Origin of the sequence: Trichocoleus sp. FACHB-262, from assembly GCF_014696035.1 — a bacterium.
Taxonomy (GTDB): Bacteria; Cyanobacteriota; Cyanobacteriia; order FACHB-46; family FACHB-46; genus Trichocoleus.
Map to the genome: position 1 here is coordinate 169,436 of NZ_JACJPK010000108.1, position 57,671 is coordinate 227,106.

General features: G+C 47.9%; 53 protein-coding genes (2 of these 53 running past the window's edge). 21 read left to right on the forward strand and 32 right to left on the reverse strand.

Features of this window, described 5'->3' with window-relative positions:
• A protein-coding gene (btpA, locus tag H6F68_RS26415) for a photosystem I biogenesis protein BtpA (RefSeq protein WP_190437025.1) crosses the window boundary here: on the reverse strand, positions 1–238 show its start. It extends 620 nt beyond the left edge of the window; only the first 238 of its 858 coding nucleotides appear in the window; its start codon is at positions 236–238; the stop codon falls past the left edge of the window.
• 276 nt (positions 239–514) lie between these two features.
• Here btpA and H6F68_RS26420 point away from each other — a divergent pair, with 276 nt between their 5' ends.
• The 3 genes from H6F68_RS26420 to H6F68_RS26430 all read left to right on the forward strand — a co-directional run bounded on the left by H6F68_RS26420 (position 515) and on the right by H6F68_RS26430 (position 3,790).
• Entirely contained in the window at positions 515–661 is a 147-nt protein-coding gene (locus H6F68_RS26420) for a hypothetical protein (RefSeq protein ID WP_190551454.1), read from the forward strand.
• Positions 662–666: 5 nt separating this feature from the next.
• Positions 667–1,983, forward strand: a complete 1,317-nt coding sequence (gene rimO / locus H6F68_RS26425; protein ID WP_190563654.1) for a 30S ribosomal protein S12 methylthiotransferase RimO — start codon at positions 667–669, stop codon at positions 1,981–1,983.
• Between the two features lie 376 nt (positions 1,984–2,359).
• Complete coding sequence (locus tag H6F68_RS26430; RefSeq protein WP_190436852.1) at positions 2,360–3,790, forward strand: DEAD/DEAH box helicase; 1,431 nt, start codon at positions 2,360–2,362, stop codon at positions 3,788–3,790.
• Between the two features lie 192 nt (positions 3,791–3,982).
• On the opposite strand, the gene H6F68_RS26435 is transcribed toward H6F68_RS26430, so the two are convergent.
• Positions 3,983–4,708 carry a LuxR C-terminal-related transcriptional regulator gene (locus tag H6F68_RS26435; RefSeq protein ID WP_190563656.1) on the reverse strand — a complete coding sequence of 242 codons (726 nt, stop codon included), beginning with the start codon at positions 4,706–4,708 and terminating at the stop codon, positions 3,983–3,985.
• Positions 4,709–4,803: 95 nt separating this feature from the next.
• Here H6F68_RS26435 and H6F68_RS26440 point away from each other — a divergent pair, with 95 nt between their 5' ends.
• Positions 4,804–5,457: a DUF3386 domain-containing protein gene (locus H6F68_RS26440; protein ID WP_190563658.1), complete on the forward strand. Its 654-nt coding sequence runs from the start codon at positions 4,804–4,806 to the stop codon at positions 5,455–5,457.
• Positions 5,458–5,631: 174 nt separating this feature from the next.
• On the opposite strand, the gene aspS is transcribed toward H6F68_RS26440, so the two are convergent.
• The 3 genes from aspS to H6F68_RS26455 all read right to left on the reverse strand — a co-directional run bounded on the left by aspS (position 5,632) and on the right by H6F68_RS26455 (position 9,938).
• Positions 5,632–7,419, reverse strand: coding sequence for an aspartate--tRNA ligase (gene aspS, locus H6F68_RS26445; RefSeq protein ID WP_190563660.1), 1,788 nt, complete (start codon positions 7,417–7,419; stop codon positions 5,632–5,634).
• Between the two features lie 336 nt (positions 7,420–7,755).
• Positions 7,756–8,199, reverse strand: a complete 444-nt coding sequence (locus H6F68_RS26450; protein ID WP_199300364.1) for a hypothetical protein — start codon at positions 8,197–8,199, stop codon at positions 7,756–7,758.
• A 134-nt stretch (positions 8,200–8,333) separates the two neighbouring features.
• Entirely contained in the window at positions 8,334–9,938 is a 1,605-nt protein-coding gene (locus tag H6F68_RS26455; protein WP_190563662.1) for a glycosyltransferase family 39 protein, read from the reverse strand.
• On the opposite strand from H6F68_RS26455, the gene H6F68_RS29525 reads away from it, so the two are divergent.
• The 3 genes from H6F68_RS29525 (at position 9,892) to mgtE (ending at position 12,028) form a co-directional block, all read left to right on the forward strand.
• A complete protein-coding gene (locus H6F68_RS29525) occupies positions 9,892–10,023 on the forward strand; it encodes a hypothetical protein (protein WP_277876171.1) in 132 nt (43 codons plus the stop codon). The genes H6F68_RS26455 and H6F68_RS29525 overlap by 47 nt on opposite strands.
• Before the next feature lie 108 nt (positions 10,024–10,131).
• A complete protein-coding gene (gene crcB, locus H6F68_RS26460; RefSeq protein ID WP_313930260.1) occupies positions 10,132–10,554 on the forward strand; it encodes a fluoride efflux transporter CrcB in 423 nt (140 codons plus the stop codon).
• Between the two features lie 82 nt (positions 10,555–10,636).
• The gene (mgtE, locus tag H6F68_RS26465) at positions 10,637–12,028 is read left to right on the forward strand and encodes a magnesium transporter (protein WP_190551441.1); all 1,392 of its coding nucleotides are present in this window, start codon (positions 10,637–10,639) and stop codon (positions 12,026–12,028) included.
• Positions 12,029–12,231: 203 nt separating this feature from the next.
• Here mgtE and H6F68_RS26470 read toward each other — a convergent pair whose 3' ends face one another.
• Complete coding sequence (locus H6F68_RS26470) at positions 12,232–13,146, reverse strand: choice-of-anchor A family protein (protein ID WP_190563665.1); 915 nt, start codon at positions 13,144–13,146, stop codon at positions 12,232–12,234.
• A gap of 680 nt (positions 13,147–13,826) precedes the next feature.
• Here H6F68_RS26470 and H6F68_RS26475 point away from each other — a divergent pair.
• From H6F68_RS26475 to H6F68_RS26490, 4 genes are all read left to right on the forward strand, one after another.
• A complete protein-coding gene (locus H6F68_RS26475) occupies positions 13,827–15,908 on the forward strand; it encodes a DICT sensory domain-containing protein (RefSeq protein ID WP_190563667.1) in 2,082 nt (693 codons plus the stop codon).
• A 123-nt stretch (positions 15,909–16,031) separates the two neighbouring features.
• Positions 16,032–16,457 (forward strand): photosystem I reaction center subunit II PsaD, encoded by a 426-nt coding sequence (locus tag H6F68_RS26480; RefSeq protein ID WP_190436875.1) that lies wholly within the window; start codon positions 16,032–16,034, stop codon positions 16,455–16,457.
• 281 nt (positions 16,458–16,738) lie between these two features.
• Entirely contained in the window at positions 16,739–18,286 is a 1,548-nt protein-coding gene (gene trpE / locus H6F68_RS26485) for an anthranilate synthase component I (RefSeq protein ID WP_190563669.1), read from the forward strand.
• A 250-nt stretch (positions 18,287–18,536) separates the two neighbouring features.
• A complete protein-coding gene (locus H6F68_RS26490; protein ID WP_190436881.1) occupies positions 18,537–19,169 on the forward strand; it encodes a Crp/Fnr family transcriptional regulator in 633 nt (210 codons plus the stop codon).
• Between the two features lie 10 nt (positions 19,170–19,179).
• Here H6F68_RS26490 and H6F68_RS29675 read toward each other — a convergent pair whose 3' ends face one another.
• Positions 19,180–20,361, reverse strand: coding sequence for a septal ring lytic transglycosylase RlpA family protein (locus H6F68_RS29675; RefSeq protein WP_313930250.1), 1,182 nt, complete (start codon positions 20,359–20,361; stop codon positions 19,180–19,182).
• A gap of 314 nt (positions 20,362–20,675) precedes the next feature.
• Between H6F68_RS29675 and H6F68_RS26500 the strand changes: the two genes are divergently transcribed.
• The 3 genes from H6F68_RS26500 (at position 20,676) to H6F68_RS26510 (ending at position 24,066) form a co-directional block, all read left to right on the forward strand.
• Entirely contained in the window at positions 20,676–21,569 is an 894-nt protein-coding gene (locus H6F68_RS26500) for a M28 family peptidase (protein ID WP_199300366.1), read from the forward strand.
• Between the two features lie 34 nt (positions 21,570–21,603).
• A complete protein-coding gene (locus tag H6F68_RS26505; RefSeq protein ID WP_190563671.1) occupies positions 21,604–23,052 on the forward strand; it encodes a class I SAM-dependent methyltransferase in 1,449 nt (482 codons plus the stop codon).
• Between the two features lie 378 nt (positions 23,053–23,430).
• The gene (locus tag H6F68_RS26510) at positions 23,431–24,066 is read left to right on the forward strand and encodes a PEP-CTERM sorting domain-containing protein (RefSeq protein WP_190563673.1); all 636 of its coding nucleotides are present in this window, start codon (positions 23,431–23,433) and stop codon (positions 24,064–24,066) included.
• A gap of 165 nt (positions 24,067–24,231) precedes the next feature.
• Here the strand turns inward: H6F68_RS26510 and H6F68_RS28630 are convergent, their stop codons facing one another.
• From H6F68_RS28630 to H6F68_RS26520, 3 genes are all read right to left on the reverse strand, one after another.
• Positions 24,232–25,293 (reverse strand): alpha-amylase family glycosyl hydrolase, encoded by a 1,062-nt coding sequence (locus H6F68_RS28630; protein WP_199300368.1) that lies wholly within the window; start codon positions 25,291–25,293, stop codon positions 24,232–24,234.
• Positions 25,230–26,255 carry a hypothetical protein gene (locus tag H6F68_RS28635; RefSeq protein ID WP_199300370.1) on the reverse strand — a complete coding sequence of 342 codons (1,026 nt, stop codon included), beginning with the start codon at positions 26,253–26,255 and terminating at the stop codon, positions 25,230–25,232. Before H6F68_RS28635 ends, H6F68_RS28630 begins: the two co-directional genes overlap by 64 nt.
• A gap of 136 nt (positions 26,256–26,391) precedes the next feature.
• On the reverse strand, positions 26,392–26,691 hold the full coding sequence (locus tag H6F68_RS26520; protein ID WP_190563675.1) for a hypothetical protein: 300 nt from the start codon (positions 26,689–26,691) through the stop codon (positions 26,392–26,394).
• 272 nt (positions 26,692–26,963) lie between these two features.
• On the opposite strand from H6F68_RS26520, the gene H6F68_RS26525 reads away from it, so the two are divergent.
• Entirely contained in the window at positions 26,964–28,421 is a 1,458-nt protein-coding gene (locus tag H6F68_RS26525) for a class I SAM-dependent methyltransferase (RefSeq protein ID WP_190563677.1), read from the forward strand.
• A 23-nt stretch (positions 28,422–28,444) separates the two neighbouring features.
• Entirely contained in the window at positions 28,445–32,113 is a 3,669-nt protein-coding gene (locus H6F68_RS26530; RefSeq protein WP_313930251.1) for a hydantoinase B/oxoprolinase family protein, read from the forward strand.
• Here the strand turns inward: H6F68_RS26530 and H6F68_RS26535 are convergent.
• From H6F68_RS26535 to H6F68_RS26595, 13 genes are all read right to left on the reverse strand, one after another.
• Positions 32,110–33,111 carry an ABC transporter permease subunit gene (locus H6F68_RS26535; RefSeq protein WP_190563679.1) on the reverse strand — a complete coding sequence of 334 codons (1,002 nt, stop codon included), beginning with the start codon at positions 33,109–33,111 and terminating at the stop codon, positions 32,110–32,112. The genes H6F68_RS26530 and H6F68_RS26535 overlap by 4 nt on opposite strands.
• Entirely contained in the window at positions 33,108–34,661 is a 1,554-nt protein-coding gene (locus H6F68_RS26540) for a sugar ABC transporter ATP-binding protein (RefSeq protein WP_190563681.1), read from the reverse strand. Before H6F68_RS26540 ends, H6F68_RS26535 begins: the two co-directional genes overlap by 4 nt.
• A gap of 20 nt (positions 34,662–34,681) precedes the next feature.
• A complete protein-coding gene (locus tag H6F68_RS26545; protein ID WP_190563683.1) occupies positions 34,682–35,683 on the reverse strand; it encodes an ABC transporter substrate-binding protein in 1,002 nt (333 codons plus the stop codon).
• Positions 35,684–36,149: 466 nt separating this feature from the next.
• Complete coding sequence (locus H6F68_RS26550) at positions 36,150–36,608, reverse strand: hypothetical protein (protein ID WP_206755565.1); 459 nt, start codon at positions 36,606–36,608, stop codon at positions 36,150–36,152.
• A gap of 218 nt (positions 36,609–36,826) precedes the next feature.
• The gene (locus tag H6F68_RS26555) at positions 36,827–37,249 is read right to left on the reverse strand and encodes an EVE domain-containing protein (RefSeq protein WP_190563687.1); all 423 of its coding nucleotides are present in this window, start codon (positions 37,247–37,249) and stop codon (positions 36,827–36,829) included.
• 343 nt (positions 37,250–37,592) lie between these two features.
• The gene (locus tag H6F68_RS26560; protein ID WP_190563689.1) at positions 37,593–37,784 is read right to left on the reverse strand and encodes an antitoxin family protein; all 192 of its coding nucleotides are present in this window, start codon (positions 37,782–37,784) and stop codon (positions 37,593–37,595) included.
• Between the two features lie 48 nt (positions 37,785–37,832).
• Positions 37,833–38,162 (reverse strand): type II toxin-antitoxin system PemK/MazF family toxin, encoded by a 330-nt coding sequence (locus H6F68_RS26565; protein WP_190563692.1) that lies wholly within the window; start codon positions 38,160–38,162, stop codon positions 37,833–37,835.
• The gene (locus H6F68_RS26570; protein ID WP_190563694.1) at positions 38,150–38,416 is read right to left on the reverse strand and encodes an AbrB/MazE/SpoVT family DNA-binding domain-containing protein; all 267 of its coding nucleotides are present in this window, start codon (positions 38,414–38,416) and stop codon (positions 38,150–38,152) included. Before H6F68_RS26570 ends, H6F68_RS26565 begins: the two co-directional genes overlap by 13 nt.
• 150 nt (positions 38,417–38,566) lie before the next feature.
• Positions 38,567–38,956 carry a group 1 truncated hemoglobin gene (locus tag H6F68_RS26575; protein WP_190436924.1) on the reverse strand — a complete coding sequence of 130 codons (390 nt, stop codon included), beginning with the start codon at positions 38,954–38,956 and terminating at the stop codon, positions 38,567–38,569.
• An 88-nt stretch (positions 38,957–39,044) separates the two neighbouring features.
• Positions 39,045–39,935 (reverse strand): alpha/beta fold hydrolase, encoded by an 891-nt coding sequence (locus tag H6F68_RS26580; protein ID WP_190563696.1) that lies wholly within the window; start codon positions 39,933–39,935, stop codon positions 39,045–39,047.
• An 11-nt stretch (positions 39,936–39,946) separates the two neighbouring features.
• Positions 39,947–41,044 carry an FAD-binding oxidoreductase gene (locus H6F68_RS26585; protein ID WP_190563698.1) on the reverse strand — a complete coding sequence of 366 codons (1,098 nt, stop codon included), beginning with the start codon at positions 41,042–41,044 and terminating at the stop codon, positions 39,947–39,949.
• An 86-nt stretch (positions 41,045–41,130) separates the two neighbouring features.
• Positions 41,131–41,574 carry a photosystem II protein PsbQ gene (gene psbQ, locus H6F68_RS26590; protein WP_190436934.1) on the reverse strand — a complete coding sequence of 148 codons (444 nt, stop codon included), beginning with the start codon at positions 41,572–41,574 and terminating at the stop codon, positions 41,131–41,133.
• Positions 41,575–41,798: 224 nt separating this feature from the next.
• Complete coding sequence (locus H6F68_RS26595; RefSeq protein WP_313930252.1) at positions 41,799–42,647, reverse strand: alpha/beta fold hydrolase; 849 nt, start codon at positions 42,645–42,647, stop codon at positions 41,799–41,801.
• A gap of 256 nt (positions 42,648–42,903) precedes the next feature.
• Here H6F68_RS26595 and H6F68_RS26600 point away from each other — a divergent pair, with 256 nt between their 5' ends.
• Entirely contained in the window at positions 42,904–43,104 is a 201-nt protein-coding gene (locus tag H6F68_RS26600) for a hypothetical protein (protein ID WP_190436937.1), read from the forward strand.
• A 269-nt stretch (positions 43,105–43,373) separates the two neighbouring features.
• On the opposite strand, the gene H6F68_RS26605 is transcribed toward H6F68_RS26600, so the two are convergent.
• The 6 genes from H6F68_RS26605 to H6F68_RS26630 form a co-directional block, all read right to left on the reverse strand.
• Positions 43,374–44,345, reverse strand: coding sequence for a GDP-mannose 4,6-dehydratase (locus H6F68_RS26605; protein ID WP_190551412.1), 972 nt, complete (start codon positions 44,343–44,345; stop codon positions 43,374–43,376).
• 97 nt (positions 44,346–44,442) lie between these two features.
• The gene (locus tag H6F68_RS26610; protein WP_206755566.1) at positions 44,443–46,152 is read right to left on the reverse strand and encodes a glycosyltransferase; all 1,710 of its coding nucleotides are present in this window, start codon (positions 46,150–46,152) and stop codon (positions 44,443–44,445) included.
• 166 nt (positions 46,153–46,318) lie between these two features.
• On the reverse strand, positions 46,319–49,759 hold the full coding sequence (locus H6F68_RS26615) for a glycosyltransferase (RefSeq protein WP_190563702.1): 3,441 nt from the start codon (positions 49,757–49,759) through the stop codon (positions 46,319–46,321).
• 36 nt (positions 49,760–49,795) lie between these two features.
• On the reverse strand, positions 49,796–51,175 hold the full coding sequence (locus tag H6F68_RS26620) for an ABC transporter ATP-binding protein (RefSeq protein ID WP_190563704.1): 1,380 nt from the start codon (positions 51,173–51,175) through the stop codon (positions 49,796–49,798).
• A gap of 79 nt (positions 51,176–51,254) precedes the next feature.
• Positions 51,255–52,100 carry an ABC transporter permease gene (locus H6F68_RS26625; protein WP_190436952.1) on the reverse strand — a complete coding sequence of 282 codons (846 nt, stop codon included), beginning with the start codon at positions 52,098–52,100 and terminating at the stop codon, positions 51,255–51,257.
• Positions 52,101–52,424: 324 nt separating this feature from the next.
• Positions 52,425–52,958, reverse strand: a complete 534-nt coding sequence (locus H6F68_RS26630; RefSeq protein ID WP_190563706.1) for a hypothetical protein — start codon at positions 52,956–52,958, stop codon at positions 52,425–52,427.
• A gap of 38 nt (positions 52,959–52,996) precedes the next feature.
• On the opposite strand from H6F68_RS26630, the gene ruvB reads away from it, so the two are divergent.
• The 3 genes from ruvB (at position 52,997) to H6F68_RS26645 (ending at position 55,969) form a co-directional block, all read left to right on the forward strand.
• Positions 52,997–54,130 carry a Holliday junction branch migration DNA helicase RuvB gene (gene ruvB / locus H6F68_RS26635; protein WP_190563708.1) on the forward strand — a complete coding sequence of 378 codons (1,134 nt, stop codon included), beginning with the start codon at positions 52,997–52,999 and terminating at the stop codon, positions 54,128–54,130.
• Positions 54,131–54,164: 34 nt separating this feature from the next.
• Positions 54,165–55,061, forward strand: a complete 897-nt coding sequence (locus H6F68_RS26640; protein ID WP_190563710.1) for a methyltransferase domain-containing protein — start codon at positions 54,165–54,167, stop codon at positions 55,059–55,061.
• A 65-nt stretch (positions 55,062–55,126) separates the two neighbouring features.
• Positions 55,127–55,969, forward strand: a complete 843-nt coding sequence (locus H6F68_RS26645; RefSeq protein ID WP_190563712.1) for a tetratricopeptide repeat protein — start codon at positions 55,127–55,129, stop codon at positions 55,967–55,969.
• 25 nt (positions 55,970–55,994) lie between these two features.
• Here H6F68_RS26645 and H6F68_RS26650 read toward each other — a convergent pair whose 3' ends face one another.
• Positions 55,995–56,801 carry a TIGR01548 family HAD-type hydrolase gene (locus H6F68_RS26650; protein ID WP_190563714.1) on the reverse strand — a complete coding sequence of 269 codons (807 nt, stop codon included), beginning with the start codon at positions 56,799–56,801 and terminating at the stop codon, positions 55,995–55,997.
• Between the two features lie 122 nt (positions 56,802–56,923).
• On the opposite strand from H6F68_RS26650, the gene H6F68_RS26655 reads away from it, so the two are divergent.
• Positions 56,924–57,223: a 30S ribosomal protein PSRP-3 gene (locus H6F68_RS26655; protein ID WP_190436966.1), complete on the forward strand. Its 300-nt coding sequence runs from the start codon at positions 56,924–56,926 to the stop codon at positions 57,221–57,223.
• A gap of 112 nt (positions 57,224–57,335) precedes the next feature.
• Here H6F68_RS26655 and H6F68_RS26660 read toward each other — a convergent pair whose 3' ends face one another.
• Both H6F68_RS26660 and H6F68_RS29205 read right to left on the reverse strand, forming a co-directional pair.
• The gene (locus tag H6F68_RS26660; protein WP_313930254.1) at positions 57,336–57,512 is read right to left on the reverse strand and encodes a hypothetical protein; all 177 of its coding nucleotides are present in this window, start codon (positions 57,510–57,512) and stop codon (positions 57,336–57,338) included.
• A gap of 16 nt (positions 57,513–57,528) precedes the next feature.
• Positions 57,529–57,671: the end of a lipopolysaccharide assembly protein LapB gene (locus H6F68_RS29205; protein WP_242065667.1), read on the reverse strand. Its footprint extends 757 nt past the window's final position; only the last 143 of its 900 coding nucleotides appear in the window; the start codon falls outside the window, past its right edge; its stop codon occupies positions 57,529–57,531.

Here is a 57,671-nt window from a genome sequence, read left to right on the forward strand (position 1 = left end):
TCAAGCTCATGGCACTCACCACCGCCGGATCAACCCGATCTTTGGCGAAGGGAGCATCAAAAAAATTTTCGACGATAATGCCGTCTACGCCACCGGATGCCAAAGCCGTGGCTTCCTGCTCGGCGCGATCGATCACAGCTTTGAGGCTCCCCCCCCAACGCGGCGAGGCTGGTAAAGGCAGCAAATGCACAACACCAATGATGGGATTAGCGGTTTTGAATATGTGATTTAAGTCCACTTGCTTCAAATATCTCGGACTCAGCGGCAAAGGTCAGATAATCAAAATGATAACTTCTTACCGCGCTTCTATTCGCCGCAAAAATTGATTCGCTAGATTACCTTTGACCCCACGCTTCTGTATCACAGACAAACTGTAAGCCTGTCTCAGACTTGCGATCGCTTTTGCAAAATCACTTTAATTAGCTTAGATAAGGCCTAAGTGAGCCTCAACCAGTTGCCAGGACTAATCGTCATTGAAGCAGCTTAATATGTTGTAACCGTCAAATTGTGCGATATGATGAACATTCGTGCTTATTTAGCGATTGCAGTCAACGGCCTCCATCGGAAAGCAAACCAGCGGGGGTGGAAAGGCGATCGCAACACCCTTAACGACCTGACCTATCCCTGTCTCAACGCTTACTCAATACTTACCGAATTCTGAACTTCATGGGCAATAAGCCAACTATTTCCGTCGCACATTTAGGCTGCGAGAAAAATCGGATTGATACTGAACATATGCTCGGTCTGCTCGTGGAAGCAGGCTATCAAGTTGACACCAACGAAGACTTAGCTGATTACGTCATCGTCAACACTTGCAGTTTTATTCAAGCGGCGCGAGAAGAATCTGTCCGCACCATTGTGGAACTGACTGAAGCCAACAAGAAAGTGGTAATTACAGGCTGTATGGCGCAGCATTTCCAACAAGAACTGTTGGATGAGTTACCCGAAGCAGTCGCTTTAGTGGGTACAGGCGACTACAACAAAATCGTTAACGTGATTCAGCGGGTAGAAACAGGTGAGCGCGTCAAAGAAGTAACGGCAGAGCCGACTTACATTGCTGATGAAACCACGCCTCGTTACCGTACTACCACCGAGGGCGTAGCTTATCTGCGGGTGGCAGAGGGTTGCGACTACCGCTGTGCGTTTTGCATTATTCCGCACCTGAGAGGCAATCAGCGATCGCGCACCATTGAATCGATTGTGGCCGAAGCGGAACAATTAGCAGCCGAAGGGGTGCAAGAGATAATATTGATCTCTCAAATCACCACCAACTATGGTTTGGATATCTATGGCGAGCCGAAACTGGATGAATTGCTGCGGGCTTTAGGGAAAGTCAATGTGCCTTGGATTCGCATGCACTATGCCTATCCGACCGGGCTTACTCCCAAAGTTATTACCGCCATTCAAGAAACTTCTAACGTTCTGCCCTACCTAGATTTGCCGTTGCAACATTCTCACCCAGAAATTCTGCGGGCGATGAATCGGCCTTGGCAAGGTCGCGTCAACGACAGCATCATTGAGCGGCTGAAAACTGCTCTACCAGATGCGGTTCTACGCACCACCTTTATTGTCGGCTTCCCAGGGGAAACCGATGAGCATTTCGAGCACTTGTTGCAGTTCGTCGAGCGGCACGAATTTGATCATGTCGGTGTGTTTACCTTTTCAGCCGAAGAGGGCACTCCTGCCTATAGCCTGCCAAATCAAGTACCACAAGCTATAATGGATCAGCGTCGTGATGCGTTGATGGCTCTTCAACAACCCATTTCCTTGAAGAAGAATCAAGCTGAGATTGGGAAAACCGTTAACGTTCTGATTGAGCAAGAAAATCCTGAAACTGGCGAGTTGGTTGGGCGTTCTGCTCGCTTTGCTCCAGAAGTTGACGGTGTTGTCTACGTTCAAGGCGAGGCAGCACTGGGAACCTTAGTTCCAGTTACGATTGCCGACGCTGATGTTTACGATCTTTATGGTTGCGTTGCACCCTAACAAAAATTAAGGTTGGACAATTTTGTCACTTAGGTCGTAAAATTTCTTAATATGACAGCTATTGACCAAGCGCTCATAAGCGCTGGTTAGTTACAAGAACCTTGGCAAGACCAGGTAGAGGGTTCTAGCCGCAAGTCTTTAATGGCAATGTACCTGTTTAGGAGGGTACAGCTTGCAAATTGCCGAAGTGGATAAAACCTTCTAGATCAATACGCTCAGTCTTTGGCAGGGTTCAAACGGCGGACGGCATCCCGTCGAAGCTCGTTGAGGGTGAAGTCAATTCGACTCCCTACGATACGAGAAAACTGCAACCAAGCTTTTCATGCTTGGGGCGGGAGTATGCCATGCGATTCATGACCCTTATTTACTAAACTGCATGACTCTTTCGTTTCAAAGTCTTGGCCTCTCTGAAGCCCGCGTTCAACATCTAGAAAAGATCGGTTTTACCACTCCCAGTGCAATTCAAGCCCAAGCCATTCCTCATCTGTTGGCAGGCCGTGACGTAGTAGGCCAAGCCCAGACGGGTACAGGTAAAACTGCTGCCTTCTCGCTGCCCATCCTAGAGCAGATCGATTTGAATGCTGTAGGGGTGCAGGCCTTGATCCTAACTCCCACTCGTGAGTTGGCTGTTCAAGTCAGCCAAGCCATTCGCACCTTTAATGATGAGCGACGACTGCACATTCTACCGATTTATGGTGGTCAAGCGATCGATCGTCAAATCATGCGCCTCAGACAAGGCGTACAGGTAGTGGTAGGAACTCCGGGACGAGTGTTAGATTTACTCGACCGTGGCGACCTCAAACTCAATCACCTGCGTTGGTTGGTGTTGGATGAAGCTGATGAAATGCTCAATATGGGCTTCATCGATGACGTGGAAAAAATCCTGACTCAGGTGCCCACAGAGCGTCATACTGCTTTCTTCTCGGCCACCATGCCCCCTTCGATTCGCAAGTTGGTCAACCGATTCTTGCGATCGCCCATCACGGTCACGATTGAGCAGCCCAAAGCCGCTCCTTCTCGGATTAACCAAGTTGCTTATATGGTGCCCCGTGGCTGCACCAAAGCTAGAGCTTTGCAACCGATTCTGGAACTAGAAGATCCTGAATCCGCGTTGATCTTTGTGCGGACTCGTCGCGCTGCGGCGGAACTCACTAGCCAACTGCAAGGCGCAGGTCATAGCGTGGATGAATATCACGGTGACCTGAGCCAAAGCCAACGGGAGCGCCTCCTACATCGCTTCCGGGAGACTCAAGTTCGTTGGGTTGTGGCTACCGACATTGCCGCTCGGGGTATCCACGTCGATGACCTGACTCATGTCATTAACTACGATTTGCCCGATAGCGTTGAGAACTATGTTCACCGGATTGGTCGGACAGGTCGTGCAGGCAAAGAAGGAACTGCAATCTCTCTGATTCAACCCCTGGATCGCCGCAAACTGCGCGATATTGAGCGTCACATCCGCCAATCTCTGGAAATTCGCTCGATCCCCACTCGGGCTATGATTGAAGCGCGTCACATTGAGAAGCTGCAAGCGCAATTGCGTGAAGCACTAGCTGGTGAGCGGATGGCTTCCTTCTTGCCTATCGTGGCGCAACTGGGTGAAGAGTACGACTCCCACGCGATCGCTGCTGCTGCCCTGCAAATGATTTACGATCGCAGTCGTCCTACTTGGATGCAATCTGAGGCTTATGAGGATATCGTGACTGACGACAAGCCTCGTCTCAACTCTGGCTCCAAGCCCAAGCCAGTCAAGAAAGTGATCAAAACTTCTCCTGCACCTCAAGCCTCTGGTTCCAAAAACGGCTAATCATCTCCGCGTTCAAACATGAATAGATTCCCCCCTTGTCCCAAGTTAGACAAGGGGGTTTCTTTTTTGAAGATATCTCCACAAATTAACCCCGTAGCGTGTGTTAGGCGAAGCTGTAACGCACGGGCAAAGGTGCGTGTGCTAGCACTCACGGTACCCTACGAATTATTTGGTATTGCTTGAACTGCTGATTCAGGGATTAAGGCTATCTCCTAAACGAGCCACCATTTCGGTGCGGGTGGAGACGTTGAGCTTTCGGAACATGCGTTTTAGGGCTTGTTTTACGGTGTTTTGAGTGATCCAGAGCTTTTCACCGATCTCTGCATTTGTCAGTCCTTGGGCGACTAGTTCCGCAATTTGTTGCTCCCGCTCGGTGAGGCGATCGCTAATAGATGGCTGCAAGCGAGGGGATGCTTGGGGTCGAAAAACGGCCAAACGAGCTGAAAGATGCAAACATAAACCGCTCAAACTCGCTAAATCTTGTAAGTTGAACGCCGGAGCATCGCTGGCACGAGTGAAATAAGCGCCACCAATTAAGCGGCCATGATTGACGATCGGCCCCATCATCACGTGTTCTTGGTCGTAGTAGGCATAACAATTTTGGTATAGCTCTGATTCTTTCCAATCGTTGCCCGCAAACACTACTCCCTCGTGAGTGGGCGCATGGTGCTCAAACACATAGCGCAACACGGGATCAGTGCTGCGACCAATTTTCTCGTAGCGCTGCACGAAAGCATCTACATTCGGGCCGCCTTGAATATCTACTTCTGCTGCTTGAGATTGCTCATTCAGCAGACACAAGCCCCAGCATTCGGCACCAAAATATTCACCTGCTTCTTTCATAAATAACAGGCGGAGCGCTTTTTCATCGGAGGCGGCAGCGATCGCTTGAAAGAAGTTATGGGGAGATTTGCCCATTAATCAAGGTGTACCCACTTGAGGTCTATGCAGTCTGAGTGCCTGCCTTCTATCTTAAGAATAAGAAACAAAAGCAGAAGACGTAGGAAAAACCCATGACAGTCGCACAAGTATCCGCTCCAGAGCTTTTTAGAGCTGCTTACGAAAATCGCTACACCTGGGATAAGAGCTTCCCTGGCTACACCGCTGATGTCACCTTGAAGCAAGACGATCAGGTATTTACTGGCAAAGCGCGAGTCAGCGCTGGCTTTAAGCCCGAAGTCGAAGGAATCGAGGACGAGGACGCTAAGCAGGCGATTCACGGCCAACTGTTTGAAATTGCCATTCACCGAGTTCGCCGCACCTTTGAAGAAACCCACGGCAAAAACAGCTTCTCCTTTGGTAATACCGATGAGACGGGTGCTGTGGAAATTTTGATGGGGGGCAAGGCAGAAGGCGATCGCTATAAAGTGCGGGATAACGAGGTGTGCTTGGTGCACCGTCACATCCACGGCGTTGTAGTTACGATCAACACTTTCAGCAGCCACGACACGGGTGAAGGCTACCTGTCTCACCGCTATGACTCGGTTTACCACGATCCCCAGACGGGTGAGCAGAAAGGTGGCAAGAGCCTATTTGAAGATGAATACGAGAAGGTGGGTAACTTCTATATCCTGAGCCGTCGAGCAATTTCTACCGAAACCGATGGTCAAACTTCTGTTCAGGAGTTCCTCTTCTCAAATATTCAACTATTAGAAGCAACTGCCTAAGCATTCACGTTAGGTTGAGGTCAGAAAGCCCAACCTACAAAAGCCACAGGAACAACAGATAGGGACGGGCTGAGCAGAAAAGTGATTACTAAAATCAGCATTTTAGGCAAAACCCGCCCCTACCACTAAGGCAATCGAATGACTGCAATTAAACGGCTTTGTGAGCCTGATGCTTTAAGTTTTTGGTTTGTGAGTAGAGGCGACATGCAGCTCCTTGAGTTGCTTGTCATCCACGCCCGAAGGCGCACTGGTTAGCAGACAACGAGCTTGCTGCGTTTTTGGGAAGGCGATCGCGTCTCGAATCGACTCTTCACCCGCCAACAACATCACCAAGCGATCGAGTCCATAGGCAATGCCACCATGAGGCGGAGTGCCGTACTCAAAGGCTTCGATTAAGAAGCCAAACTTACTTTGAGCTTCCTCTTCGGGTAAACCAATGGTCTCGAAGACTTGGGCTTGCAAATCAGGTTGATAGATCCGCAGGCTACCACCCCCAACTTCAAAGCCGTTGAACACCAAGTCGTAGGCTTGAGCGCGAGCTGTTTTTAGGTCATTGCGGTCGTCTGGGTGGGGTGCGGTGAAGGGATGGTGCAGCGCTTCGAGGCGCTTCTCGTCAGCATTCCACTCAAACATGGGGAAATCGACGATCCAGAGTAGATTGATCTTTTCGGGATCAACTAGATTCAGTTCTTGGGCAATTACTTGGCGGAGGCGATCGAGGGTTTTGTTTACCAAGTCGGTTGGACCAGCGCCAAACAGCAACAAATCACCTGCTTTAGCGCCAGTACGGGCCAGTAACTCTTGCTTTTGCTCAGCAGTTAAGTTGTCCTTAATGGCGCCAATGGTGTCAATTTCGCCATCTTCGCGCACGCGGATGTAAGCTAGCCCCTTAGCTCCAGCGTTGCAAGCTTCTTGGAATAAGTCACCACCGGGTTTAATCCGCACGTTGGAAATAGCGTCGTTGCCACCAGGAATCGGCAGTACTTTGACAATGCCGCCACTTGTCACTGCTCCAGAAAACACTTTGAAGCCAGAATCCTTGACCAAATCGGAGACTTCTACTAGTTCTAGGTCGTAGCGGGTGTCAGGCTTATCAGAACCATAGCGATCCATCGCCTCTTTATAGGTCAGCCGGGGGAATGGTCTAGGCAAATCAATCCCTTTAACGGTCTTAAACAAATGGCAAACTAAGTCTTCGTTTAGAGTCAGAATTTCCTCTTGCGACATGAAACTCATTTCCATGTCCAGTTGAGTAAATTCAGGTTGGCGATCGGCCCGTAAATCTTCGTCGCGGAAACAGCGAGCCACTTGGTAGTAGCGATCGAACCCTGACACCATCAGCAATTGCTTGAACAACTGCGGCGACTGCGGCAGCGCGAACCAATCTCCGGGGTTGACGCGGCTGGGCACTAAGTAATCCCGTGCACCTTCCGGGGTGGAGCGAGTCAGGATCGGCGTTTCAACTTCGATAAAATCTTTGGCATCTTCTAGATAGCGCCGCAATGTTTTGATGATTTCATGCCGCAGCCGCAGATTGCGATTCATGCGATCGCGCCGCAAATCTAAGTAGCGATATTTCAGGCGTAAATCTTCTCGTACAGCCTCGTTGTCTGCCGTAGAAACCTGGAAGGGAAGTTGCTTGCGAACCGCATTCAACAGCTCGACCTGATCAGCGTAGATTTCAATTTCTCCCGTGGGCAGCCGAGGATTGAGCGAGTCATCAGGGCGGCGAGTCACCCGACCCGTGACTTGGATGACATACTCGTTGCGGAAATCACCCGCTGGCTCGTAAGAATTGGGGGTGCGTTCCGGATCGCTGACAATTTGGACAATGCCAGTGCGATCGCGTAGGTCTAGAAAGATCACACCCCCGTGATCGCGGCGACGGTCTACCCATCCACACAGCGTGACAGTCTCTCCAATATTTTCTGCTCGGAGTTGGCCGCAATAATGGGTTCGCATAGCTAATGATTCAGAGTTCTTGCTTTTCAGAATTAATGAAATTGAAGGTGAGGCTCAGGAGAAGCTGCCAAAAGTGCAGTACGTCCTAGGGATGTTTAGCGAAACCTTCCCATTATCCAGCATTTTGCTTGCGCTTCTATCACTGAGTCTGAGCTGAATGGGATGAAGGGTTTGTCTGGAGTGCCCAAGGGTGGATAGCCCAATCAAAGCTAGATCCTGTTCAACCCCATTCATAAAAGTAGGGGCACGAAAAAACCGTACCCCCAAAATTTGTGGAATGTTGGACTGCCACGTAGCAATCCTATGGGTCATGCACCTAAGCCTGAACAGTTCGCTTTACTTAGGACGGGTAGCCATTAAGCTATTCCAAGCGAGTCTAGCTGCATCTGCAAGTTGAAAACCAACGGACTCAATTTCACCTAGAATGACGTGCCAGCTTTTATCAGCTTCTTTTTGTAAGGTTTGAATCGTCTGCTCCAAATGCTGGGGATCGATCATCAATTGGCTTTGTTCGACTGCTATTCTCGCTTGGCGGACGGCGTTAAGGTAAGCATCACGGCTGAGATCGCCCGCAGATTGCACTTCCGCTTGAGCGCGCTTCCGAATGGCTGCGATCAACGCTTGAGTTTCGCGTTTAATTTCGTCATCTTCCTCAGTTAGTTCAACGGTCACGATCGCATCGGTTTGGGAATTGACCAGCGCCGTATTTTCGCCAGAAGTGGATGGAGGATGGATTTCGACAACGACGGTTTCTGCGTTCGTTGGTTCATCAGAACTCATAAAGGGCCTCCAAAGCGGGTAAGGCTAAGTAATTAGGATGGCTGACGCAATTAGTAATGATGCGACAAATCCAATCTAACCAGTTTGGCGAGATTTGGCAGGTAAACAGGACACAGAATCATCAGGCAGCCAATTCATGATGATCGGTCGCTGGGTACCTTGGGACTGCTGCCTTGTTCTAAGTGCCAAAGATTTTGGACCCGTGGTACTCGCTGAGAATGGAATGCTTGCTGGGTTAATGTTTCTCGAAAATTTCGTGAAGGCTCTAGCAAAAAGACATCACTGAACTCTTGGATTACTTGCTGAGAAACGATCGGTTGCTGAGGTTCTAAGGTTAGTCGCAATTTTACGTCCGGTTCTAGAAGATGGCTCAAAGCAAGTACCTCACCAAAACTAGAATCGCTGATCACGAGGGAATGAGGAGACTGATTAATGACTCGTGCGATCGCTGGATTTGCATTGCTGCTGTATTTGTGCCACCAAGTGGTTGCCGACGTACTAGTAGCGCAAGAGATAATGCCAAGGCCTACGAGAATAGCTAATAGCGATCGCCAAAAGTAGGGGAAATCGCTTTTAGGGGCGAAAATCTTGACGCTCAACAAGTAAGTAACCGCAAGTTGAATGGCGATATAGCAAGGAATCAAATAGCGGTTGATCAGCGATCGCCGTCCTCCACCTATCAAATCCGGTGCTGTAAAAGCAAATAAGGTGACACCTAGTAGCGTGGCAATAAACAACCAAGTTGGCTTAGGAGCGTTACGGAGCACGAAGTAAAGTGAGTAGCCCACTAGTACCAAAATTGGCAGTATCAGGTAGGTAAGCGGGTTTTTTAAGCTAAACTGCACATCTAAAAATAAGCGACTGAGGTTTAAGGCCCAAATTTTAATAAAAGCTGACAAAGGAATAGGTGTGGCAGTCCAGCCTACTCCATCAATTTGCTTAAGGTATGGCAGCCAGGGTAGGAAACCGACGAAGGCTATCAGAGAACTAGCTAAGTAAGCTTTCCAAGTTTTGTTCAGCCGCCAACCCTGGGTAAGCAAGACGTAGAGTCCATGACTCACAACGACTAATCCTTGGAGGATGCATGTGTAGAATCCAAGGACGATGGTGAGGCTATATACTCCCCAACTTACTTTGGTTTGCTGTCTTAAAGCACTGAGTAGAGCGGCACTGCAGAGCACAACTATTGCGGTCCATAAGCTATACTCCCTGGCTTCCTGGGCATAAAGCACATGAAAGGGAGATACGGCAAATAAGGCGATCGCAGTCCAACCTGGAACTGCCAAGCCAAACAATTCTCGACAAAGCCAATAAAGGCTTGGAAAGATTAATAAACTTAGAAACGCAGATAAACTTCTTAAGGTTGCAATGGAAGTGCCAAATATCTTGAGCCAAAACCAACCTAGCAAATAATAAAGTGGTGGATGCTGAGGATCATTTGTTGCAAGTTGTTTGACAGTATCTAAAGCGTTTCTGTTAGGGCTAGGGAATTGATATTTGGAGATATCACTAGCCCTAAGAGTTTGACCATTAAAAATACTTGCAATTATTTCAGTTCGAGAGTGACCTGAAAGCCAAAGCGAAGTGTAAGCCTCATCTTTCCAATAAACTTTTTGTCCTAAATTGACAAATCGGAAGCAAATGCCTAGCACTAGCAAAAAAATACACAAAAATTTTAGCCAGTGAGAAACTGTGCTTGAGTTTGCCCATGCTTGTTTGGTAAAAGGTTTAGCGTTCATTGAGGAGTATTGGATGAAAAAGAACAAAATTGAATCTGTATTTGCTCGTTATTTCCGTAAAAAAGATGACGGAGTTGCGCTTTAAGGGTTAGATATGGTGCTGACGCAGGTTTGCTCTGACTGCTACACATCCTAATCCTTGTTAAGTGTTTTGCTTCCTTAATAGGCTGACCCGAGAATAGTGTTGACACGAGTGTTGTACTTTATGGGGTTGTTAGTGTTTCAAGACCCTGCACTTCGAACTCCGATCGCGATTAGTTTAGGGGCGATCGCGGGGGCTCTCAGCCGCTACTACTTGACAGTTTGGTTTACCCAACGCTTTGGCACGAGCTTTCCTTATGGAACGTTTGTCATTAATCTAACGGGTTGCTTGGGCATGGGATTTTTCTCGACTCTGGCTTTAGAGCGGATTGTTGCCATTTCCTTCGAGCTGCGCTTGTTAGTGACCACTGGGTTTCTCGGTGCCTACACCACCTTTTCTACCTATGGTTTGGAGACGGTAAGCTTATTGCGGAACCAGAATCTGTGGTATGCGGGTTTGTATGGGGTGGGCAGTGCCGTGCTGGGAGTGATCAGCATTCAGCTAGGTACAATTTTGGCTCGTGGGCTGAAGTAGAAGCAGGCTATACCGATTGCCTACCACTGACCCGTAGACTGAAGGTAGCAAGTGACGTACTCCTAAGTTGAGGAAATCCGCCTTGACTGAATATCTCTCCTCTCCGTTGCCATCTACTTCGCGAACCGAACTTAGACAGTTGGTGCGATCGCAACTCCAAGCCCTGCTAGAACAAGGAAATTTGCCAGGGGCCAAAGCGTTGTTGGTGCCTGTGCAAGCCCCTGATGCTGCCGAGGCGATCGAGGGTTTGCCTGAAACCCTGCAAGTAATTGCCTTTCGCTTATTACCTAAAAGTGAGGCGATCGAAGTTTATGAGTATCTAGATTCTTCGGTGCAGCAAGCTCTAGTTCAGGAGTTTAAGCGTCAGGAAGTCTTGGACATTGTCGATAAAATGTCTCCTGATGATCGAGTGCGCTTGTTCGATGAATTACCCGCTAAGATTGTCACCCGCCTGCTGGAGCAGCTAAGTCCTTTAGAGCGCCAATCCACTGCTTTGCTATTGGGTTACGAACCAGGCACAGCAGGGCGAATTATGACACCTGAGTATATTTCCTTAAAAGAAAGCTTTACGGTCTTCCAAGCCTTAGAACGGATTCGCAGTCTCGCCAAATATACCGAGACAATTTATTACCTTTATGTAACGGATGCAGCCCGCTGTTTGACAGGCACTCTGTCACTGCGAGAATTGGTAGTGGCACAACCCCAACAAACGATTGGGGAAATCATGACTCGCGATGCGCTCTCTGTACAGACAGATACAGACCAAGAAGAAGTGGCTCGACTGATTCAACGCTATGACTTTTTGGCGGTTCCCGTGGTAGATACGGAGCGGCGGCTGGTAGGGATTGTTACGGTCGATGATGTGCTCGACATTTTGGAGCAAGAGACGACCGAAGACATCTACGCGCTAGGTGGCGTGCAGTCGGATGGCGACAACTATTTCCAAACTAATTTGTTTACCGTAGCGCGGCGACGAGTTGTCTGGCTCTTTGTCCTGCTGCTCACGAATACGGTGACTGGCACGATTATTAAAGCGCAAGAAGAACTGTTGCAGCAGGTAGTAACGTTGGCGGCCTTTATTCCCTTACTCACAGGCACGGGAGGCAACGTCGGGGCTCAGTCCTCTACGGTGGTGATTCGAGGCTTGAATACAGAGGATATTCGGCTGAAAGAAGCGCTACGAATTATTCGGCGGGAGGCGATCGCAGGGATTTTACTCGGCCTAATTTTGGGGAGTATCACGATCGTCTGGGCCTATTTTCTCCAGGGCAATTTAATGGTCGCCATAGCGGTAGGGATCAGTTTGCTCGCGATCGCGCTATTAGCTTCCGTGTCTGGCTCGGCTCTACCCTTTCTGTTTCGTTCTCTAGGGCTTGATCCAGCTCTGATGTCAGCTCCTTTCATTACTACTGCCGTAGATGTACTAGGCGTACTGATCTACTTCAGTTTGGCACGGCTAATTTTGCGGCTGTAGAGTGTGCCTGTCAGTAAAGACAAAATAAAAATGAAGGCTGGGTTAGCAAGCCTTCACTTAAATCTCAAGTATTCATGACTATCAACCTTGCAACAAACAGCTCCTGGCTATAAGCTTCCGACTATAAACTAAAGACATCTCAGTTCTCAATCAAATCCACCAGGCAGGCTCTAGTTCGGAGCTGTTGTTTAACAGGTTTGTATCTATGCAGCCTGCTTGGTTTTCCGACGAGATGCTGCTAAAGCCGCAGCAGCGAAACCTAAACCAGCTAAGGTCGCAGGCTCAGGAACGCTGGCTGGAGGTTGTTCTACAGGAGGACGACCCACATGGTTGAACTGGCCAGTGCCAGTTAAGCCAGCCGCAACCAGCGTGCCATTCATTTGACCATTATTAAACTCAAACTTGGCTTTGGGAGCTAGGATGCTACCTTCAATTCCTACCGCAGAAGCCGTAATGTTGGTTGCTTCAAAGAAGTTGAATAGAATATTTTGCTTGTCAACGCCTTTTAGCGAGAAACCAAAATTCTGGAAGGAAACATTTTTACCGCTGACGTTAACAATGAAGTTACCGGAGCCTTCGAAGCTCAAACCTGTAGCGTTTGCTAAATCAGTGCCTTCCAAATCAAAGACATTGGTAGAGCCTGTGCCCGCTAAATTAATTCCGCCCCAGGATGTCACTTCTGCATCAGTTGCAGTGCTAGACAAATAGGATTGCGACAGATTCACTAGAGATTGACCCGCTTTGCCAAAGTCGATGGGGTTGCCTGACTTCAGTGCACCACCTTGGAAGTCAACGCTAGTTAGATTTGCGGTGCCACCCACAACGGCATTGCCGTACACTGTGCCATTTTTGAAGTCAAGATCGTCACCCACTACTAGGGCATCGCCACCTTGGTCCTTAAGGCCAACGCTGTAGTTACGCAGGGTGGCATCACCAGCGATCGCCATTTTGCCTTCAGTGTCTGAATCTAGATTCACATCACCCAGCACAAAAACGTTATATCCGGTTGCGGCACCTAAGTTGACGGTAGCAGCACTGACCTGGGTAGAAAAACCAAGAACTGCAGTGGCTCCTGCAGCCACTACGGGCACCCATGAGAAGAAAGCTTTAGTGTTCATAGCGGTGGACTACGAAAGGTTACGTAAGTTACAAACTCATCCTATTCAGGGAATCTACGGAAAACAATCTCAAAAAACGGTTGTCTATACACTCTTTATAAACAAACGTTGTTTTATAAAGCTGATATAAAAAATGCTGGCCTTTAGAGCTTGTGATATTGCTAGATATACGGTGATATAAGGATTTTCGGGATTCTGGCAGAGAAAAATAGCTTATAAATGCCTCTAATTTTGTTAATTAATGTACTTAACCAAGCTTGGCTAAAAAGCGAGTTATTTTGCTTTTTGAATTTGAATTTTTTCTAACACTTTGGGCGTACTTCTTAAGAAGGAGTAAATAAAAACTTAGATAAGCTGGCGATCGCTGAGTGGATAGAGTTTAATGGCTATTCAGAGAGCGAAGGGCGAATTTTGCCCGGCTAGCTGGTGCTCAACTTGCGATCGCTCAGTCAAAATAGGAAAGAAAACTTTCGACAACTGCTAACACCTAATCCTGATTAAGATAGGTTGTGGTCGGTGGCATAAGTGCTGGGTTGCCAGTTGAGCCTTTGCCGCCAGCCTGAGCGCTAGATTGCCTCTCTAGATTGCTTCTCTAGAGCTATAGCGTGGGAATTAGGCGCAGTCTATCTCAATACCGCTCTCCCGTGGATTGTGTCCCGCCTGGACTGATAAAAACCTGAATGAGTACCCATACTTCCGTGCTGGAAGCTCTGCTACAAGCCCTGCCTGAACTAAGACCGCAACTATACTTCAAGTCCTCCTTGACAGCGTTGTCTCATGCAATGGAAGACCAAGTTTTGGCGGGAACCGAACGGCCCTTGGTGATTGCTAGCTTCCAGCGAGAGCGTTTCTATCGGCAGGAAGCACATCGTTATCTACGGATTGCTGAGCGTACCAATCAGGTCTATGTCTTAGCAGCACCCGAAACCGATTTTGCCAATCGTTCAGGCAGTTACGAAACCATCGCTTTTGAGCCGCCCGATCAACTGACCCATGAGTGGCATTTGGTGGTAATTGGGCAGCAGTATGCTAGCTGTTTGGTTTGTCGCGAGCGTGAAAGCCCAAATACCAGTCCAGTCAGGCTCCGACGAGATGCGCTACCGCCACCAGAGCAACCCGCGATGGATCAAACCCGGCGCTTTGAAGGGGTGTGGACCTTTGACCGTCAAGTGACCTGCCAAGCGGCTGAACTCCTGCTAGATCGAGTGTTGGAGTATCGACCTGAATTAGCAGACAAGGTAGCGCAAGCCAAAGCTGAATTTTTGGGTAAAAAGCCGTCTGGGTTGCAAGGGATTGACCCTGACCCCTTTGTCGAGCGGCTGTTGACCTATCTGCAAGCGGGCCAGTACAAATTGCTCAAAACCTATCGCTCGATCGCGGCTCAGGAACGCAAAGAGCGGTTGGTTAACTCGATCAGTTCAGCCATTCGGCGATCGCTCAACCCAGACGAAATCTTCAAAGTAGCAGTGCAGGAACTAGGGCAAACCCTCCGCGTTTGTCGCTGCCTAATGTATCGCTGTCGCGCCACAGATGCGACAGCCACAATTCAGTATGAGTTTCTCAGTCCCAATGCTATTTGTGCCGACTCAGCGGTAGATGGGGCAACAGCTACAGCATCGATTACCGCGCCTTCTCTAAATGGTCAAACTTGGCCGTTGCAAAACAATCCTTTATTTCAGGAAATTGCTCAGAAGCGCGAGTTGATCCACATTGAGGATACGACCAAGGATGCCCGCATCACTGGCAACGCAGACTTGCAGGCACTAAGCGATCGCTGGCAGATTCGTTCTTGGCTAATGGTGCCCCTGCTGTATCAAGATCGCTTGATGGGCATGGTAGAACTGCATCACTGTGGCGCTTTACCTCATCGCTGGGCTGATGATGAGTTGTCTTTAGTAGAGGCGATCGCCACCCAAGTGGGAGTGGCCTTGATTCAAGCGGAAGCCTACGCCAACTTAGAAGATTTAAACCAACAACTCGAAGCATTCGATCGCACCCGTAGCAACTTAATTGCCATCACAGGCCACGAACTCCGCACTCCCCTTTCCACCATTCAAGTGTGCCTAGAAAGCCTGGCTAGCGAGCCCGATATGCCGTTGGAACTGCGGCAAGTCATGCTCAGCACCGCCTTAAGCGATGCAGAGCGCATGCGTAAACTGGTACAAGATTTTCTCACCCTCTCACGCTTAGAGAGTGGACGAGTGCAGTGGAACTTAGAACCGCTGCCTTTGCAGGAATGTGTGGATCTAGCTCTGAGCAGCATTCATTCTCGGCAATCTCAAGAACAGTTGCCCCAGATTGCGGCCCAAGTGCCTCCAGAATTACCGTTGGTACGAGCCGATGGTGAATGGTTAGTCGAGGTACTCTCAAAACTGCTGGAAAACGCTTGCAAATTTACTGAACCTGAAGGCCAAGTCACCATTGAAGCTCGCCGGAATGGTAGACAAATGCTAGAGGTAACGATTACGGATACAGGCCGAGGCATTGAACCGAATCGGCTGGAAGCGGTGTTCGATCGCTTCTATCAAGAGGAAGGCGCCTTGCGCCGCACCACAGGAGGCACAGGTTTAGGCTTAGCCATTTGCCGCCAAATTATTACGGGCTTGGGGGGGCAGATCTGGGCAGAATCAGCCGGAAGAGATCAAGGCAGTCGTTTCCACTTCACGATTCCGATTAGTCGAGAAGGACGAGAGACGCGATCGCCTAATGTCCAAACGGGCAATTCCAAGATGCGGCATAAGCGGATCACTACACGTCCTTAACAATTTAAAGAATTGTCAAGCCGTAATACTGAAGAACTGTAACAGTTCCTGACAAAGTAGATAGACGGGTTCCGTCTCAGTGATAGGATGCCGTAAAACGTTCAGACGTTCAGAGAGAAATTCATGGCAGAAACCCTTACTGGACAAACTCCTTTATTTGGCGGCAGTACAGGTGGCCTACTAACCAAAGCTCAAGTCGAAGAGAAATACGCCATCACTTGGACTAGCCCCAAAGAGCAAGTGTTTGAAATGCCCACGGGTGGAGCGGCAGTTATGCAGCAAGGTGACAACTTGCTGTACCTAGCTCGTAAAGAGCACTGCATCGCCCTCGGAGGCCAGCAACTGCGGGCAAAATTCAAAATCACTAACTATAAGATCTATCGGATTTTTCCGAATGGCGAAATGGAGTATCTGCATCCTAAGGATGGTGTGTTCCCTGAGAAGGTGAATGCAGGCCGTCCTTACGTGGGTAAGAAAGAACGCCGTATTGGTCAAAACACTGACCCCTCTAAAGTCAAATTTAGTGGTGAGTCAACTTATAGCGTCTAGGGCTAGCTGCTTAAGTTCTCATCTCGAAGCTTGATGGAGTTTTTGAATTTTCAAAAATTCTTTCAAAGTGTTCGGATGGTTGCTTAGTGCAGTTTAATTGATTGACAGGACAAAGACAGTTGAGTCTCGGATGGCTTGCTCCCTCCGAGGCTTTACTTTTTAAATCAACGAAGTATTTTGATTTATTTGCGTCCCTTCAACGTCAACCAGCATGACTCAGGTCAATCCATTTCGCCAGTAAAGTGTTTACTTGAGTCCCTCCCAGACTGAACCATAGAGCCATGATTTTCCCGGATTTTTCGCAATTTTCAGCCCTCGCTCAGCAAGGTAATTTCATTCCGGTTTACCAGGAATGGGTGGCAGATTTAGAAACGCCTGTTTCAGCCTGGTATAAAGTTTGTGCAGGGCAACCCTATAGCTTTTTGCTGGAATCTGTAGAAGGGGGTGAGCAACTCGCTCGCTACAGTTTGTTGGGCTGCGATCCGCTGTGGATTTTGGAGGCGAGAGGCGATCGCACCACTCAAACTCATCGTGATGGTTCCGTTCAAGAGTTTTTCGGCAACCCATTAGATATTTTGACGAGTTGCTTGCAACCTTACCAACCTGTCAAGTTGACAGAGCTACCGCCGGGTATTGGGGGATTGTTTGGGTTTTGGGGCTACGAATTAATTCGTTGGATTGAACCGCGCGTTCCGGTTTATCCTGCTACAGAAGCAGACCTACCAGATGGTTTGTGGATGCAGGTAGATAACCTGTTGATTTTTGATCAAGTGAAGCGCAAGATTTGGGCGATCGCCTACGCGGACTTACAATCGCCAGGGGTAGATCTGGCACAGGCCTACGAGCAAGCCTGCGATCGCGTCCGGCAGTTAGTCAGCAAACTACAGCTACCGTTATCTGGCACCGACACCGTTCTTGAATGGACTCCACCTAGCAGCCTCAAAGCCGCTCCACCGCTAAATTACACCAGCAATACCTCACAAGCTGACTTCTGCGCCAATGTGGAGAAGGCTAAAGAACACATCAAAGCAGGGGATATTTTCCAGGTCGTTATTTCTCAGCAGTTGGCGACAGAATACCGTGGCGATCCTTTTGCTTTGTACCGTTCCCTGCGCTTAATTAATCCCTCGCCCTACATGGCTTATTTCCACTTCCAAGACTGGCAAATTATTGGCTCCAGTCCAGAAGTAATGGTGAAAGTTGAACGGACCTCCGACCCCCAAGGCCCCCTAACTGCAACTCTGCGCCCGATCGCTGGTACTCGTCCCCGTGGCAAGACGACAGCAGAAGATGCAGCGCTAGCCACAGACCTTCTGCAAGACCCCAAAGAGATTGCCGAGCATGTCATGCTGGTCGATTTGGGCCGCAACGACCTAGGGCGAGTCTGCCAAAGTGGCAGTGTCAAAGTTGATCAGTTGATGGTGATTGAGCGCTACTCTCACGTCATGCACATCGTCAGCAATGTCATTGGTGAATTGGCCTCTGACAAAACGGCTTGGGATTTGCTCAAAGCTTGTTTTCCGGCTGGAACGGTGAGCGGAGCCCCAAAGATTCGGGCAATGGAAATTATCCATGACTTAGAGCCTTGTCGGCGGGGGCCTTACTCCGGAGCTTATGGCTACTACGATTTTGAAGGGCAGCTCAATACCGCGATCGCCATTCGGACAATGGTGGTTCGTAGCCAAAGCGATGGCAAGTACCGAGTCAGTGTCCAAGCAGGCGCTGGCTTGGTGGCGGATTCGGAGCCAGAACGCGAGTACCAAGAAACCCTTAATAAAGCCAGAGGGTTGCTAGAAGCGATTCGTTGCCTCCATGCTGATGTAATTTGACTGACAAGAGCTGACTGACAAAGTTTGGCTGGCAAGGGCTGACCAAGTTAACTCTGGTGTGAGCTAGCATACTTGACCCTACTCTAGGCAGCAGTTAACCTAATTGAGCCGTACTGCTGTCTGGCAGTCTGTCTTGTGAGCAAGATCACAAGCGGCATAACCAAAATTTAACCGGGCGTAAACCCAGCAATTAACTTCCCTTGAGCTCGAACCTCTAAATTAAGGGAAAGATTTAGCCTGGGTAATTGGTATGCTCCATTCTTTTGCCTCTGAGGCAGGCTCTCAGCCCGATTTACGTCAGTTGCTGGAGGAGCTTTACGAAGGCCGCAGTTTATATCCATATAGCAGTGGTCAGTCCATCCGCATGGCCCCCCAGGAAATTTGGATTGTCTGTCGCGGGGTGGTGCAGCTCAGTACCCTCTACCCTAACGGCGATGAAGCTTTGCTGGGTTTAGCGGGACCTTCCATGCCTTTTGGGTTGCCATTGACGCTGACCCACCCTTATCAAGCCACCGCTTTATCTAATGTTGATTTAATGCGGTTAACGGTGGCTGATGTGGAGCAATCTTCCACTCTGACGAAGGGAATTCTGCGCCACGTCAACCGCCGCTTACGGCAGACGGAAGCAATTTTAGCTTTGGTGGGGCATCGCCGAGTTAAAGATCGGCTGTGCCATTTGTTGTTGTTGCTGAAGCAAGAAATTGGTTTGCCTACGGCCGAAGGCACTCGCCTAGGCGTTCGGTTGACTCACCAACACTTAGCCAATGCGATCGGCACGACGCGGGTTACTGTGACTCGCTTGCTGGGTCAGCTAAAAGAAGAAGGATGGCTGAATGTAGATCGGAACCACCATATTGTGATTCCGTCCCAGACCACCCTATAAGTCAGCCACCCTATAGGCCAGCTCTAAGTTGTGAATTTGCAGCAATGCTTTGAGGAGCATTGGGTTGCATAATCACTGCTTGGAAGGGAATGACTCCTGCGTCTTCGCTGTTGATTTGGCGAGCGGCTTCGCGCGATAAGTCTAAAATGCGGTTGTCTACATAAGGACCGCGATCGTTGATTCGCACCACCACCGAATGGCCACTGTTGAGGTTTGTCACTTTGAGGTAGGTGTCAAAGGGAAGTGAGGGATGGGCCGCAGTTAACTCATTTTGGTTAAATGTTTCACCCGTCGCTGTCAGCCGACCATGAAAATAGGGGCCGTACCAAGAAGCCAGCCCCTGAATCTTTTGGTCAGTTTCCACCAGACCGTACATTTTAGTTTGGGCTTCCGCCAAGGTTAAGGGTGGAGTTGCCAAAGCAATGCGTAAGTTGTTCACCCACTCAACTGCTAACAATTCGCGCGTGCGCTTCAAGTGAGCGGCGATCGCTGGATCAACCACAAACAGAGTGCGATCGCCGACTTTGCCAGCAGGGTTCCCTTGGGCCATGCCAGGCTGCAATTTAGAGGCATCAAAGTGAGGATTCTCTAAGGTTTGTTTAAATTGTGACCCTACCCATTCCGCTTGGTCGCGAGTTGGCAACTCAGCAATGAGATAGCCTTTCACCCACACTTGAAACACTGTGCGATGAGGAGACTGAGACGAGAAATTTTGGATAAAAGCAGTGTGTCGGAAAGCAGACCACTTCTGCTGTCTTCTAGCGAGGCTACTACCCTCTGGCGTGATAGCTCGGTTAGCGCGGACTATAACCACTGCTTTAACGGCATTCAGGCTATTTTCCTGACCTTGCCAAGTAAACAAATCCTTAAACAGCCGCAGGACTTGACCCGGATAGTGGTCCATGAAGTTCTTGCTAGCGGTCGTTGTAATCGCTAGAGAACGAGTAGCCCAAAGTTGAGGTTCTAATTTAATCGCTGCAATGGTAGCGGGAGTAGTTCTTAATTTGGGGTGAAAAAGTGAATTTTCGACCGGATTGAACCAACTAGAGGTTGAAGAAGAGATCAAAGCACTCTGGCGCTTGGGCTGCGGTGACACGCTAAGCAACGCTAACTTAGGCGAATATGTGCTGTAGAGATTGGAGGTGACTGCGGGTTGGAGCCAAGCTGTAGTGGATTTGGAAGGTCTACTCACTGCCGAAAGAATCTTGGCAGGAAAGGTGCTGAATAGACGTTCAGGCGCTTTAAGCAAACCTGGTCCCGAAGAGAAAAAGTACTCAGCTTGGGATGCAACCCAGACAAGACAAAATAGCAACATGTATGGATAAATGCTTGAGAGGATGCACAAAATGTCGTATACAGTAGTGCTGTATACAACCTCTGGTAGCTAGGTAGTAGAGTATACTAACTCTAACCGCGAAATAATCCACCTATAGGGTGAAACCCCCTACTGACCCTAAGTGGAGATTTTTGTCATGAAAACTTTCCGCTAAGCGCAGCCATTTTTTCTTGGTAAGTTACCATTACCGTCTAGTGGGATGGAAGTTTTGGGTGGAGTTAAAATCTCGGTTACACCAGCATTTAACTCAAGTTGCTCGCGATCGCGATCCTTACTTAGCCACGGCTGGACACTTTTTTGTTCAACAATACATCCGCCAACAGTTAGAACAATGGGGCCAAGTGGAGGTCCAAGAGTTTCAGGTTCAGGGCATGAACTTGAAGAATTTGATTTTGGATTTGCCAGCGGCTACGACGACAAAGGCGAACAGAGCCAGACCGCCAATTTTGATTGGGGCTCACTACGATGCCGTTATAGGCTCCCCCGGAGCAGACGATAATGCCACAGGGGTAGCAGTGCTGCTGGAACTAGCGCGGGCTTTTCACCAGGCACCTGCTCGCTATCCGGTACGATTGATCGCATTCGACTTTGAAGAAACTAGCTACAACCTCGCAGGCAGCACTTATTACGCAACTTCTCTACAACAAGAGCCGCTGCGCTTAATGCTGGCGTTAGAAATGCTGGGGTATTGCGATCGCGCCCCTGGCTCTCAACAATATCCGCCAGGCTTAAAATATTTCTTTCCCAACCAAGGCAACTTTATCGGCCTCATTGGCAATCTGAAAACAATTCCAGACCTAATCCACCTGAGCCGCCATTTGCGGCGGGCAGGTGTGCCTTGTCGCTGGTTACCTGCGGGGAAAAAAGGCGTGATTTTGCCAGATACGCGCCGCAGTGATCATGCTGCCTTTTGGGACCGAGGCGATCGTGCCCTCATGGTGACCGATACGGCGCATCTACGGAATCCGCACTATCATAAGCCTAGCGATCGCCTGGAAACTTTAGATTTAGATTTTTTAACGGGTGTCTGTCGCGGCTTAGAAATGGGCATTCGTTCTTTATAGATGAGTTGCCCACCCGTTTTTCAGGAATTTAACCATGACCCATAGCCAGCAGCCCACAGAAACTGTTTCCCCAACAGGTGCTAGCGGGGCGATGCCAAATTACTCCGCAAGCATGCAAGCAGAACCAGTAGAAGTGACTGACCACACCTCTTTGATTCTGGCATTGCTCCTGGCAGAGCGAGCCTCGGAAGCACAAAGTATCTGGCTGTCAGTGCTCTCACAAAAAAGTGCTATTCAGCAACAAAGCAGCACGCTTGATTTGATTCAATTCTTGGCAACTACAGCTGAGCAATACGAACAGAATGCCAATTGGAAAAATGCTTGGTTAATTCGTTCTTACATTGCCCAATTCCTTCCCAACGATATTAATAATTCGCTAATTCTAATTCGACTTGCTATAGAGTTGAAAATATTTGAGCAAGAGGGAAGACGGTTCTTAGCATCGGCAACCCATTCACTAGCATTTGCCCAAGGCTTTGAACAAGTAAATCTCAATCTTTTAGAAGGAGTACTACAGAAACTAGCCGCAATTCATCCTTTTCATGAATTATTTGATATTTGCTTTCTCAACAACAATATTCGCCAGAACCCCCAATTTGATGCCGTCAGAAATCAAGTGGCGATCGCCCATAACAACCTGGGTTTAGTGTTTCATCAGCAAGGATCTTTAGACCAAGCGTTTGGGGCATTCCGTAGATGTTTAGAAATCCAGGCAAGTATTAGTCCTGTCCATCTTTCCAAGATATTTCTCAATTTAGGAGTTACCTCTGCTCAAAAGCAGCAGTTTCAATCAGCGGAAACCTACCTGAAACAGGCTGTAGAGCTAGATGCCAATAATGCTGATGCTGCAAGAAGATTAGTCGATGCCAGGTATAAACTCCACACCGCAGCCAAAAGCTACACATTTACGTCAGATTGGTTTAGCTTCAATATTCCAACGTGGCAAGTATATTTGCAGCAGTTCGTAGGTCAACCCAATTTAACTGTTCTAGAAATTGGTAGCTGGGAAGGCCGCTCCACTTGCTGGCTATTAGAAGATGTCTTAACGCATCCCTCTTCAACTATTACTTGTGTAGATACTTTTGAAGGTAGCTTCGAGCATCAATCTTACGACCCTGACTACATCAAATCTCTCGAAGACCGATTTGATTTTAATATTCAACAATCTGGTGCTTCAGAAAGGGTCAAAAAGATAGTGGGTTCGTCTCATCGAGTTCTCAAAAGTTTGCCGCCCAATACCTATGACTTCATCTATATTGATGGCTCACATCTTGCCTGTGACGTACTGATTGATGCGGTGTTAAGCTGGTCCTTAGTCAAAGTCCAAGGACTACTAGTATTTGATGACTATGACTTTAGGTTCCCTAACCAGCCCAACCAAAATACCCAGATCGGCATTGACGCATTTGTTAGCAACTTCTCACCCAAAATTGAGATCATTCACAAGGGTCATCAACTAATTCTGAGAAAACTAGCTGAATAGTAGCCTCTGCAATTAGCAATTTCCTTAAGTGCTTTGGCCCAAAGCTAAACTTGTGCTGGCCAGGGATAAATGGGTTCTCGGCCAATGCGATCGCGACGGGTATGAACCAAAGCATGCGTTTTAGCTGAGCGGATTGCTCGAAGGGTTACTTAATCAAAGCTTACACAGCTCAATCCCTGTATGCAGTGAACACAGTTATACCAGTCCGTACGTAGCAAGTGTAAAAAACATAACCCTTTAAAGATAGATAAATTGAGTGAAATTCCGATGAGGAAATGAATAAACACGCAGTTGATCACGAAAGAATTCATATGCTGGTCCTAGATCTTGTTTGTATCTAGACAAAATTTCTACTTAAAGATAGGAAATGGTCCAACCATGCAGAGATTCTTTACCTCGATCGCGACAATTGCAGCTGGATTAACCTTTGGTGCCCATCTACTGCAAGTGGGCTCTGCTCAAGCTGCTAGCTTTTATGACTTCAACATTCAATGGACTGACAACACTATCACGACTGGTTGGTTTCAGATGGATGATACCCCGGACTTCCAAGACCAGTACCAATCGCATGACGGGACTACCAACTACAGTTCCAGCTACAACTACTGGGACGTGGACAGTTTGCTAGATATTAGCTTCATTCACGAAGGCACAACTTACGTCAAGTCTGACATCAACTACATAGGTTTCTATCATTATGATTTTCCAGCAGGAGTTTACCAGCAACCGTATTCCGGCAATTCTCGCAATCACCTAATCATAGGTTTGGGCAATCAAGACTCCACTCTTTATGCTATTGACTACGGGGCTGATGGAAGCCCTGCCATTTACCGCGACTCCGGCTCCGAATACAGAAACAATTATGGGCTTCCTGAGCGCTCTGCAACGGCAGTCAGTATCAGAGAACGCTCAGCACAGGCTGTCCCTGAACCCGCAACAATCGTAGGGCTGGCACTAACTGGAGTTGGAGTTGCTGCTTCGCGACGTAAGCAACAGCGTCAGACGGCTGCTTAAACTACGCAAGATAATTGTTTCTAAGCAGAGCTAATTATAAGAAATGTGCTGTCAGGTATGAAGCTCTAAAAGCGCCCTTAGTTCAGAACTAGGGGTGTTTTTTATGACCTTATCCAGCCTTAATCTTGCATTCTGTTGGTTGAACAATTCAGGCGATCGCTCCCCTTAAGACCCAGTTTGAGTAAGAGCATAAACTTGCGCTGACCAGGGATAAATCGGTTCTCTGCCAATGCGATCGCTTGCGACCCATCGCTCCTGTGTGACTTCTTGCCAGCGATCGCCCTTAGAGATTTGTGGCCAGTTGGGAATAAAATACTCAGCATTCGGTTCGGTGGGGTTGGGGGTGCCGTAGTCGGAGAAGTTGGCTACTACTACAATTAGATTGCGGCCATAGCCTCGTTGCCAAGCCATTACCCGCTTACCGTCGCTAAAGTCGCTATGGATAAACTGAATGTCGTTGGAGGCGAGCGCGTCAGAAGTCGTTCGCAAGCGCACCAATCGAGCCACATAGCCAAAAATTCGCTGTCGCCAATCTTCGCTGGCACGGCTGTAGTTCACTGGGTCAACTTGTTTGTTGGTATCTCCCTGACCCGGATAGTTGAGGTCTAGATCTTGCTGATCGGCAAATTCATCGCCAGCCAAAATCATCGGGATGCCCACTGCTGTGAGTAAGCAGGCAAAGGCCAGCTTGATGCGCGGTTCTGTGTCGGCGACGCCGTTGTTAGCCAGCCAGTTGTAGAAGCGCTCATTGCCTAAGCCGCCGATGTCGTGGGAGGTTAAGTAATTGACCGCTTGGGCACCATCCGAGAAACCTAATAAGCGGCAGTCAATCAGTTTGCGGACACTGCCCTCAAAACTAGGATCGCCATACCAGTTACGGCCTAAAATCACCTGGCGAATGATTTGCTTGAACTTCTCATTCCACAAGCCATCCAAACGGCTTTGCTGTACCAGTTCTAATGGCACGCTGAGTTCTTCGCCCACGACTAAAAAGCGATCGCCTGTCCCGCCCCGCTGTTGCCAAAGCGATCGCGCATAGTCCTTAAACTCTTGCAAAAAGTCGTAATTGGTGACGTTGTTGACGCTGTCTAGACGTAACCCATCTACGCGATAATAGTCCATCCAACGAGCAATGTGGGCCTTCATGTACTCACGGGCAGGCACTAGGCGCGATTGCTCTCCGGTGATCGGGTGATAGCCCTCGACGGTGTAGTTGTACTTGAACAAATCGCCACCAAAACCATCTCGATTGGTTTGCTCTGGATCGCCGCCCCAAACTGGATGTAAAAGTCGAGGAAATTGATGTTGGCGTAGGGATTGTTGCGAGAAAACGCCATCACCGCGTCGTAGAAGAAGCGCAGTCCCTGGCGATGACAGGTTTTGACTAAGCTCGCTAAATCAGTTGAAGCAGTGGGAGCACCTTGATGATCAGGACTGCCCAAGTCAAAGTCAGCGGCGAAATAGTTGGCGGTGCCGTAACCCCAATTTAAATTGTCGTCACTGTCGGCAGGAGGCAGCAGTTCCAGAGCATTGACGCCGAGTTCTAGCAAGTGAGCGCGGCCTGGTTGCAGAGCTGGCACATCTGGAAAATCTGGAGCAGCTTCCGCAGGTTCTAAGAGAGATTCCACATCTCGAAAGGCCCCCTTACCGACAGTGATGTCCCCACTACTATCAATCCGAGTCCAACGAGTAGGTAGCTCGTAAATCATTAAGCGATTGTTGGGAGGCAAGTCTGACAGTGGGCGATCGCCTGTCCAATCCACCACCTGCCCTTCTGGATCGCAAGGAATTAATTGTCCAGCTTGATACAGCACGACACTCACCGGATCGCCACTGGCTGCACCGTCTGGTTCCTTAGGACTAGGGGCGGCAAAGCGGCGATCGACGGTGTAAGCAGTGGGGTCAGTGCAATAAAGGACGGGACGGGTGGAGTTGTAGGGATTGGTGTCACGGATTTTGAACCAATAGCCGTAGACCTGCCCATCGCTGAGGTTGCAGTCTTGTGCTTTCACTTCCCATAAATCGGGAAACTGCGACGATCGCTGAAGCGGGATTTCGCGAGATTGCTCAAACTGAGAGGTTTTGAGGTCAGCATAAGAGCCAATGTAGAGCGCTGGAATCGGGTCAATGCTGCCAGGACGCCACAACAGAAAGTGAGTTTGTTTGCGATTCAGCAGATCAGCCTGCATGACCAAATCTCCCAAGATAAGCAATGGTTTTTGTAGCACTGCAAGAGAATGACACCTAGCAGGTAAGCCATTCAATTCACAAAGTATTCACGCTGCAACAGCACTAACCTCGGTTCTTAAGCAATTTCAAATAGTTTCAAATACCAGTTGCGGTTGAAGTGGAACCGGTGTTGTAGTAGGAACTCTGGCTGGGTTGGTAAACGGCGATCGCTTTGTAGTCAGGATGCCAAATTCTTGATGCTTCTAGATGAGCTTGAATAGGTCTACTAATATAGCGGGTCACTTTCACTCGATAACCAGGCATCCCATCGGCACTAGGAGCAGGCGTTTGCTCTAGTGTTTCGGCAGTCACATTTATGGCAAGACAAGGCGCGGCTCCCCAAACGCTAGAAGACACCTCTCCTCGCTCTGGATCAACTCCTAACCATAATTGCAAACAGAACGAACGTGCGTTTCTAACCATCAAATCTTTGTAACCGTAAGCAACTATAGAATTGCGACCCAATGGAAAAGAGCTTTTTCTGCCATAGGCTTATGATTCAACGCCTAAGTATTTGAATGAGCAATTTCTCTGGATACTGAGAATGTAATTATTGGTCAAACTCAGGGAATTCTCAAAGACAGGCTCAACTAAGTTAACTGAAGCAGTCGAGCTGGTCAAAGCTTCTCATTAATTATCATTCAGTTGTTATAGTGAGGCTTACAACAATGAATTATGCAGGACAAGTTAGTTCTTCAATGTCACCAAACAACTACAGTGAAGCGATCTCACTCTATCAAAGCCGTATTGAAGCTGAACCATCTGTAATGTCAAATTATTGGCATTTAGGATTAGTTTTACTTCTTTCAGGTCAAGAATCAGAAGCCCAACTAACCTGGCTATCAGCAATGGCGCAAGGAACTGCTGAAGAAACTCAGACAATGACGGTGGAATTGGGAAGAGTTTTATCAGAAGCTGCCCAGCTGCAAGAGCAGAAGGATAGGTGGCAATCAGCTTGGCTTATTCGTTGTTATATTCATGAGTTTATTCCTGAAGATCTAAATAATTTACTAGCTCTTACCTGGCTATCTTTTCAAATTAATTTGTTTGAAGCAGAAGGCGAAAAGCTTTTACCACAAATTGTCTATGGGTTATCCTTTTTGAAAAAAGGACAAGAGCAGTCATTGAACTTAGATTATCTGAAACAAGTTTTAAAGAATCTATTACTTATTAATCCCTTTTGTGAATTGTTTGAAGTTTGTTTGATTAAAAATGAAGGTATCAGTCACCATCCAATCTTTGCTGAGATAAGAGATGAATTGGCTATAACTTATAGTATTGTCGGCGTTGCTCTAAATCGACAAAATCTCTTGAGCCAGTCATTACCATTATTTCGAAAAGCATTACAGATACAGGTAAATCTGAGCGCTGACAATGTTGCAAGGATATATTGCAATTCAGGGTTTACGCAAATCAAGCTTCAGCAATTTAACCAAGCAAAAAAAGATTTACAAAAAGCTATAGAGGCTGATGCTCAGAATCCTGATGTGATAGATAGTCTTAACTTTTTAAGTTACAAGATTAGTGTCCAGGAAAAAGGTTATAGTTTCACATCTGATTGGTTCAGCGGGAATATTTCTGTATGGCAGAAATGCTTTCAGGCATTTGTTGATCAACCCAACTTAAATTTCTTGGAGATTGGTAGTTGGGAAGGTAGATCAACTTGTTGGTTGTTAGAAAATATTTTAACTCATCCATCTTCAAAAATTACTTGTGTTGACACTTTTCAGGGAAGTTTTGAGCATCAATCCTATGATACTGAGCGAATCAACTCTTTAGAAAACCGATTCGACTTTAATACTCAAAGATCTGGCTTTGCTGAGAAAGTTGAAAAGATAGTTGGTTTATCTCACCAAGTTTTGCCGACTTTGCCTATTGATTATTATGACTTGATATATATTGACGGCTCTCATTTAGCCTGTGATGTTCTCGTAGATGCTGTTTTAAGTTGGCGGCTGGCAAAAGTAAAAGGAATACTAGTGTTTGATGATTATGACTTTCAGTTTCCTGAGGATCCTGCTCAGAACACCAAGATTGGAATCGATGGATTTATAAATAGTTTTATGCCTAAGGTCGAAATTATTCATTCAGGGTATCAATTAATAGTAAAAAAAATTGCTGTATAGAAAATCTTCTGAAGAGGCATAGTGTGTCTAATTCGCGTTGGCAATTTTGGATCGATCGCGGTGGCACCTTCACCGATGTTGTGGCACGACGACCGGATGGTGAGTTAGTCGTTCACAAGCTGCTGTCAGAGAACCTCGAACGCTATGCAGATGCACCCCTCCAAGGCATTCGAGAGTTATTAGGAATAGCGACTGAGGTACCGATTCCAGCCGAGCAAATTGCAGCGATGAAGATGGGAACGACTGTAGCGACTAATGCTTTGCTCGAGCGGAAAGGCGATCGCGTGGTTCTCCTGATTACCCAAGGCTTTCGGGATGCGTTGCGAATCGGCTACCAAAACCGCCCCAATATCTTTGCCCGCCAAATCATTCTGCCCGAAATGCTTTATGAGCAAGTGATTGAGGTGGAAGAACGCTACACAGCTCAAGGTGAAGAATTAACTCCAGTGAATCTAGAAGCCCTTCGTCCTGAGTTACAAGCGGCTTATGAAAGTGGAATTCGAGCTTGCGCGATCGCTTTCCTCCACGGCTACCGTTACCCCAACCACGAACAACAAGTTGCCGATCTAGCCAGAGAGATTGGGTTTACACAAATTTCGGTCTCCCATGAAGTTAGCCCCCTAATGAAATTGGTGAGTCGTGGGGACACGACAGTGGTGGATGCCTATCTCTCGCCAATTTTGCGGCGTTATGTCGATCGCGTGGCAGGCCAGCTAGGCGATACGCAACTGATGTTTATGCAATCCAACGGGGGGTTAACCGATGCGAAGTTTTTTCAGGGTAAAGACAGTATCCTTTCGGGGCCAGCGGGAGGCATTGTCGGCGCAGTCCAAACCAGCAAGTTAGCAGGGTTTGAGCAAATCATCACGTTTGATATGGGCGGCACTTCCACCGATGTGGCGCACTACAACGGCGAATATGAGCGCACCTTTGAAACGGAAGTGGCAGGTGTGCGAATGCGATCGCCCATGATGTCCATCCACACGGTCGCAGCAGGTGGTGGTTCGATTCTGCAATTCGACGGCTCACGTTACCGAGTCGGGCCAGAGTCAGCAGGGGCGAATCCTGGACCTGCTTGTTATCGCAAAAATGGCCCCTTAACTGTGACGGATGCCAATGTCATGGCGGGCAAGTTGCATCCCCAGTTCTTCCCCAAGGTCTTTGGCCCCAATGGAGATTTGCCGCTGGATGCCGAAGTGGTACGGGATAAATTTGCCGAATTCGCGATTCAGATTCGAGAAGTCACCGGAGACAACCGTACTCCAGAACAAGTGGCACAAGGATTTTTAGCGATCGCTGTGGAGAAAATGGCGAATGCAATCAAGAAAATCTCTGTTCAACGGGGTTACGACGTTTCGGAATACACGCTCTGCTGTTTTGGTGGTGCGGGCGGACAACATGCCTGTGCGATCGCGGATGCTCTAGGAATGACACAGGTGCTTATTCATCCGTTTGCTGGCGTGCTGTCAGCCTATGGAATGGGCTTGGCGGATCTGCGGGTGTTGCGGGAGCGATCGGTTGAGGCGAAGTTGACGGATGGGTTGGCTCCAGATTTGGAAAAGCTTCTGACCGAGCTTGCCAATGATGCGAAAGCTGAACTCGCTCGGTCGGACAATGAGGCCCCCCTAGCCCCCCTTTCTGGTATGCCCGCTAGGGCTATAAATTGGGGAGAATTGGAATTTTCAAATATTCAGGTTCTTTCTAAAGTTCAGTTGCGGTATGAGGGAACTGATTCTGCGCTGATTGTGAAATTTGGCAGTATCTTGGAGATGGTAGCTAGCTTTGAAGCAGCTCATCAACAACGGTATGGCTTTACTACCCCACACAAAGCCTTGATTGTGGAAGCGGTTTCGGTGGAAGTGGTAGGCGTGACCGAGATTCCTGAAGAGGCGATCGCTGAGCAACGCAGAACTGGAGAACCAGAGGCGATCGCATCTGTCCAAATGTTCACGGGAGATACTTGGTACGATACCTCTGTTTTTGATCGAGCCCATCTGCAACCTGGCGATCGCATTACTGGTCCCGCGATCATCATTGAAGCCACCGGAACTAACGTGATTGAACCCGGATGGCAGGCGCAGGTCAATGAGCGTAATCACTTGGTGTTGCAACGTACCCAACCTTTGGCGAGGCAACAAGCGATCGGCACGAATGTTGATCCGGTAATGTTGGAGATCTTCAACAACTTGTTTATGGCGATCGCGGAGCAGATGGGGTTTACGCTACAAAATACTAGCTACTCGGTCAACATCAAGGAGCGGCTGGACTTCTCTTGCGCGATTTTTGATGGGCAAGGTCAACTGGTGGCGAATGCGCCTCATATCCCAGTGCATTTGGGGTCGATGAGTGAGAGTGTGCAGAGTTTATTAGCTGCAAAAGGAGATCAGCTCAAGCCAGGAGATGTCTATGCGATCAATAATCCCTACAATGGCGGGACGCATTTGCCAGATGTGACGGTGATTACGCCTGTGTTTGCAGCAGTTAGCACAGATTACTCTTCCCCTCTCTTCTTCGTCGCTTCTCGGGGTCATCATGCGGATATTGGGGGAATTACACCGGGGTCGATGCCACCGAATAGTACTTCGGTGGAGCAAGAGGGGATTCTGATTGATAACTTCCAAGTCGTCGATCAGGGACAGTTTCGCGAGCAGGAATTGGTGGAGCTTTTGACTTCTGGGCCTTATCCAGTGCGAAACCTGACGCAGAATTTAGCAGATTTGCAGGCGCAGATTGCGGCGAATGAGAAGGGGGCACAAGAACTGCATCGGATGGTAGAGCATTTTGGCCTGGAGACGGTGCAAGCTTATATGCGCCATGTGCAAGATAACGCCGAAGAGTCGGTACGGCGGGTGATTGAAGCGTTGAAGGATGGCAGCTTCACTTACGAGATGGATGATGGTAGCCAGATTCAAGTGGCGATCGCAATCAATCACAAAGCTCGAACTGCCCGAATTGATTTCACAGGCACTTCCCCCCAGCAACCCAACAACTTCAATGCACCTTTGGCGGTGACGAAAGCGGCGGTGCTTTATGTGTTCCGCACCTTAGTAGAGGATGACATTCCCTTAAACGCTGGGTGTCTCAAGCCTTTGGAGATTCATATCCCGGAAGGTTCTATGCTCAATTCACAATATCCAGCGGCAGTGGTAGCGGGAAATGTGGAAGTGTCGCAGGCGATCGTGGATACGCTGTATGGGGCTTTAGGTGTGTTGGCGGCTTCTCAAGGCACGATGAACAATTTCACCTTTGGCAGCGATCGCTATCAATATTACGAAACCATCTGTGGTGGATCTGGGGCTGGCCCAACTTTTGCAGGGACCGATGCCGTGCAAACGCATATGACCAATTCTCGTCTTACAGATCCAGAAGTGTTGGAATGGCGCTTTCCCGTATTGCTAGAAACCTTTGCGATTCGGCCTGAGAGTGGGGGTGCAGGTAAATATCGCGGTGGCAATGGCGTAATTCGTCGCATCCGTTTCCGCGAAGCTATGACTGCGGCGATTCTTGCTAATCGTCGGCGCGTTCCACCTTTCAGTTTACAGGGAGGTGAATCGGGGGCGATCGCGCGTAACTGGGTAGAACGACAAAACGGCACCATTGAGCCGTTAGACAGCAAAGCCGAGGTCGTAATGAACCCCGGCGATGTGTTTGTGATTGAAACCCCTGGTGGTGGAGGTTACGGTTCGCTCTAACGGCGATTGCGGCGACGCAAACGGTCGATTGTTACAGCGGCGATAATCACCAAACCCTTGACTACCAGCTGCCAGAAATAGGACATATTCAACAGGGTCAAGCCGTTATTAAGCACCGCGATAATCAGTGCACCTACTAACGTACCGACAATGGTGCCAATGCCTCCCGTGAAGCTGGTGCCACCGAGAATGACTGCGGCGATCGCGTCTAACTCATAGCCGTTGCCCAACATCCCCGTGGCGCTGTAGAGGCGGCTGGCGCTCATGATGCCTGCTAAACCGGAGAGCAAGCCACTGACACCATAGACAAACAGCAGCACCCGATTCACTTTAATCCCAGTTAATCGCGCCGCTCTTGAGTTACCCCCTACCGCATAGATTTGCACACCCAAGACAGTGCGCCTGAGGACGAACCAGCTCGCCGCCACCGCGAGTAACGCAATCACTACTAGCCAAGGTATAGGGCCAAGATAGCTGTTGCCAATCCAGGCGAAGTTGAGGTCGCGGTTGATCACGGTTGTGCCGTTCGCCACTAAATAGGCGGTGCCTCGCCAGGCCGTTAGTGCGCCTAAAGTGACGATAAACGGCGGCAGATCAAGAAAAGCAATCAAGGCACCGTTGGCTAATCCCATTCCCAATCCTGCCAATAGTGCTGCGGGGACAGCGGCCCACCCTAGCGCTGGAATCAGGGAGACAAGCACTGCGACCACCGCAGAAACCCCCAGAATCGAGCCAACGGAAAGGTCAATGCCTCCGGTCAGAATCACGAAGGTCATCCCGGTGGCTAGCACAATGTTGATCGAGGCTTGGCGAATGATATTGACTAGGTTGCCAGGCGTCAGGAAGGTAGGCGTGAGAAACGTAAACAGAATCCCAATAATCAGCAGGATGGGCAGAATTCCTGCCACTTGAAGTAAGTCCTTGGCTCCTTTGCGTTTCTGAGCACGGGGACGATCGCTCGTCTGGTCTCGACGCGGTCTTAATTCGGTTTGGCTCATGATCCTGCTACCTCCGATGCGCCAGTGGCGTAAGCCATGATGTTTTCTTGCGTAATTTGTCTGCCAGTGGAGCCGCCCAGTTCGCCCACCAGCTCTCCTTCCCGCATTACCAAAACGCGATCGCTCATCCCTACAACTTCTGGCAGTTCGCTAGAAACCATGAGAATGGCGACTCCCTCTGCGGCCAGGTCGCTAATAATGCGGTAAATCTCACTTTTTGCCCCAATGTCTACCCCACGGGTCGGTTCGTCCAGCAATATCACTCTGGGTTTAATCGCCAGCCAGCGGGCCAGCAACAACTTTTGTTGGTTTCCCCCCGACAGGTCTACAGCTCGAATTTCCAAGTTGGCCAGGCGGATATTAAAGTTCTCTACAGCGTCCGTCGCCACCTGATTAACTGCACCCCAATTGACCAGGCCAGCATGAGCATCTTGCTTCAGCCGATTTAGGACGATGTTTTTGCGAGAACTCATCTCTAGAAACAGCCCTTGGTCTTTGCGGTCTTCTGGGACATAGCCAATCCCTGCGGCGATCGCGTCACCAGGAGAGTTGATGTTCAGCCTCTGACCATTCAAGAAGACTACGCCACTCGTCTTAGGGTCAGCGCCAAAAATCAGTCGCGATAGTTCTGTCCTACCCGCACCCACAAGGCCTGCTAGACCTAGCACTTCTCCTGCATGGACCGCAAAACTAGCAGGTTTCACCTTGCGCCCATCGCTCATGTTTTTCACTTCCAGAACCACCGGACCTGGCGTACTTTGCCGTTGGTGCTCATAGAAGTCTTGCATGGCGCGACCGACCATCATCTGCACCAGGCGATCGGGAGAAATTTCGCTGCGAGTCAAGCTACCAATGTATTGCCCATCTCGTAGAACGCTGACTCGATCGGACAAAGCATAGATCTCTTCCATGCGGTGACTGATGTAGATAATGGCAATGCCATCACTCCGTAGCCTCCGAATCACCTCAAACAGGTGTTCGGTCTCCCTGTCAGACAGAGCTGCTGTCGGCTCGTCCATCACCAAAATGCGGCTGTTGTCCTTGAGGGCGCGGGCAATTTCTACCTGCTGCTGTTCCGCGATCGCAAGATCTCCAACGATATCGTGCGTGGTGAAACTAGCTCCCAAAGTTCTGAGCACTTGGGCCGCTTCTCGTTCCATACCGTCGCGATCGAGAAATGGACCTCGCCGCAACTCCCTGCCCATGAACATGTTTTCGGTCACGGTCAAGTTGGGCGCGACATTCAGCTCTTGATAAATCAGGTTGATGCCCGATTGTCTGGCGATCGCTGGATCAGTAATGTTGACGGGACGACCGTTGATCAAAATCTCGCCTTCGTCCGCAATATAAGCGCCCGCTAAGATCTTCATCAACGTGCTTTTGCCAGCCCCGTTTTCCCCCATCAGGGCATGAACTTCTCCGGGATAGATGGTGAGGTTCACGCCTTGCAGCGCCGGGACACCATGAAATCGTTTGGTGATGCCTCGCATTTCCAGGAGTGGAGTGGCGATCGCTCCTTCTGGAGATGAGGCTCGGATGTCGGTGGTCATCAGTAGCTCCTAAATCAATCTCACTGCCAGCCTGGGTATTCGCTGACGTTCTCTCGCGTGATTAGCTTGACTGGAATCAAAATGTCGGGGTTGGCAGGTTTCTTGCCATGCAAAATGTCATTACCCACTTGAACAGCCTTGCGAGTCATGCCCAGGGGGTCTTGAGCCGCCGTCGCGACAAAGAGACTGTTAGGGTCTTCGATCGCTTCTTTAGCTTCTGGTGCGCCATCCACGCCCACAATGAAAAACTCACTGCGCTTGGCTTGGCGAGCTGCTAACTCTGCCCCGACTCCCGAAGGATCGTTAATCGCAAACACAGCATCGATTTTTGGGAAAGAGGTGAGCAAGTCGCTCATCACTCTCAGCCCACCATCTCGACTGCCTTCGGCGTTCTGGTCTTTGGAAAGAATTTTGATGTTGGGATATTTGGCCAAAACCTCTTCACAGCCATCGACTCGCTCAAACACGGAGTTGACCGGAGGGCCATTGACGATGACGATGTTGCCTTTCCCTTTCAGGCGATCGGCGATGTATTGGCAACTCACTTGTCCCGCTTGGACGTTATTGGAGGTGATGGTGGCATCTACGCCTCCCTCGGCTCCTGTATCTACAGCGATGACGGCAATGCCCGCTTGTTTAGCTTTCTCTACGGCTGGAGCAATGCCTTTGCTATCCCCCGCGTTGAGGACGATCACGTCGGTATCAGAAGCAATGAAATTTTCGATCTGGTTAAATTGCTGGTTAAGGTCATAGCCGCTGGATACTAGCGTGACTCTGACATCTTCACCGCCAATTCTTTTGGCCTCCTCTTCCGCACCTCGCCCCATGAGAACGAAAAAAGGATTACTCAAATCGCCCACGGTGACAGCGACAGATTTCAGCTTCACCGCTTCCTTGCTTGGGTTGCCCTGATTGCCTTCAACCGCTAATCGGTTATTTGGGGCAGCCGGTGAGCAAGCCACAAGCGCACTACTGGCGAGACTCAAAGCGCCAGCAGCGATCGCCACTCTCTTCACGTTCATCTATTTCCACCAACTCATTAAGAGAGCCAACAGAGTATAGATCTGTAAATTAATCAAAAGCATGAGCTAGCTCTGAATCATTCAGACCTAACTGAGAGGCATTTGAGCTTCTGCAATTTCAACTCTTCCTAATATTTTGTTTTTGATTTAGAGAAGAGCGCTATTAGCTCCAACTAATTGAATGCCTTAACTGGATACAGAGTTATCTCTGCACCTCAAAGCACTAAATTATTTACTTATGTTAAAACACGTTTAGAAGTGTTTAATCTCGAAATTGCCTTTAGCTAAAACTGCTAGAAGACGTTGCTATCAAACTGACAGATTTATATTCGAAATGACCCTTTACTTGTTTATCCTCCGCTTTTATAAAAACATCCCGCATCTATCCAATGGCCTAGTTAAGAGTAGTTACTAAACTTTACAGCCGCTGACTTAATTTAAGACCTAGCTGTGTTTAACTACTTAATTATTCGGCCTCTTCAGCATACTCATCCAGGACGCTATCAGATAGATGATCCAGATGTTTCAGCTTTGATAGTTCTTGAAAGCTATCGTATGAGATATAAGTGCAACTCTCTGATAAAGGGCCTCGATCCAGTAGCGAGAAAACTGGACGTCTAATTTCCTGGAAAACTTTTTCACGTCTTTCCGTAGGAGCTACGATATAGAGCTTAATATCCATATTAGGCTGGAGCGCTAAAAGATCTGCCATGCGAAGAAGACCCGAATAAATTGAGGTTGTATGCTCCACCTCAAAAGCACGTACAATAGCTCTTCCTTTCAACCATAAAACATCAATTTGTTCAATCGTTTTCAGGGTTATTTCATCATAATTAAGCGGGAGCATCTTTAATACTGACTGCTCTGTGCTTTTCCGTTCATTCAAAACAGCAGTCCTATCATTTTTAGGAATCCAAATCTTCATTCCCATTCAGGAGCCAATGTTGCTAATAAGAGATTGAATCTTAACTGACTCACGGATAGAGATGGGTTCTTGTGCAGAAGCTTGAGAGATTACCTCTATGTCTTCTGGGACAGACACAGATATAACTTTATCCAATCTACGAATTTGGTGGTCGATGAATTTCTGATATTCACGTTCATCAAATTCAAATAGTTTTTTCTTAGATACTTGAGTTTTAATCATTTTCTCAAGTAATTTACCATCATATCCTTTAGCTGACCTAAGCTACTTCTGATTTTTCCTGTCCATGTGGATGAGTTCTTATTATGATCTTTGGTGAAAGATAATGAGTTCCAGAGCTCATCTTCGTGAATAGAAATAGCTGCTTCCCTTGCTAGCCAAGCTAGCGGCTTGACTTTAAAGCGCACTACAAAGGGATCATTTTCCTCATAGATAGGAGTGTTATCTTCAAAGGCTGTGCTCATTACCTCAAGCACACCTACCCATCGTGACAGTTTAGTCATGTAACAGATAAACTTATCTCCAATGGCAATGTTCTGAGCAACATTCTTATGCCTTAGCCGAAAACCAGATATATTCATTTCGGTTTGGCTAAAAACTTCGTAAGTTGTAGGAGAAAATAAGTTTAGGAAGTAAGCCATAAATAGAATAGGTTTAATTGATTAATAATCTATAACTGTCACTTCTTAGTCCAATGTCTAATCATATTCTTGTCCAGCTATCTTTCAAGATTTCTCATCCCAGCCCCGGCGTATGAATGAGATAGGAAAAATTACTGCTAATTTTGCTTAATATATCCTCTATAACTGTACTCACTGCAAAACTCTAACTACTTTAGGTAAGTACAATGTAATTACAGGACTAAAGCTATGGCAATATAGGGACTTATCTCAAAAGTTAGCGATCGTCTTCTCTTAAAGAAAAGAACGATCGACAAACCTAAAAAATAGATCTGAAAATTAGGTGATACTTTTATATTTTCAACTATGCTTCATCAACGGTTTCCTCTGGCAGGGCAGCGATCGCGGCTAGGATACTTGCAGCATTTCCTTTAGGAGCATTAGCCTCATTCGTATTCGTAATAATGACAACTTGTACTTCTGTGCCTTCCGGTAGCTCAACAGGCTGAGTTAGTCTCAAAACACCTTGCTCATAAATAGCCGTAATCGTTTTCATACACCTTCTCCAATGTTACTTAATGAGCTGAAAGCTTTTTAATAATAGCTATTCAGAAAACATCTCTGTCAAAACCGTCAAAACTAGTTTTTGTGTAGTAGCACTAATGCGACCAAGCCGTTTTACAAGCCGTACTTTATCAACCGTACGAAGTTGATCCAAAACGATTTGACCATCTTTGCCCTGAAAACGACAAGCTACCCGTGTTGGATACTCCCGTCCTTTTGTCGTCATCGGTGCAATGATCACAGTACTGATATTTCGGTTCATCTCGTCTGGAGACACGACTAAACAGGGACGAGTTTTTTGAATTTCACTGCCGATAGTGGGATCGAGATTTACCAGATATACATCAAAGCGCTTAGCTACCACTCCCACTCATCCGCATCCCAACTCGTTAGGCTTGTTGCTTCTTGATCTAGTAATTGACCGTCTCCTTGCTCAGCCATCTTCTGAAACGCCTCATCCCAGCCTTGGCGTACAGATCGGGCAGGACGAATGATGAGTTGGTTTTGCTGCACCTCTAGTTCCACTTCATCACTGAGATGCAATTGCTCTAGTAGTAACTTGGGAATCCGAATTCCTTGAGAATTGCCGATTTTGATGATGCGAGTTTTGACAACTGGGTTCACTGAAATACTCTGTTGACTGTCAGTAAGTACAGTGTACGTACAGAAATAGAGCTACGACAACGCAAGAACCCATCTCAAAATTAGCGATCGCTCCTCTCCATCAGAAAAGAGCGATCGCCTAATATCACGAACTAATTTAGGAATGAAGTCTTAAGCAGGAATTACAATGTCGGGCTTGGTGCTTTGAACGATCGCAAACAGCTCAGCTTGCTCAGCAGCAGGTACCGCAAACTTGTCTAGCGTTTGTTGAAAATCGTCTAAAAAGGACTCCCATTCCTCTGCCGTAATTTTAAGATGAGCGTGAGAATCGTGCATTGAGCGACCGCTATATTGTTGAGGGCCACCTGTTGCCCAGCAGACCATTTCCGTCACCAAATATTTGAATCCAGACCTGGAAACGCGATGGTGGGCTTCATCAACTAATGGGTTGGAGTTGAGGCGTGGGTCATCCATGATGCGATCGATAAAGTCATCTACAACCGTGGCAATGCTGTACACACCACCGAGCCGCTCGTAGAGAGAAGTTGCTTGAGATTGCATAGTTGGTTCTCCTGGGGGTTGATGCTTATTGTTCCCGACAGCAAAGGCAGGTATCCGAACGCTTCAAGCAATGCAACAAGCGATCGCCTTAGGACTGCGGGTGATATTCTCGCTGGATTTCTTCTAAGGCTTGGCGCAGATCATCGGCATGGAACCAGCCGACAAAACCACCATAGAGACATTGGCCTCTGGGACTGGCGACGAACACATGATCCACTCCAAACGGATTTTTCCAGGTGCGAATTGTAGTGCCATCCTCAAAAGTTAGGGTGACTTGCGATCGCTCAAAGTCGCGACGGTGAGCATCAGTCATACCTGCCACCAAACGCAAGCGCTGAATCAGGTGCCCACTCAACTCAGATTCCTCAGTCGCTTCGCCCCAGAAATCTCGAATGGCAGTGGCAACAGCGGGGTGATTTTTCAGCGTGGCATGAGGCAAGCCGTAGATACAGACGAATTTGGCATGGCGAAACTTGCTCGACTCGACCGGAATCGTGCCGTCGCTTCCACCGTCATAATCTCCCGCGATCGTCAAAGTCGGAATCACAGCCGCGATCGTCTCAGCAATGGTGCGGCGGTTTTTCCCCAAGTCGCGAGCAATACCTAACCCAAACTGCAATGGATCGAAAATGCGACCCAAGTCTGAACCACCTACGGGAGAGGCCACTAGCACCAACGAGTCTACCTGCGACCACCATTCAGGATGACGATTCAGCACTTCTAGCCAAATCAAGCCGCCCATTGAGTGCCCAATAATGCGGATGGGAGTTTCAGGGTAAGTCGCCAGCATATTGATCGCGGCTTGCTCCACATGCTCAATCAAAGGCTCAATCCGCAGCCAAGTTTTAACAAAACCAAGATTTGGCGTCACAACTTTAGTCTGAGGCGAAGCGAGGCTCTGAGCCAGAGCTGTAATCTCCCGACTGCTATCCGCCCAACCATGCTGAGCATAAAGAATAAAGTCTGGTGTCTCGCTCACCTCATACTCCTTTACTCGGTGGTAATCAGTTGGCGGATCATCTGAGCCGTTGCAGGAGCCAACAAAACTCCATTGCGGTAATGACCTGTAGCCAGTAAAACATTACTGTAACCTGGCAGCGGCCCAATGATTGGAGCAGGACGGCCTTCCGGACGTGGGCGCAAACCAGACCAAGTTTTGAGTACAGTGGCTTTAGCTAAAGCAGGACAGAAGGCGATCGCTTGCTCCAAAACTGTTTGCAATTGTGCTTCATCCGCCACAATTTCCTCAGCAGCAGCAAATTCGACGGTTGCTCCTACCCAGTATTGATTCGAGCCTAGAGGCACAATATGCACATCGTCGCCTGTAATCACAGGTTGCTTTTCCAGGATACCTAGGGGTTGGTCGAGTTGCAGATGTAGCGCTTGACCTAAAACTGGACGAATTTCAATCGATTGTTGCAGAGCCGCAGTTAGGGGTGTGGAGCCTAAGCCCGCTGCCACGACCAACCAATCAATCTCAAAGTTTCCCGCTGTCGTTTGTAACTGAGCACAAATCTGTGAATTGTTGGAGCCAGGGCTACAAGTGACGGTCTCTACAGCAGCATTAAAGTGAAACGTCACACCGTTGCGTTCGGCAGCCGTGACCAAGGCGCGTGTGAGAGCCACCGGATCGACTTGGCGATCGCGAGGTGAGTAGATGGCCGCACTGATCGAATCCGGGTTGAGATAAGGGTACTGATTCGGAAGCTGAGCCGCATCCAGAATCTCTAGCGGCCAGCCTTGACTTTTTCGGGTTTCAGCCAAGGTTTGCCATTTAGCGAGGTCTTCCTCGGCAAAACACAGCTTCAAAATACCGTTGCGATTCCAGGGAATATTGCAACCTGCGATCGCCTCTAGTTCTGGAATTAACGTTTCGTACCGCTGCATACTGGCAAGCCGCAACTGCCAAGCTTTACCCTTCACTTTGTGGCTAATGATGCCCATTAGCACACCCAAGGCAGCTCCCGTTGCGGCTTGAGCAGGAAGTTGGCGATCGAACACAGTGATCGTCAATCCTGGTATTTGGCTGAGTTCGTAGGCGATCGCAGCTCCCACGACCCCACAACCCACCACAGCAACACGACTCATAGATTTCGCTTCAAAATTAAGAGCCTAGGATGCCACATTCAAAACCCCTCTCCCACGGGAGAGGGGTGTGGGGAGAGATCTTTTTTCTAGCTGTTGGGCACGAGTTGGAAGAAAGCGTCAAAGTCTTTCAACGCTTCCGCATAGTTGCGAATCGCTTGACGATAATCGCCGTTTTGAGCCGCTTCATCGATTTCTTCTAGGTGAGTAAAAATGTCTTGAGCAGCTTGCCGCGCTTGCCCTTGAGCATCGGGCAGTAAGTTGCGAGCCAAATTTCCCATTCTGATCCGCAACTCTCCTAGAGGACCGTGAATAAAGCCGCGAACATCGATCCATTCACGATTTTCGATTAGAGTTGCCAACTCTGGCATGCGACCGCGAAGGGCAGTGATACCAGAGGCATAACTTTGGATGCGCTCGACTTGAGTGGGGCTGTAAGTCAGGGTTTTGGTGCTGGTGGGGCTACTGCAACTGACGAGAAACGCTGTGACGAAGGCCAGTGCTAGAGCCAAAATTGACCGATAGTGTCTCATAACTCTACTTGTTTACCACTTGCAAAATTAATTGCCTTGTTGATTAGAACCTATCCCAAAACTCAAATCAGTTTTTAGAGAGGCGCTTAGGGGGCGACCATTTATAATTTTCGTAAAGAAATATATCTCAAGACTGTACTCAAAGTCTTCTTCCTAAATAAAGACTGCGAGATCTTAAGGCAGCGATCGCCTAAATCTAACTAGCATCTCAATCCTAGCTAGGCTCAATGACTTTGACGACGTAGGAAAGGTAATAGCACCTCATTCACCTTTTCATACCAGTCTTCTTGCGCATAGTGTCCCACTTCCTCTAGTTTTACTAGCTCTGCATCAGGAACCGCTTTAGTAAAGTTTTCGGCCATGCTAAACGGCAACCAAGGATCGGACATGCCCCAAGCCACCAAAATAGGCCGCTCCCAGTTAGCAAAGCCTGGCTCAATTTCTGCGGTGGCTGTTGGCAGTTGTAAGTTGCGTAGCGTATATAGCAGCGATCGCCCCGCATCCGAGCTTTTCAGGAAAGGCCGCCGATACACATCCAAATCTTTGTCAGCCACCTGGTAAGGCCCACCCCCTTCCAACAATCGATCCACTAGCAAGGGGTCTTGCGTCATCATGTCACCCACCAAGGGCAATCCCATTTGTTGGATTTTCCAAGGCAGCTTTGCAGTGGTAGAGAGCGGCGTATTGAAAATAGCCAAGCGCTCGATCTGGTCAGGATTTTGTAAAGCGTAGCGGAGTCCTACAGCTCCCAAAAAACCTTGCACCACCAAGGAAAACCGTTCCACTTCCAGCGCTTGCACCAGGTCTGCCAAAGCACTGACAAAAGCATCAGGCGTGTAAGCAAAATCTCGCTTATCTGGCTTGGCAGAAAAGCCAAACCCAGGCCAATCTGGTGCGATCGCGCGAAAACCTTGCTCGGCTAAAGCAGGCAACACCTGCCGCCAACTGTAACTTTGGGAAGGAAAACTGTGCAGCAGCAGCACTGGCGGCTTATCCGTTGAGTTCATCGGGTTTGCTTCTCGGCAAAACCATTTCAACGGCCCTACTTCAACCAAACGCTCCTCAACTGCCACAGCTTTTCTCCCACAAGCTCAAGTGGTCTGAGCTTACCGCTGAACGGTAGCCTAAACAAGCTGGCGTTCCTTGGAGATGCGTGCTTAGTGAAACGCATCTTAGCCTGCAAAGACTTTTGGTTTCACTCTATTTGTAAAAAAATATTAATAATATGGCATGTAAAGCATTTTGTAACTTTAGATACAGAAAAATTTGTTATATTGATTAAACAACCCATAAATGCTCAGATCGATTCATCTAATTGGAGAACTATTTATGTCTGCTCAAGATCAAGCTCGTGCTTTAATGATGCGCCACCACCACTTGATCAAAAATCGTCAGCAATCGATGCTGGGTCGTGCCGCGGCAGAAGTAGGGATGCCTGCTGAAGCATCAGAGTACTGGAACCATATTCAAGGCAAAGCTCATCCCTCTTTCCGAGCTTCCTACGATCGCAGTCACGCTTCCCTCAGTTAATTGACGCCAGACGGCTCTGTTTCCTGTTTATTTGGGCTTTTGTTGATTGTTTATATAAGTAGAAACACTTTGTTGAGGTCTAAGTTGATTAGCCTTCAGCTAGTCAGTTCCTATTAGAATGACTGCATCAAACTTAAAAAGGGCGCTTTCCTCAGTGGGAGAGCGCCCTTAAAACTGTTATAAATTGCGGCTGTAAAGCTGAGCACACAGACATGAATTCAGGAGGGCGATCGCTTTACTCCAAAGCCCGGATTAGAAGTCTGCATTTGTTAAGGCTGGTCTTGGAGAGCTTTCAAGTCATGCTCTACCATCAACTCCACCAACTCTTGAAAAGAATGCTGAGGCTGCCAGCCTAATTGATTGCGGATTTTGTCGATACAGCCCATTAACTGGACAGGCTCATCAGGTCTGTAAAAGGCAGGATCAACCGAAACATAATCTTCCCAGTTCAAATTCACGCAGCTAAAGGCGCATTCCACCAACTCCCGCACGGAATGAGTCTCACCGCTAGCAATAATGTAGTCATCTGCTTCTTGCTGTTGCAGCATCAACCACATCGCATAAACAGCATCTTTGGCATAACACCAATCTCGTTTCGCATCAAGATTCCCTAGCTTCAGCTCATTTAGCAAGCCCAGTTTAACGAGGGCCGCTGCTCGCGTGATCTTGCGAAACACAAATTCTGCCCCTCGCCTAGGAGATTCGTGCGTATACGTAATGCCGCAGCAAGTGTAGAGATTGTACTGCTGGCGGTAATTCACGCTCATCCAGTGAGCATAGGCTTTGGCTACCCCATAGGGATTCCGAGGCCGAAAAGCGGTGCGCTCTGTTTGCGGAGATTCATCCGGTTGACCGAAGACTTCGCTGCTAGAAGCTTGATAAAACCTAGCATCCGGTTTGCAGCGGCGAATGGACTCTAGAAGCCGAGAAACGCCTAGCGCCGTATACTCAGCCGTCAAGGAAGGCTGGGTCCAAGAAGTAGGAATATAGCTTTGAGACGCAAGATTATAAATTTCGTCTGGTTGCGCCTCAATAATGGCATCCATCAAGGAGCACTGGTCTAGTAAGTCTCCAGAAAGGATTTTAATGTCATCGGAAAAATGACTAATACGACTAGAATTACCAGAACTAGAACGACGGACCAAGCCGAAAACTTGATATCCCTTAGTTAAAAGTAGCTCGGCAAGATAGGAACCGTCCTGTCCTGTAATGCCAGTGATTAGTGCAGATTTAGAAGACATAAATGAGGCAACTGCTGTTTGTGCTTCAGAATACGAAGAATGGAGCTGTATTGTTAGTAGCTACTAATCTATTACACAATCTGCAAGGTGCTTAAGTTCAAAGGCGGTAATCTTCATATTCCCTTGTTAAATGAGGGCTATAGCAGGGGTCATGTTTAATGAAGCTTTGCCATTTAGCTCTGAAATAAGCTAAATCTGGTTCGCAAACTTTATCTTCCTTCGACTCATAATGGTATAGAGCAACGTGAGGCAAATATATGTTTCTATATCCTTGCTCTACCATCTTTAAACATAAGTCTACGTCGTAATATTGATGGGTTAATTTTTCATCAAAGCCTCCAATTTGCTCATAAACTTCTCGCTTACACATGAGGCAAGCACCAGAAACAGCGGAGAAGTTATTGATGGCTTGAATTTGAAACATATAACCTGAAGCTGTTGCAGGCAGATACTTGTGGTTACAGCCTACAGCATCACGAATGCCGACAATTAAGCCAGCATGTTGAATGGTGTCATCGTCATATCGCAATAAAGCTCCAACTGCGCCAATAGATTGTCTCTGTGCCTGTTCTAGCATGGCACCAATCCAATCTGGAGTAATCACTGCTGTATTGGCATTTAGAAATAGTAAATAGCTGCCTTGAGCTTGACGAGTTCCATAGCGGCTGAGGCTAGAACTAGAACAAGGCTTAGAAAGCTGATGATGTTTAAACTTTGTTGGTTCTTTAGCTTGCCACTGAGCAAGAAGGCGATTTGTATCTTGAGAAACAGTGCGATCGCTAACAACAATCACTTCATAGTTTGGATAAGTACTTTTTGCAAAAATAAATGTTAGACAGTTTTTAATAAAAATTTGGTGCTCACTAGTTACTGGGATGATAATACTAACTAGATTTTGCTCTGGTAGCTGATAACGAATATGATAAATTCCTAAAAAGCCAGGTGCATCTAGGACTTTTCCAGGCTCTCCACGGCGCTCAATCGATTCTTCTAGGGCTTTTTGAGCTGCAATGTAAGCGTAAGGTTTGACACCTTCCTCACCAGTGGCTGTAGATTCGGGATGGATTCTCCAGCAGTAAAGCACCTTGGGAATATGAAAGACTTGATTCGTTTTTTCAGTAAACCTTAGGACTAAATCATAATCTTGGCTGCCTTCATAACCCACACGAAAGCCACCGATTTGGTTGAGTAAAGAACGCCGATAAACTCCTAAATGACAGGTGTACATGCGAGATAAAAAGGAGTCTGGACACCAGTCAGGTTTAAAGGCAGGTTCTAGCAGTTGGCCTTGCTCATTCAGCTTATTTTCATCTGAGTAGATCATGTCTGCTTCAGGATGCTGATTGAGCAACAGAGCTACTTCATATAAAGCATCTGGCGTTAGCAAATCATCATGATCAAGAAGTGCAACAAACTCTCCTGTGGCTATTTCTAAAGCTGAATTAGAAGAGCGAGAAATATGACCATTTTCGTCCCTGAAAACCACTTTGATCCTGGGGTCTTGAGCAGCATATTCTTTCAAGATCTCTTTTACATGAGGCTGTGTAGAGGCATCATCAGCAATGCACAATTCCCAATAAGGATAAATCTGGTTTAGAACTGAGGCGATCGCCTCTCGCAAAAAAGTTTCTGGCGTGTTGAAAACGGGCATCAGCACGCTAATGGTTGGCTGATAACGAAACACCTTGAATGTCTCAGCCATTTTGGTTAGATCAGCTGCTCGCGGAAAGTTCTTATTCAGCCATTGCTGATAAGTAGGGTTAGCGCTCACAGGCACTTCTAAAGCAGGTTGCTGCGATTCAGCCACAAGTGAGTCGCTAGCAAGCTTGAAATAAAGCTTCCTAAAAATTCTTGCTAGGACCGGATTCAAGCCTTCAGTTTTGAGCAGGAAGAGTAGTCGAGGAACTCGCTCTAGCACACGTTTAGAACGTAGTACAGAATTTTTTAGCATTGGTCTAACCTCTGCATTTAGTTTATTCCTTCGTCAGGATTTCTTGTAGCTTGGCAGTAAATGCTTCCTTAGAACCTTCTGCTTCGATCCTGCGTAAAATATTAAACCTCAGTTTCTCCCATAACTCAGCGTCGGTATATAACTGGACGCACTTTTGAGCAAACTCATTCGGGTCGTCTGCAACTAGCAACTCTATGCCGTCTTGCCAACCTAGCTGAGCGGCAATCAGTGAGGTCGTGACCACTGGCAGTCCATGAGAAGCGGCCTCATAGATTTTCAAGGGAATCCCGGCAGCAAAGCGAGTGGGGACAACAAAGAGACGAGCGCGGTTGTAGTAGCTCTCCAAGTTGTTCACTCGGCCCATCACCTGGATGTGGTCATTAGCTAGGTTGAAAACCTTTTCAGAGCTGTTAAACCCAACAATTTTGAACTTTAAGTCTGCGTCTAGCTGCGCTTGAATTTGCGAAAATACTTGATCGGCAAACCAAATCACTGAGTCTGCATTGGGGCTGAAATCATCATGAATAGCCCCAACAAATAAAATGTCAGACCGTTGCTTAAAGGAATTTTCAGTGGGACGTAAAGCTACTGTGTGGCTCAATGTATGAACGGTAGGAAATCCACACTCAGCAAATTTCTTACTTTCCGGTTCTGAAACCGAAATAACTGAGCTAACGCCTGCGGCTAACTTGACTTCATCTTGAATTAAAGTGTCAATCTCAGCTTCAGAAACTTCTTGGCCATTCAATCGGCGATAAGCCACTTCCCGTAAGGAGAAGAGCGCTTCGGCATCGTAAATAACTTTGGTATTGCTGAATAATTCGGGATGCCCTGTGAAGATGGGTTGAAAGATTTGCATGTTGTGAGGGCGGCTAATAATGATGGCCTCATAGTAGCCAGCTCGTTGCTGCAAAAATTCTGCCAGCTTGGGCCTACCGTGCTCGGTCATCACCTCTACGACTTTAGGGATGTCCCGATAAACTGTATCCCAGTCTCCTTCATCAATTAGATCATTGAGAGGATAAAAAGTGACAGTGTAACCTAGCTCAATTAGAGATAGAAGAATTTCTCTGGCTCTGGGATAACCAGCACCTAAGAAGGCATGGGGAACTCGGTCATCAATGAAAAGGACACGGGGCTGCTTGTTAGCTGTGGTGCGAGCCAACAAGATATTAGCGGGGTCTGGTAAGTGGTGAGTTTGCAAGCGATCGCGATGATTGTTGACAAAAATCTCACGATTTTTAGCCTGTAACTGTAAAGCAGCATCACTCGATTTTGAACTAGCAAATTCGAAGTGTAGGATTACCGCATCGGGGTCGTAAACTACACGTTTGCCTGAGCGCCATAATCGTAAACAGTAATCTGCTTCTTCGTAGTAGGCAGGCTTGTAATCTTCGTCGAAGCCGCCCATTTGCAAAAAGAGTTCTCGACTCGTGAGGAGAAATGCGCCAGAGCAATAATCTACGTCGCGCCCAAACATGTACTCGGGAGCAAACGGAGAGTCGCCTCGGCCATATCCTAAACAAGAGCCATCTTGCCAGATAATACTTCCAGCTTCTTGCAAACTGCCATCCAGTAGCAAAATCTTGCCCCCTACAGCGCCGATGGCCTCTGCACTCTCAATCGTTTTGACCGCAGAGGCAATGCTGCCGGGGAGGACTTGGGCATCATTGTTCAGGAATAATATGTATTTTCCTTGAGCAACTTTAGCGGCTTGATTACTTGCTAGTAAGAAGTGATGGTTTTCACTATTGCGAATAATCCTGGCACCTTGAATGCGATCAAGAAGCACGCTAGTCTCATCAGAAGAAGCATTGTCAACGATGACAACTTCGAAGGAGTTATAAAAGTTTTCGGATAAAGACCGTAAGCACTGGAAAGTTAGCTCGGCTCTATTATATAAAACTAAAATAACTGTAACTAAAGGAGTTTGGCTGGTAGGAAGTTGTAGCTTTGCTCCTGATGCTAAAAAGCTCTTTAAGACATGCTTGTATGTAGTGGTTACAGTCTGTTTGTGGCGTTCTAACTCTAAAGGAACGACTGCTTTTGGTGCGGATTGAGTCGTTGAACCCAAATTCAATCCAGGGAGATTCTCGATCGCGAATTTGAACTCTTCGGAGGGTTCAACCCGCAACACTTTCTTAAAGTTCATCCAGCGATCGCGCAATTTCCAAAACTTGCTGGTTTGCATGGCCGCAATAACGGTCTGGGAGTATTCCAAACGGCCATGAGTTTGTTGGAGCTGAGATTGTAGCTGGTCTAAATCAGTTTCTAGCTGTTGAATTTGGACCTGCGATCGCTGCTTTTCTGCCTCAGCGTCTCGGATTTGAGCCTGCGATCGCACAAGTTCTACTTGAGCTTCTTGAAGCTGAGCTTGGGCCTGCTCTAGCTCAGCGTAAGTAGCTTGTTGTGCCTGTAATCGGCTGAGCTCTGCCTGAGCTTCCTGGAGCTGGGCTTGGGACTGTTCCCACTGAGCATAAGTCTCGTGCAGATGTGCCTGCGATCGCTCTAACTCTGCTTGGGATTGCTCCAGCTCTGCCTGAGTTTGGCGTAGTTGTGCTTGGGACTGTTCCCACTGAGCATAGGTCTCGTGTAGATGGGCCTGTGATCGCTCCCATTCCCCGTAGGTGTGATGCATTTGAGCTTGCGACTGCTCTAGCTCAATTTGCAACTGCTGTAGCTGAAGCTTTGATTCGCTCAGCTGCTCCGTCAACGTAGAACACCTTTGGACTAAAGCTGAGTTTCTACCCTCTAGGGAAAGCGGATATGCTTTCAAAACAAACTGTAAAGTATCTGACTCTTCTGCTTGCTCAACGATTTGTAAGGTACTTTCGTCAAACTCTTCTCTCACTACATGGGGTATGAGAGGGGACGGAAAGAAAACCGGAAGTTTTGTGCGCTCAAGGCAATCTACAAAATATCCCGTATCTTCAAATAATTTTTTGACTGTTTCATGGGTAAAAAATCTAAGATGAGTATCATCCAGGATGCCAAGCTGGCTATATTCAAATCTCCCTTTCAAGAGCGCTAGTCGAATTGCTCCATGACTAATGTTTGGAATCGAAGCAACAATATAGCCATCTGGTTTTAAGAGCTGGATTGTCGCTTTTAGTAATTGCCAAGGATTTCGAAGGTGCTCTAAGACATCTCCAAAAACAGCTACGTCAAACTTCTTTTCAGGCAGAATCTCAGCTAGAGAAACTAGATCTAAATCGGCGACAATAACCTGTTCACAATAATTTTCAGCCGTTTTTGCCGCTTCTGGGTTAACTTCAATTCCTGTAACTTTGCAGCCTCTCTTCGAAAGAAATTGAGCTAAGTATCCTGTGGCACAGCCAAAATCTATGACATGTTTATTGTTGCCAATTAACTGCAACATCTTCTTGTGGCTGTTGTTCTCATCCAAAGCTTCTTCAGTGATCCCTTCCACAGCAGGATAATCTTTCGCCCAACCACTACTCATATAACCTATCACCTTAATTCTTTTAAGATATGAATTTTATGACACAACGACAGGTAGCTTTTTCTGAATAACGCTAACAGCCATTGGTTGATCAACCAAGGCATAAATCTGCTTACCTGTATTGGGAGGTAGTACTTGAAAAACTAGAGCATTATCGATCCAATCAAAAGTGATTGATGAATAGTTTTCTGAGCCTGCCACAGTCAAACTATAAGAGCCCGTTCTCAATGGCAATTTAAAGCGAAACTTAATTTGTAATTCTTCTCCTGCCTCCAGTTTGCCAATGCGTAAATCTTCCTCAAAGGTGTTACTACCGATAATTTCATTGCCATTTTTGTCGCATACATAAAAGCCAACAATACAACCCTGGAGGGGCTCATATACCTTCAATCCGATTAGCAAAGTTACTTCTTCGTTAAAGCCAAGGATAGGAACTTCACCAGCGTATTCTTCAAATTGATCTAACAACTTTATTTCTTCGATCAAAGCTTTGCGATTACCGCGACGGGCTGCTTTTTTCTTGGTACTTTCATCAGCCTCAATTACACTTTCGCTCTCAACCGGAGTACTGCATTCCCTGACTGGTTCCACCTCAGGTAGAACCTCTGTAGCTGGTGAGTTATCAAGGTCGGAAGGGAGATCATCTGACCTTAACTCAGGCTTATCTGGAGCCAGATTCAACTCCAGCTCAGTCACCAGCTTCATGTAGCCGATAATGACTTGATTAGGAGAACCTGAAGTGTACATCTTGCCATCATGAACCATGATGGCTGAGCTACATAAAGTTTTGATGGCACTGGCATCGTGAGAAACGAATAGTGTTGTGATGCCAGATTCCATGAGAGCTCTCATGCGGCGGATACACCGATGCTGAAAGACAATATCTCCCACCGCCAGCGCTTCATCAACAATTAAAATATCAGGGTCGACGTTAACAGCTACTGCAAATGCCAAGCGTACAAACATACCACTAGAGTATGTTTTGACAGGTTGATCAATAAACTCACCAATGTCTGCAAATCTAGCAATTTCATCAAATTTGTCTTCGATTTCCTTCTGACTCAATCCCAGAAGCCGACCATTAAAAAAAACATTTTGTCGGCCTGTGAATTCTGGATTAAATCCACTCCCCAGTTCTAAGAGAGCTGAAATGCGACCATTGACTTGCACAGCTCCGGTTGTTGGAGTCAGTGTCCCAGCAATAATTTGGAGCAATGTACTTTTACCAGAGCCATTGCGCCCGACCACGCCTAAAGTTTCGCCTTTGGGAACTTCAAAACTAATATCCTGTAGGGCCCAGAATTCCTCAGCTTTGCTCTTGCCGGGCAACAAAATCTCTTGCAGTCGGGCTACTGGATGAGGATATTTCTTAAAGCATTTAGAAACATTTTTGACTGAAATTGCAATTTCATTCATCGGGATGAGGGCTGCAAAAGCTACGAAAAAGGTTAGTTAGGTTGGGTACTTTGGAAAGCTGCTTAAGCTTTAAGCGGCCTTAAAGGACATCTGCGAAAGCTGGACGTAGCCTCTGGTAACACCAAAGACCTCCCAAAAAAACGACTAGAGACACCAGTGAAGCAGTGCCCCATTCACCCCAGTGATGGACTTCTCCGACTAGGACTAAATCTCGGTAAACCTCAACGATCGCAGTGAAGGGATTTAGCCAAAAAATCCAAGCTCGCCATTGTTCGGGAATAGCAGAGGCTGGATAAATAATGGGTGTTACGTAAAACCAGAGATTGAGGATCACTGCCAGCGTTTGAGGGATGTCTCGCAGAAAAACGGTGAAGCCAGCAAACAGGTACCCCAACCCTGCTGTTAATAGCAGTTGAGGGATCCAAACCAGTGGTAGTAGCCATAACGTGCTATGTATCGTCTGAGAAGTTATGGCAACCATCAAGATTAAGGCCATCAGGCCCAAGGTGCTTTCCAAGAAGAGGGATAGAACTGGAACCAACGGTAACAGTGCTAGAGGAAAGACGACCTTTTTGACTAGGTTAGGTTGAGTAATCACTGACGCTGCACCTTGGGCGACCCCAGTGGAAAAGGGAATCCAAGGAAGTAGCCCTGCGAACAACCAAAGGCCGAAGGTTAAATTGTTGTCAGGTAATCCTTGTATGCTCAGCTTGACCTTGAGGACAATTGAGAAAACATACGTGTAAATTAGTAGCTGAGAAATTTGGTTCAGCAAAGGCCACAAATTTCCCAAAACAGAACCTTTGTAGCGAGCTTCTAGATCTCGTTGCACCAGTGCTTTAAGCAGGTCTAGCTTGGCCCACCACTTGGGGGCAATTGGTAACCAACGAGCTAGGTTGCTAACTCGTCGAACTACTCCTTTCATTGGTCTGATCAACTTTCACGTCCTCACCCACTGCCTACACACCAAACATTGCTCAGCTCAAGGCTCTCGGTCTGTTTATGTTGCTAACTACGAAGCAATCTGCATTAGATCAAGATCGAATCCGTAATTTACTTCTTACCTATGAAGGTAGATCAAACGTCTGAGTTCCTGTCGCTGCGTGAAACACAGGGCTGGATAATTTGATCTAGGTTCTTGTAGCCTTGATCTGTGGTCCCGATAACATACCTTAAGTTAAGATTTTATTCAAATTCTGCCTTAAGTGCATCTAAAATTCTGAGGCCGAGTATGGGCTTGGTGATGCAATTACGCTAAGGCTTGCTGGAGAACCTGCTGAATGACTTGACGCTGCTCCGTGTCATAGCCCCAGCGATCTAAAAAGCTTTGGTATGGGCCTTGGCCAGCAGTGATGCTATTTACTAAACTTTGGCCTTTGACTTGCACTGCGGGTAATTGTAGTAGCCGAATTAAGCGCTCAGTGCGCGATCGCACGCGGTCAGACTCTTGGGCAGTCGCTTCATTTTGCTGGCGGCGATGGAATACGGCCATTGCAGCAGACATCGCTAAGTTTTTGATCAGCAACTCAGCCACTGTTTCTGGAGCAGAGCGCAGAGCCGTCAGAACTGCTGTATCCGGATTATCTGCTAGGGTGCCGGAATCGGTGAGATAAGTCACGAAAAAGCCACGAGCCCCTGCTTCGCTGCTGACTAAAGCGGCGATCGCCCGCTCTACTTCTGCGGCTGACAGGGTACCCTGTTCCATATGAGCTAATAGCGATTGTGTCAGGGCGATCGCTTGCTCAAACGTCATTCCTTCGGGAACTGTAAACACAGATGTCATTGTTTTGAGCGAATCTCTGAGTATGATGATACTCAACTATGGCAATTATCTCTTCTAAACAACAGCCATCGGAACCAGATCGGCGAACGGAAGGTAAGCCCCGTTCTCGTCAGGTTGCTGTTAGTAGTGGTCCCCTCTTGGCCACTGCCACGCCAGAGTCGCTGGTGCAACCTGAAGCTTGTCCTGAAGAAGCTGGCAAGCAGGAAGAACGGTTACGACCTCAGTGCCTGTCTGAGTATGTCGGGCAGAAAGATCTCAAGGAAGTCTTGGCGATCGCGATTCAAGCGGCCAAGGCTCGCGCCGAGACCTTAGATCACTTGTTGCTCTACGGGCCACCTGGTTTGGGCAAAACCACGATGTCGCTGATTTTGGCATCGGAGATGGGAGTCGCTTGCAAAATCACCAGTGCCCCCGCTTTAGAACGTCCACGTGACATTGTAGGGCTGTTAATCAATTTGCAGCCTGGAGATATTCTATTTATAGATGAAATTCATCGCTTGCCTAGGGTGACAGAAGAGATTCTCTATCCAGCAATGGAGGACTTCCGGCTAGATGTCACGGTGGGCAAGGGCCAGAGTGCCCGAACTCGTAGCATTCCGCTGCCACCTTTTACCTTAATCGGCGCTACGACACGAGTTGGCGCGTTAACTTCTCCGCTGCGCGATCGCTTCGGTCTGATTCAACGACTGCGCTTCTACGAATTGGATGAGTTGACTGAAATTGTGCGTCGAACCGGTCTGATTCTTCGCACGGATATTACCGATGAAGGGGCGGCTGAAATTGCTCGCCGTTCTCGGGGGACGCCACGAATTGCCAATCGACTGCTGAAGCGGGTGCGTGACTATGTAGAAGTTAAGGCAGCAGGCACTGTCACTCAGGCGATCGCGGCTGAAGCTCTGGAACTCTACAACGTCGATCCTTGTGGCCTTGACTGGACCGACCGTCGCCTACTCAGTGTCATGATTGAGCACTTCAATGGTGGCCCTGTTGGGTTAGACACGATGGCTGCTGCGACTGGGGAGGACTCCCAAACTATTGAAGAAGTTTATGAGCCATACCTGCTGCAAATTGGCTACCTAAATCGCACATCTCGGGGCCGCATCGCCACCACTGCCGCCTGGAAGCACCTGGGATATACTCCTCCAGATAGCCAGCTTCCTCTATTATCCTGAGCCTTTCATCTCCAAGGAAATCCAAGGAAAAGTTATGTTGAATTTCATCAAGAGAGCCAAGAATCTAGTTCCCAGTTCATCCACATCCCTGGCATCCCCTGAGCAAAATTCAGCATCTCTGTCCAATCCATCTGCTTCTGCCCTCGCAGAACCGGGCCTAAAACTGGATTCAGTTAATCCTGGTCAAGTTACAACTTTAGCGAATATCGATCCGGTGGATAGCCAAGGGCCTGAAGTGGAGCAGAAGAGTTTTGCCAAAATCAACCGAGAACTCATTGCCAACAACTATTTGACCGGAACAGGTATTGAGATTGGGGCCTTAAATCATCCCCTTTATGTACCCAGCAACGCTCAGGTCAAATATGTAGATAGAATGTCGGTTCCAGATTTGAGAACTCACTATCCTGAGTTGAATGCGGTAAATTTGGTCGAAGTTGACATTATTGACAACGGGGAATCCCTCACAACTATTGCTGAGGCGAGCCAAGACTTTGTCATTGCCAATCACTTTATTGAGCATTGCCAAAATACGATCGCATCGCTGTGTAGCATGCTGCGGGTGCTAAAAATCGGTGGAGTGTTGTATCTCGCTATTCCAGATAAGCGTTATACGTTTGACTGCGATCGCGCTGTGACCCCGGTTGAACACATCCTGAGGGATTACGAAGAGGGGCCAGAGTGGTCTAGAAGGCACCACTTTGAGGAGTGGACCCGAATCGTCAACAAAATCCAGGATGATCACGAGGCCGAAGTACAAACCAGCCACCTGATGGCGATCGACTACAGCATTCACTATCACGTTTGGACCCAAACAGAATTTCTAGACTTACTTCTGACAATGAAAAAGACGCTAAATCTAGCGTTTGAACTAGAATTATTTTGTAAAAATGGCGATGAGATGATCGTGATTCTGCGAAAGTCTGAAGCGTAAGTTCCAGACCTAAGAGTCACCAAGAATTGCTACAAAGTTTACAGAGTCAGTCGAGAGCTACCTCAATGCGATTAATATTGGCTTTGCTGTGCGGGCTATGGATCGGCATCGCTACTTGGTTGGGTAGCGGGGACTTGCCAACGGCTCAGGCTGCTACCTTGTCTGCATCCAGTCCTGCTGTGGAGATGCCGACGGAGGATGTACAAGCAGAAGTCAATGATTTGTTTCAGCAGGCGTTTGCTGCTACTAACGTCGGTGACTTTGCAACGGCTGAAACTTACTGGACTCAAATTCTCGATCGCCTGCCCAACAATGCCGCAGCTTGGAGTAATCGTGGCAATGCTAGGGTCAGCCAAAACAAGCTTGAAGCTGCGATCGCAGACTACAACAAATCAATGGAGTTAGCTCCAGATGCTCCAGACCCTTATTTGAATCGGGGCACGGCTTTAGAAGGGTTAGGACGCTGGGAAGACGCGATCGCAGACTACAACCACGTTTTAGAACTGGACCCCAATGATCCGGCGGCCTTCAACAATCGAGGCAATGCTGAAGCAGGGCTAGGCCAGTGGGAAAGGGCGATCGAAGACTATCGCCATGCTGCTGATTTAGCACCAGACTACGCCTTTGCACGAGCCAATTATGCCCTAGCAGCCTATCAAGCAGGCCAAACCGACGAAGCGATCCGCACGATGCGGAACTTGGTGCGGAAGTATCCTAAATTTGCTGATATGCGAGCAGCTCTGACTGCGGCCTTGTGGGTGCAAGGCAAGCGAGGTGAGGCTGAGAGTCAGTGGGTTTCAGCAGTGGGTCTAGATTCTCGCTACAAGGACGTTCAATGGGTTACGACAGTCCGACGTTGGCCACCCGCAATGGCGACGGCATTAGAAAAGTTTTTGTCTTTGAACTAAAAACCTGATTTGTCAGTTCGTCACGTTACTGTGAACCCATCAACTGTCGGATGGTGTCAGGTGTGAGTTGCTCAACCTGCTCAAAAACCGCGATCGCCCCTGCTTGTTTCAGCGTTGTAGCGTAAGCTTCTCGACGCTCTGAGGTGGTTTGGACATGAGGAGGCAAAATGCCAACTGCCAGCCAAGCGCGATCGGGTTGAATTTGCTGGGCTTTGGCGATCGTCTGCATGTCTGCAACGGTGTCCCCCACGTAGAAAACAGGGGTTGTTGCTGTAGCGGAGCCTTGGTTTTCCCAGTGCTCCACGGTTTGTAATAACCCAGTGGGGTCGGGCTTTCCGGGTGCGTCTTCCATTGCCACAAGTAGCGGCGACTTTAATCCCATGCGGGCTTGGAGAACATAGGTTGCAGAAATTCTAGTGGCACCGCTGAAAAAGCCCCAGCCGATATTGGCTTGGCTTAACTGCTCAATGTAAGCCGCACTCATCAGCAAAGGCTCTTGGCAGATATAGCCCGTCAAATAGTTGGGGTCTGGACCACGATAGCGACCCTGAAAAAACGCCACTATTTCTTCGTAGGTACAATCCAGCTCGTTTTGCCCTTGAGTTTGAGAATAGCGACGAATTAGCTCTTGTGAAGCCTCCCAATCATTATTCCAGATGCCTTCTGACTTGAGGGCATCCATATCCTCCGAAGAAGGGCGATAAGCCCCCTGGGTAAAGTGCTCGACGGTGTCTGCTAAGGCGCGACGGTACGAGCCACTCACGTCCCGCACGACGCCGTCAATGTCGAATACCACAATGGCATTGAATGCTGCTTCAGATGCTTGAGTCAATGATTCGCGCCTCCTAAGGTCAAGTCCCTGCAAGATATCTTGTCAGATACGGGGGACAGTAAGGTAAGATGATCGTTTGTGGAGTTACGCAAACAGTTTAAGGCTGCCTGCTGGAGGTTTGATTGTCGAAGTTTATCTTAAAGATTCTCTGGTTAGAAGAGAACGTTGCTCTTGCGGTTGATCAGGTTGTTGGTAAAGGTACCAGCCCTCTGACTTCTTACTTTTTCTGGCCTCGTAATGATGCTTGGGAACAACTCAAGAACGAACTGGAAGCCAAGCACTGGATTGCTGAAACCGATCGCGTCGAGCTACTCAACAAAGCGACAGAAGTGATCAACTACTGGCAAGAGGAAGGCAGACGCCGTCCCATGTCGGAGGCTCAATCTAAGTTTCCTGAAGTTACTTTTACAGGTAGCGCCTGATTTTTATCGGCTCCTGATTCTTTGGCGCAGCTTAAATCCGTCCAGCACCAACATGGATGGAAAGCGCCTTTTTTTGTGGAAAAAATTCTTGGAGCCGAACTGTGGTGTTTGGTCATGCATCCACAGTCAGCATTAATTGGCCTGTATTAACGTGCCAGAGCTTGATGGTCCTATCATCACCTCCAGTGGCTAATAGTTGACCCTTAGGACTAAAGGCGATCGCGACTACAGGCCACACATGACCCCCCTGGGTATTTTGTAGAACCTTGAAAAAGTGTTCTAAGGCCACAAGCAAATTAGTGCGGCTAGTTGGGTGAAATAGATCGAGCAATCTCCACAGCTTGATTGAGCAATTTAACTGCTTCTTTGGTTTGCCCTGCCTTGGCGTACTGACGAGCGATCGCCCTGAGCGCCTCGGCCTTTGGAACCTTGCCAAACTCATCTACGC

What these genes read in the sequence shown, in the direction of transcription:
- H6F68_RS26455 (WP_190563662.1), bottom strand. Translation starts at nt 9,938, where the DNA reads ATGAACGCTAAACCTTTTACCAAACAAGCATGGGCAAACTCAAGCACA.
- psbQ (WP_190436934.1), bottom strand. Translation starts at nt 41,574, where the DNA reads ATGAGACACTATCGGTCAATTTTGGCTCTAGCACTGGCCTTCGTCACA.
- H6F68_RS28635 (WP_199300370.1), bottom strand. Translation starts at nt 26,255, where the DNA reads ATGCAGGCTGATCTGCTGAATCGCAAACAAACTCACTTTCTGTTGTGG.
- H6F68_RS26490 (WP_190436881.1), top strand. Translation starts at nt 18,537, where the DNA reads ATGCTCCATTCTTTTGCCTCTGAGGCAGGCTCTCAGCCCGATTTACGT.
- H6F68_RS26510 (WP_190563673.1), top strand. Translation starts at nt 23,431, where the DNA reads ATGCAGAGATTCTTTACCTCGATCGCGACAATTGCAGCTGGATTAACC.
- H6F68_RS26420 (WP_190551454.1), top strand. Translation starts at nt 515, where the DNA reads ATGATGAACATTCGTGCTTATTTAGCGATTGCAGTCAACGGCCTCCAT.
- H6F68_RS26630 (WP_190563706.1), bottom strand. Translation starts at nt 52,958, where the DNA reads ATGACATCTGTGTTTACAGTTCCCGAAGGAATGACGTTTGAGCAAGCG.
- H6F68_RS26450 (WP_199300364.1), bottom strand. Translation starts at nt 8,199, where the DNA reads ATGAGTTCTGATGAACCAACGAACGCAGAAACCGTCGTTGTCGAAATC.
- H6F68_RS26605 (WP_190551412.1), bottom strand. Translation starts at nt 44,345, where the DNA reads ATGTCTTCTAAATCTGCACTAATCACTGGCATTACAGGACAGGACGGT.
- H6F68_RS26480 (WP_190436875.1), top strand. Translation starts at nt 16,032, where the DNA reads ATGGCAGAAACCCTTACTGGACAAACTCCTTTATTTGGCGGCAGTACA.
- H6F68_RS26440 (WP_190563658.1), top strand. Translation starts at nt 4,804, where the DNA reads ATGACAGTCGCACAAGTATCCGCTCCAGAGCTTTTTAGAGCTGCTTAC.
- H6F68_RS26575 (WP_190436924.1), bottom strand. Translation starts at nt 38,956, where the DNA reads ATGCAATCTCAAGCAACTTCTCTCTACGAGCGGCTCGGTGGTGTGTAC.
- H6F68_RS26550 (WP_206755565.1), bottom strand. Translation starts at nt 36,608, where the DNA reads ATGAAGATTTGGATTCCTAAAAATGATAGGACTGCTGTTTTGAATGAA.
- H6F68_RS26620 (WP_190563704.1), bottom strand. Translation starts at nt 51,175, where the DNA reads ATGAATGAAATTGCAATTTCAGTCAAAAATGTTTCTAAATGCTTTAAG.
- trpE (WP_190563669.1), top strand. Translation starts at nt 16,739, where the DNA reads ATGATTTTCCCGGATTTTTCGCAATTTTCAGCCCTCGCTCAGCAAGGT.
- aspS (WP_190563660.1), bottom strand. Translation starts at nt 7,419, where the DNA reads ATGCGAACCCATTATTGCGGCCAACTCCGAGCAGAAAATATTGGAGAG.
- H6F68_RS26555 (WP_190563687.1), bottom strand. Translation starts at nt 37,249, where the DNA reads ATGGCTTACTTCCTAAACTTATTTTCTCCTACAACTTACGAAGTTTTT.
- H6F68_RS26585 (WP_190563698.1), bottom strand. Translation starts at nt 41,044, where the DNA reads ATGAGTCGTGTTGCTGTGGTGGGTTGTGGGGTCGTGGGAGCTGCGATC.
- H6F68_RS26640 (WP_190563710.1), top strand. Translation starts at nt 54,165, where the DNA reads ATGTTGAATTTCATCAAGAGAGCCAAGAATCTAGTTCCCAGTTCATCC.
- H6F68_RS26625 (WP_190436952.1), bottom strand. Translation starts at nt 52,100, where the DNA reads ATGAAAGGAGTAGTTCGACGAGTTAGCAACCTAGCTCGTTGGTTACCA.
- H6F68_RS26615 (WP_190563702.1), bottom strand. Translation starts at nt 49,759, where the DNA reads ATGAGTAGTGGTTGGGCGAAAGATTATCCTGCTGTGGAAGGGATCACT.
- H6F68_RS26645 (WP_190563712.1), top strand. Translation starts at nt 55,127, where the DNA reads ATGCGATTAATATTGGCTTTGCTGTGCGGGCTATGGATCGGCATCGCT.
- H6F68_RS26430 (WP_190436852.1), top strand. Translation starts at nt 2,360, where the DNA reads ATGACTCTTTCGTTTCAAAGTCTTGGCCTCTCTGAAGCCCGCGTTCAA.
- ruvB (WP_190563708.1), top strand. Translation starts at nt 52,997, where the DNA reads ATGGCAATTATCTCTTCTAAACAACAGCCATCGGAACCAGATCGGCGA.
- H6F68_RS26560 (WP_190563689.1), bottom strand. Translation starts at nt 37,784, where the DNA reads ATGAAAACGATTACGGCTATTTATGAGCAAGGTGTTTTGAGACTAACT.
- H6F68_RS26535 (WP_190563679.1), bottom strand. Translation starts at nt 33,111, where the DNA reads ATGAGCCAAACCGAATTAAGACCGCGTCGAGACCAGACGAGCGATCGT.
- H6F68_RS26545 (WP_190563683.1), bottom strand. Translation starts at nt 35,683, where the DNA reads ATGAACGTGAAGAGAGTGGCGATCGCTGCTGGCGCTTTGAGTCTCGCC.
- H6F68_RS26475 (WP_190563667.1), top strand. Translation starts at nt 13,827, where the DNA reads ATGAGTACCCATACTTCCGTGCTGGAAGCTCTGCTACAAGCCCTGCCT.
- H6F68_RS26470 (WP_190563665.1), bottom strand. Translation starts at nt 13,146, where the DNA reads ATGAACACTAAAGCTTTCTTCTCATGGGTGCCCGTAGTGGCTGCAGGA.
- rimO (WP_190563654.1), top strand. Translation starts at nt 667, where the DNA reads ATGGGCAATAAGCCAACTATTTCCGTCGCACATTTAGGCTGCGAGAAA.
- H6F68_RS26435 (WP_190563656.1), bottom strand. Translation starts at nt 4,708, where the DNA reads ATGGGCAAATCTCCCCATAACTTCTTTCAAGCGATCGCTGCCGCCTCC.
- H6F68_RS26600 (WP_190436937.1), top strand. Translation starts at nt 42,904, where the DNA reads ATGTCTGCTCAAGATCAAGCTCGTGCTTTAATGATGCGCCACCACCAC.
- H6F68_RS26540 (WP_190563681.1), bottom strand. Translation starts at nt 34,661, where the DNA reads ATGACCACCGACATCCGAGCCTCATCTCCAGAAGGAGCGATCGCCACT.
- H6F68_RS26525 (WP_190563677.1), top strand. Translation starts at nt 26,964, where the DNA reads ATGAATTATGCAGGACAAGTTAGTTCTTCAATGTCACCAAACAACTAC.
- H6F68_RS26505 (WP_190563671.1), top strand. Translation starts at nt 21,604, where the DNA reads ATGACCCATAGCCAGCAGCCCACAGAAACTGTTTCCCCAACAGGTGCT.